Source organism: Paenibacillus montaniterrae (assembly GCF_018403185.1).
Lineage (GTDB): Bacteria > Bacillota > Bacilli > Paenibacillales > Paenibacillaceae > Pristimantibacillus > Pristimantibacillus montaniterrae.
The window spans coordinates 57,672-115,342 of sequence record NZ_BOSE01000014.1; the positions used below are offsets into that span (position 1 = coordinate 57,672).

The 57,671-nt window shown below is 47.8% G+C and carries 50 protein-coding genes, 13 tRNA genes, 1 pseudogene and 1 riboswitch (2 of these 65 cut by a window edge); of the genes and pseudogenes, 11 read left to right on the forward strand and 53 right to left on the reverse strand.

From position 1 onward, the window contains the following. Positions 1-827: the beginning of a helix-turn-helix transcriptional regulator gene (locus tag KJS52_RS24865; protein WP_213519995.1), read on the reverse strand. It extends 1,330 nt beyond the left edge of the window; the window shows 827 of its 2,157 coding nt (coding positions 1-827); the start codon lies at positions 825-827; the stop codon falls past the left edge of the window. Positions 828-941: 114 nt separating this feature from the next. On the opposite strand from KJS52_RS24865, the gene KJS52_RS24870 reads away from it, so the two are divergent. Beyond that, positions 942-1,772: a helix-turn-helix domain-containing protein gene (locus tag KJS52_RS24870; protein WP_213519997.1), complete on the forward strand. Its 831-nt coding sequence runs from the start codon at positions 942-944 to the stop codon at positions 1,770-1,772. Between the two features lie 894 nt (positions 1,773-2,666). On the opposite strand, the gene KJS52_RS24875 is transcribed toward KJS52_RS24870, so the two are convergent. Beyond that, entirely contained in the window at positions 2,667-3,725 is a 1,059-nt protein-coding gene (locus tag KJS52_RS24875) for a DUF6602 domain-containing protein (RefSeq protein ID WP_213519999.1), read from the reverse strand. Positions 3,726-4,399: 674 nt separating this feature from the next. Between KJS52_RS24875 and KJS52_RS24880 the strand changes: the two genes are divergently transcribed. Then, entirely contained in the window at positions 4,400-4,609 is a 210-nt protein-coding gene (locus tag KJS52_RS24880) for a hypothetical protein (RefSeq protein WP_213520001.1), read from the forward strand. Here the strand turns inward: KJS52_RS24880 and KJS52_RS24885 are convergent. From KJS52_RS24885 to KJS52_RS24980, 20 genes are all read right to left on the reverse strand, one after another. After that, positions 4,606-6,258, reverse strand: a complete 1,653-nt coding sequence (locus KJS52_RS24885; RefSeq protein WP_213520003.1) for a hypothetical protein — start codon at positions 6,256-6,258, stop codon at positions 4,606-4,608. The genes KJS52_RS24880 and KJS52_RS24885 overlap by 4 nt on opposite strands. A 5-nt stretch (positions 6,259-6,263) precedes the next feature. Next, a complete protein-coding gene (locus tag KJS52_RS24890) occupies positions 6,264-7,007 on the reverse strand; it encodes an ABC transporter ATP-binding protein (protein WP_213520119.1) in 744 nt (247 codons plus the stop codon). A 571-nt stretch (positions 7,008-7,578) separates the two neighbouring features. Further along, positions 7,579-7,664, reverse strand: a tRNA-Leu gene (locus KJS52_RS24895). Between the two features lie 54 nt (positions 7,665-7,718). Continuing rightward, positions 7,719-7,795 (reverse strand) — tRNA-Arg (locus KJS52_RS24900). Between the two features lie 36 nt (positions 7,796-7,831). Continuing rightward, positions 7,832-7,905, reverse strand: a tRNA-Cys gene (locus KJS52_RS24905). Positions 7,906-7,913: 8 nt separating this feature from the next. After that, positions 7,914-7,988, reverse strand: a tRNA-Gly gene (locus tag KJS52_RS24910). A 4-nt stretch (positions 7,989-7,992) separates the two neighbouring features. After that, positions 7,993-8,067 (reverse strand) — tRNA-Gln (locus KJS52_RS24915). A gap of 7 nt (positions 8,068-8,074) precedes the next feature. Then, a tRNA-His gene (locus KJS52_RS24920) sits at positions 8,075-8,150 on the reverse strand. Between the two features lie 20 nt (positions 8,151-8,170). Further along, positions 8,171-8,244 (reverse strand) — tRNA-Trp (locus KJS52_RS24925). 3 nt (positions 8,245-8,247) lie between these two features. Next, positions 8,248-8,332, reverse strand: a tRNA-Tyr gene (locus KJS52_RS24930). A 7-nt stretch (positions 8,333-8,339) separates the two neighbouring features. Continuing rightward, positions 8,340-8,415: transfer RNA gene (locus KJS52_RS24935), tRNA-Thr, on the reverse strand. A 16-nt stretch (positions 8,416-8,431) separates the two neighbouring features. Further along, positions 8,432-8,507 (reverse strand) — tRNA-Phe (locus KJS52_RS24940). Between the two features lie 15 nt (positions 8,508-8,522). Beyond that, positions 8,523-8,599 (reverse strand) — tRNA-Asp (locus KJS52_RS24945). A gap of 31 nt (positions 8,600-8,630) precedes the next feature. Next, positions 8,631-8,707, reverse strand: a tRNA-Met gene (locus tag KJS52_RS24950). A gap of 88 nt (positions 8,708-8,795) precedes the next feature. After that, a tRNA-Val gene (locus tag KJS52_RS24955) sits at positions 8,796-8,871 on the reverse strand. Between the two features lie 545 nt (positions 8,872-9,416). Then, positions 9,417-10,298: a carbohydrate ABC transporter permease gene (locus KJS52_RS24960; RefSeq protein WP_213520005.1), complete on the reverse strand. Its 882-nt coding sequence runs from the start codon at positions 10,296-10,298 to the stop codon at positions 9,417-9,419. Positions 10,299-10,313: 15 nt separating this feature from the next. Continuing rightward, positions 10,314-11,222 (reverse strand): ABC transporter permease, encoded by a 909-nt coding sequence (locus KJS52_RS24965; RefSeq protein WP_213520007.1) that lies wholly within the window; start codon positions 11,220-11,222, stop codon positions 10,314-10,316. A gap of 11 nt (positions 11,223-11,233) precedes the next feature. Then, a complete protein-coding gene (locus tag KJS52_RS24970; RefSeq protein ID WP_213520009.1) occupies positions 11,234-12,922 on the reverse strand; it encodes an extracellular solute-binding protein in 1,689 nt (562 codons plus the stop codon). Between the two features lie 129 nt (positions 12,923-13,051). Continuing rightward, a complete protein-coding gene (locus KJS52_RS24975; protein WP_213520011.1) occupies positions 13,052-14,713 on the reverse strand; it encodes a response regulator in 1,662 nt (553 codons plus the stop codon). Positions 14,714-14,715: 2 nt separating this feature from the next. Next, positions 14,716-16,443, reverse strand: coding sequence for a sensor histidine kinase (locus KJS52_RS24980; RefSeq protein WP_213520013.1), 1,728 nt, complete (start codon positions 16,441-16,443; stop codon positions 14,716-14,718). A gap of 295 nt (positions 16,444-16,738) precedes the next feature. Here KJS52_RS24980 and brnQ point away from each other — a divergent pair, with 295 nt between their 5' ends. Further along, entirely contained in the window at positions 16,739-18,064 is a 1,326-nt protein-coding gene (brnQ, locus tag KJS52_RS24985) for a branched-chain amino acid transport system II carrier protein (protein ID WP_213520015.1), read from the forward strand. Between the two features lie 34 nt (positions 18,065-18,098). On the opposite strand, the gene KJS52_RS24990 is transcribed toward brnQ, so the two are convergent. Then, a complete protein-coding gene (locus tag KJS52_RS24990) occupies positions 18,099-19,109 on the reverse strand; it encodes an acrylyl-CoA reductase family protein (protein ID WP_213520017.1) in 1,011 nt (336 codons plus the stop codon). Between the two features lie 210 nt (positions 19,110-19,319). Between KJS52_RS24990 and KJS52_RS24995 the strand changes: the two genes are divergently transcribed. Next, on the forward strand, positions 19,320-20,060 hold the full coding sequence (locus tag KJS52_RS24995; RefSeq protein ID WP_213520019.1) for an IclR family transcriptional regulator: 741 nt from the start codon (positions 19,320-19,322) through the stop codon (positions 20,058-20,060). Positions 20,061-20,093: 33 nt separating this feature from the next. Beyond that, the gene (locus tag KJS52_RS25000; protein ID WP_213520021.1) at positions 20,094-21,029 is read left to right on the forward strand and encodes an aldo/keto reductase; all 936 of its coding nucleotides are present in this window, start codon (positions 20,094-20,096) and stop codon (positions 21,027-21,029) included. Positions 21,030-21,118: 89 nt separating this feature from the next. Here the strand turns inward: KJS52_RS25000 and KJS52_RS25005 are convergent, their stop codons facing one another. The 3 genes from KJS52_RS25005 to comI (KJS52_RS27575) all read right to left on the reverse strand — a co-directional run bounded on the left by KJS52_RS25005 (position 21,119) and on the right by comI (KJS52_RS27575) (position 23,814). Further along, positions 21,119-22,696, reverse strand: a complete 1,578-nt coding sequence (locus tag KJS52_RS25005; RefSeq protein WP_213520023.1) for an MFS transporter — start codon at positions 22,694-22,696, stop codon at positions 21,119-21,121. Positions 22,697-22,945: 249 nt separating this feature from the next. Next, positions 22,946-23,560, reverse strand: a complete 615-nt coding sequence (locus KJS52_RS25010) for a TetR/AcrR family transcriptional regulator (protein ID WP_246563934.1) — start codon at positions 23,558-23,560, stop codon at positions 22,946-22,948. 158 nt (positions 23,561-23,718) lie between these two features. After that, positions 23,719-23,814, reverse strand: coding sequence for a competence inhibitor ComI (comI, locus tag KJS52_RS27575; protein WP_246563935.1), 96 nt, complete (start codon positions 23,812-23,814; stop codon positions 23,719-23,721). 193 nt (positions 23,815-24,007) lie between these two features. Between comI (KJS52_RS27575) and KJS52_RS25015 the strand changes: the two are divergent. Further along, positions 24,008-24,125: pseudogene (locus tag KJS52_RS25015) on the forward strand (IS1595 family transposase); the annotation flags it as partial. A gap of 174 nt (positions 24,126-24,299) precedes the next feature. After that, entirely contained in the window at positions 24,300-25,214 is a 915-nt protein-coding gene (locus KJS52_RS25020) for a phosphotransferase (RefSeq protein WP_213520025.1), read from the forward strand. 318 nt (positions 25,215-25,532) lie between these two features. Here the strand turns inward: KJS52_RS25020 and comI (KJS52_RS27580) are convergent, their stop codons facing one another. Both comI (KJS52_RS27580) and KJS52_RS25025 read right to left on the reverse strand, forming a co-directional pair. Next, positions 25,533-25,628, reverse strand: a complete 96-nt coding sequence (gene comI, locus KJS52_RS27580; protein ID WP_019639195.1) for a competence inhibitor ComI — start codon at positions 25,626-25,628, stop codon at positions 25,533-25,535. A gap of 46 nt (positions 25,629-25,674) precedes the next feature. Beyond that, a complete protein-coding gene (locus KJS52_RS25025) occupies positions 25,675-29,046 on the reverse strand; it encodes a HEAT repeat domain-containing protein (protein ID WP_213520027.1) in 3,372 nt (1,123 codons plus the stop codon). A 580-nt stretch (positions 29,047-29,626) separates the two neighbouring features. Here KJS52_RS25025 and KJS52_RS25030 point away from each other — a divergent pair. Next, positions 29,627-31,063 (forward strand): MFS transporter, encoded by a 1,437-nt coding sequence (locus tag KJS52_RS25030; protein ID WP_213520029.1) that lies wholly within the window; start codon positions 29,627-29,629, stop codon positions 31,061-31,063. An 85-nt stretch (positions 31,064-31,148) separates the two neighbouring features. Here KJS52_RS25030 and map (KJS52_RS25035) read toward each other — a convergent pair whose 3' ends face one another. Genes map (KJS52_RS25035) through KJS52_RS25050 form a run of 4 tightly spaced genes read right to left on the reverse strand, consistent with a single transcriptional unit; the run spans position 31,149 to position 33,739 of the window. Further along, positions 31,149-31,895 carry a type I methionyl aminopeptidase gene (map, locus tag KJS52_RS25035; protein WP_213520031.1) on the reverse strand — a complete coding sequence of 249 codons (747 nt, stop codon included), beginning with the start codon at positions 31,893-31,895 and terminating at the stop codon, positions 31,149-31,151. Between the two features lie 59 nt (positions 31,896-31,954). Then, complete coding sequence (locus KJS52_RS25040; RefSeq protein ID WP_213520033.1) at positions 31,955-32,395, reverse strand: DUF5946 family protein; 441 nt, start codon at positions 32,393-32,395, stop codon at positions 31,955-31,957. Positions 32,396-32,428: 33 nt separating this feature from the next. Further along, on the reverse strand, positions 32,429-33,175 hold the full coding sequence (gene map, locus KJS52_RS25045) for a type I methionyl aminopeptidase (RefSeq protein ID WP_213520035.1): 747 nt from the start codon (positions 33,173-33,175) through the stop codon (positions 32,429-32,431). A gap of 33 nt (positions 33,176-33,208) precedes the next feature. Further along, on the reverse strand, positions 33,209-33,739 hold the full coding sequence (locus tag KJS52_RS25050) for a hypothetical protein (RefSeq protein WP_213520037.1): 531 nt from the start codon (positions 33,737-33,739) through the stop codon (positions 33,209-33,211). A 152-nt stretch (positions 33,740-33,891) separates the two neighbouring features. On the opposite strand from KJS52_RS25050, the gene KJS52_RS25055 reads away from it, so the two are divergent. From KJS52_RS25055 to KJS52_RS25065, 3 genes are read left to right on the forward strand one after another with little or no spacing between them, the layout of a single operon-like run. Next, positions 33,892-34,632: a MerR family transcriptional regulator gene (locus tag KJS52_RS25055; protein WP_213520039.1), complete on the forward strand. Its 741-nt coding sequence runs from the start codon at positions 33,892-33,894 to the stop codon at positions 34,630-34,632. Further along, a complete protein-coding gene (locus KJS52_RS25060; RefSeq protein ID WP_213520041.1) occupies positions 34,629-35,567 on the forward strand; it encodes an ABC transporter ATP-binding protein in 939 nt (312 codons plus the stop codon). Before KJS52_RS25055 ends, KJS52_RS25060 begins: the two co-directional genes overlap by 4 nt. Further along, positions 35,564-36,337, forward strand: a complete 774-nt coding sequence (locus tag KJS52_RS25065) for an ABC transporter permease (protein WP_213520043.1) — start codon at positions 35,564-35,566, stop codon at positions 36,335-36,337. Before KJS52_RS25060 ends, KJS52_RS25065 begins: the two co-directional genes overlap by 4 nt. A gap of 821 nt (positions 36,338-37,158) precedes the next feature. Here the strand turns inward: KJS52_RS25065 and KJS52_RS25070 are convergent. The 21 genes from KJS52_RS25070 to KJS52_RS25170 form a co-directional block, all read right to left on the reverse strand. Further along, positions 37,159-38,094, reverse strand: coding sequence for an aminoglycoside phosphotransferase family protein (locus KJS52_RS25070; RefSeq protein ID WP_306433600.1), 936 nt, complete (start codon positions 38,092-38,094; stop codon positions 37,159-37,161). A gap of 25 nt (positions 38,095-38,119) precedes the next feature. After that, on the reverse strand, positions 38,120-38,818 hold the full coding sequence (locus KJS52_RS25075) for a uracil-DNA glycosylase family protein (RefSeq protein ID WP_213520045.1): 699 nt from the start codon (positions 38,816-38,818) through the stop codon (positions 38,120-38,122). 179 nt (positions 38,819-38,997) lie between these two features. Beyond that, positions 38,998-40,017 (reverse strand): MoeB/ThiF family adenylyltransferase, encoded by a 1,020-nt coding sequence (locus KJS52_RS25080; RefSeq protein WP_213520047.1) that lies wholly within the window; start codon positions 40,015-40,017, stop codon positions 38,998-39,000. After that, a complete protein-coding gene (locus KJS52_RS25085) occupies positions 40,014-40,778 on the reverse strand; it encodes a thiazole synthase (protein WP_213520049.1) in 765 nt (254 codons plus the stop codon). Before KJS52_RS25085 ends, KJS52_RS25080 begins: the two co-directional genes overlap by 4 nt. Positions 40,779-40,781: 3 nt before the next feature. After that, positions 40,782-40,988: a sulfur carrier protein ThiS gene (gene thiS, locus KJS52_RS25090; RefSeq protein WP_306433601.1), complete on the reverse strand. Its 207-nt coding sequence runs from the start codon at positions 40,986-40,988 to the stop codon at positions 40,782-40,784. A 6-nt stretch (positions 40,989-40,994) separates the two neighbouring features. Then, the gene (thiO, locus tag KJS52_RS25095; RefSeq protein ID WP_213520050.1) at positions 40,995-42,146 is read right to left on the reverse strand and encodes a glycine oxidase ThiO; all 1,152 of its coding nucleotides are present in this window, start codon (positions 42,144-42,146) and stop codon (positions 40,995-40,997) included. Positions 42,147-42,243: 97 nt separating this feature from the next. Further along, entirely contained in the window at positions 42,244-42,936 is a 693-nt protein-coding gene (locus KJS52_RS25100) for a thiamine phosphate synthase (protein WP_213520053.1), read from the reverse strand. Between the two features lie 112 nt (positions 42,937-43,048). Next, a riboswitch (TPP riboswitch) is annotated at positions 43,049-43,153 on the reverse strand. Between the two features lie 165 nt (positions 43,154-43,318). Continuing rightward, positions 43,319-45,451, reverse strand: coding sequence for a ligand-binding sensor domain-containing protein (locus tag KJS52_RS25105; RefSeq protein WP_213520055.1), 2,133 nt, complete (start codon positions 45,449-45,451; stop codon positions 43,319-43,321). Between the two features lie 250 nt (positions 45,452-45,701). Beyond that, on the reverse strand, positions 45,702-46,730 hold the full coding sequence (locus KJS52_RS25110) for a DUF418 domain-containing protein (protein WP_213520057.1): 1,029 nt from the start codon (positions 46,728-46,730) through the stop codon (positions 45,702-45,704). A 65-nt stretch (positions 46,731-46,795) separates the two neighbouring features. Continuing rightward, positions 46,796-48,709 (reverse strand): FtsX-like permease family protein, encoded by a 1,914-nt coding sequence (locus KJS52_RS25115; protein WP_213520059.1) that lies wholly within the window; start codon positions 48,707-48,709, stop codon positions 46,796-46,798. Beyond that, positions 48,684-49,454 carry an ABC transporter ATP-binding protein gene (locus KJS52_RS25120; protein WP_213520061.1) on the reverse strand — a complete coding sequence of 257 codons (771 nt, stop codon included), beginning with the start codon at positions 49,452-49,454 and terminating at the stop codon, positions 48,684-48,686. The genes KJS52_RS25115 and KJS52_RS25120 overlap by 26 nt, the downstream gene beginning before the upstream one ends. Before the next feature lie 218 nt (positions 49,455-49,672). Next, entirely contained in the window at positions 49,673-50,329 is a 657-nt protein-coding gene (locus KJS52_RS25125) for a hypothetical protein (RefSeq protein WP_213520063.1), read from the reverse strand. 2 nt (positions 50,330-50,331) lie between these two features. Continuing rightward, positions 50,332-50,808: an RNA polymerase sigma factor gene (locus KJS52_RS25130; protein ID WP_213520064.1), complete on the reverse strand. Its 477-nt coding sequence runs from the start codon at positions 50,806-50,808 to the stop codon at positions 50,332-50,334. A 96-nt stretch (positions 50,809-50,904) separates the two neighbouring features. Then, positions 50,905-51,918, reverse strand: a complete 1,014-nt coding sequence (locus KJS52_RS25135; RefSeq protein ID WP_213520066.1) for a sensor histidine kinase — start codon at positions 51,916-51,918, stop codon at positions 50,905-50,907. Then, entirely contained in the window at positions 51,915-52,622 is a 708-nt protein-coding gene (locus KJS52_RS25140) for a response regulator transcription factor (protein ID WP_213520068.1), read from the reverse strand. Before KJS52_RS25140 ends, KJS52_RS25135 begins: the two co-directional genes overlap by 4 nt. A gap of 79 nt (positions 52,623-52,701) precedes the next feature. Beyond that, positions 52,702-53,082, reverse strand: a complete 381-nt coding sequence (locus KJS52_RS25145) for a polysaccharide deacetylase family protein (protein ID WP_213520070.1) — start codon at positions 53,080-53,082, stop codon at positions 52,702-52,704. 143 nt (positions 53,083-53,225) lie between these two features. Next, positions 53,226-54,047 (reverse strand): HAD-IIA family hydrolase, encoded by an 822-nt coding sequence (locus KJS52_RS25150; protein WP_213520072.1) that lies wholly within the window; start codon positions 54,045-54,047, stop codon positions 53,226-53,228. A gap of 76 nt (positions 54,048-54,123) precedes the next feature. Further along, complete coding sequence (locus KJS52_RS25155; RefSeq protein ID WP_213520074.1) at positions 54,124-55,107, reverse strand: metallophosphoesterase family protein; 984 nt, start codon at positions 55,105-55,107, stop codon at positions 54,124-54,126. A 25-nt stretch (positions 55,108-55,132) separates the two neighbouring features. After that, positions 55,133-56,437 (reverse strand): ABC transporter substrate-binding protein, encoded by a 1,305-nt coding sequence (locus KJS52_RS25160; protein ID WP_213520076.1) that lies wholly within the window; start codon positions 56,435-56,437, stop codon positions 55,133-55,135. 48 nt (positions 56,438-56,485) lie between these two features. Beyond that, positions 56,486-57,313: a carbohydrate ABC transporter permease gene (locus KJS52_RS25165; protein WP_213520078.1), complete on the reverse strand. Its 828-nt coding sequence runs from the start codon at positions 57,311-57,313 to the stop codon at positions 56,486-56,488. A 27-nt stretch (positions 57,314-57,340) separates the two neighbouring features. Next, a protein-coding gene (locus KJS52_RS25170) for a carbohydrate ABC transporter permease (RefSeq protein WP_213520081.1) crosses the window boundary here: on the reverse strand, positions 57,341-57,671 show its end. It continues 560 nt past the right edge of the window; the window shows 331 of its 891 coding nt (coding positions 561-891); the start codon falls outside the window, past its right edge — the gene reads right to left on this strand; its stop codon occupies positions 57,341-57,343.

Below are 57,671 nucleotides of genomic sequence, written 5' to 3' on the forward strand. Positions count from 1 at the left end.
ACAGCAATGCCGTCCTGTGAATAGGTATACACAGGTCCGCTTGAGCTTATTGTGTCTTCTTGACCATCTAAAAACTCCTCATTAAATATTGCTTCTCTAATAGCATTATCGGATGAATAAATGGGTACGTCATTATATGTAATAAGACTGGAAATTCCATCTTTCCCTCCCCATATATTCGATAGCGATTTGTCTGATACGATAAACAATAAATAGGATGCGGGGGGAGCATCCGTTAATAGCTCTAAAGGTATCGCAAACAATACACCGTCCACACCATCAGCTTGACGAACGCGAATTGATCGTATGTGATTGCCTTTTTGCTGCAAGCTATGGAAGCCTGCCGCTTGTAATTCCAACGAGGAACGATGATATGGAAGTCTTGTTAAAGAAGGCTGGCTTATTTGTCCGAAAAACTCGGACACTGCTTTTACAGTAGTAGACGTATAAACCAATCCCGCTTCGCGATTGTAATAGCTAATATTGCTAAAAAAAGATGTCGATAGCATTGAATCTTTCAGTTCGTTAGTTATAGCAAAAAACGTTTCATGCTCATCGGCTTCTATCAGATTGCGAGTGGAGAATATATGGTTCAACCTTTGCTTATTAATTAACATGTGCATTGAAACCAATTGAGTTCGCATGAGCTCTAGCTTTTGCTCTGATTCAATCGTCAAATCGCTTTCTATCGTACTTATATTGCGCGTATATAGAATGCTAAAGTTGACGATAGAAACAATTAACACTGGTATTAACAATAAAACCGATAATATCATTACATTTTTACGCTGCAAGCTACCCCACTTTACTTTCATTTTATGTTGCACATTCATCCCTCCCTACTTTATGCAATAGTATAATGATCTTTTATTGAAATTTCCTTGCAGATGTAGCATAATTTATTGCGTAAAGCGACTATTTCATTAAGGGAGATAAAATAGATGATAGACTATCTTTATGATCCTGTTACAGAGGATGTACTCCTCTTGCATATGAGCAGTTGCAATTACAAAAGCGTGTTTCATCGCCATAATGGCTATGAAATTTATTTATTTTTACAAGGTAATGTCAATTTTTATGTTGAGCATTCCTGCTACAAGCTTACGAGAGGAAATATTCTTACTATACGTCCCGATGAATTTCATCGTGCCGATTGCCTTGACTCCTCATTATATGAAAGAATTGCAATTAACCTAAAGCTACCCTTTCTCGAACAACTCTCTACTCTGCAAACTGACTTGCATCGTTGTTTTAGTGGCAATCTAAAAGAACGAAATCATATTACAACTCTAAGTGATCCCGAAATAAACGAATTTCTTATGTTAACGCAAAAGCTTAAAGCGGTTATTCACTCTAATAAATACGGTGATGATATCTTAACTCGTTGCTATATATCTCAACTGTTACTTTTAGTTAATAAAGCGATGCAAAATGATAAAGTGGAACGATCACCTAACATTATGCCCAAGCTGCTTTCTGATATTTTTGAGCTAATTGAAACCAATATTACTGAACCCATTACACTAAAAATGCTTTCAGACAAATTATATTTAAATGGGACGTACATTAGCAGGAAATTCAAACAGATTACAGGACTAACTTTACAACAGTACATTATAGAAAAACGCATAGCCCTAGCTAAGCAATACTTACTTGAAGGTCAAAGCGTTACCGATACATGTTATTTATCCGGGTTTAAAAATTATTCAAATTTTATTCGTACCTTTACCAAGCAAACAGGCATCTCGCCTGGCAAATACAAAGCAACTTAGTGCTAGACAAAACGCAAAAAAAGCCCTCAAGATCGTGATCCTGAGAGCTTAGTGTATGTAGTTGGTGCTGGTGAAGGGACTTGAATGATTTTTTTAGTCTGTCTACTTGACAGGGAGCATTTCAGGACATACAAAGGAAAAGCTCTATGTGCCTAAATGTTGAAGTTTTATGGGAAGAAGCACTAGTCCATTCAGTGGCGTGATTTTACTTCCATGGACATTGAGAAAATGCAAATTTGGAAACGCCTTGACGATATGTAGATTTTTTAATAGAGAAGAATAACCGACGGTAAACGCATTGATGTGTTCGACACCTGCAAGCGCACAGAAATAATCGATTAGTGCTGCTGATCGACCTCTGTCCCTAAACTATTTAGAAATTCAATAGTATCGTACTCTGGTCAATTCGTTTCAAATCGTGATAGGCCGTTTCTTCTATTTCGAGATTATCGAAATTCAGTTCCAAATCCATGTGCCCGCCTTCTTTTTTCGAGTTATTCTTCAAGACGTGATGATGTCATGTCACCTATCATTTTACGTTAATGGAGAGTCTCGAACTTTTCCCACAAAACTGGATACTTTGCTTCCAGATGCTCCTCGTCCCAATCGAAATCAAGCGTCGAAAATCATACTCGTGTCCTCTTAGTACTACCGGACAAAAGGGTTATACGTCGAGCAGGTAGAGGCCTGGCGGGATGCTTGCATGCAGGCCGATGGTGGCGTTCCCGCCCAGGCAGACAAGCTGCAGAAAGAGCTTCGCACCAAAGAGCAAGAGAACAAAGCCTTAAGCTTTCAATAACTCCCCGACAATTCTGGAAGCGCTAATATTCTCCCTCATGCGGCTGGATGAAATAATATATTCCTGTATACCACTAACATCGTACATGGCCAGAATCATTGACCTTCCCCTTTCTTTGGCCTTTTGTTCAAATTTTTCCGGAACATGTTCACATATGCCTGATGCGGGAAGAAGATCGGATTATTAATCAGCATTAGCATTTGGTTCAACTGGAAGGTAAGAGATAACACGACGTTCTCCGTATCGGTAACGGTCTCAGGTTTTTCTTCGATTCTTAGCATCGATAGCGTGCCTTCTACCCTTTTTTGCACATCTGCTATTTTTTCATATTTATCGCTTTGTTCACCGTATCGGTCCCAATCATGATGGTTGAGCTTCCTGTACCATTCATGATAGGTGGCTTCCTCGTCAGGGATCGTTTTCGTGAGTATGCCTTCCTTATCTACATTCAGGACGATGTCGAAGAGACTATTTTTCTCCTTTAATGCTTCCGTGACACCGTCCTCGAGAAGTGCACACAGAATTAAAATAGGCCTTGTGGATGTTTGGGACTTTGCCTGCGAGAATCGGGCATTTTCTTGTTCGTTGCCTTTCTTTCCGGCGTGCTCGGTGACAAACTTTTGATAGGCGAAATCCAAACTGTTGTCCACTAAACCGTTGTGAATGCGGACAATGGAGCTTAACGATGTTTTTAATTTGACTATCGATTTTGCCCAATCTTTGGCTCCTTTTATCTTCGTACTCTTGCACTGTACGGCTACAGCAACGGCTTCGATTGGGATGAACTTTATTTTCCCATAATTAAAAATATAAGGTGTGTACATTTCGTCAAAAATGGCAATGTCGACTTCATTTGAGATTTGACCATCCGAATCGATGATGAACACACCTTGCTCCAGACAAAATTTTCGCGGCACAATTTGTGCAAATAACGACATCCATACTTCCTCACGATAGGTGCCGGTAGTCAAATCATGGTTCGGTGTACTGAGTTTAAGCTGCTTGGCAAGTGATTCTGCGATCCCTTGATAATTGTCGATAATTTTAGCGACAACTTCTTTCTCCTGCTTCTCTCTTTTTTCCGCCTGTTGTTCAATATTCGTTTTGGCGTTTGCGCCAACTTTTTTACTGCTCATCTTCAGCACCCCTCTCATTTCGATCTCCTCCTTGAAATGTTCATCACTCTAAACCTTTAGAACTATTTTCTAGGTTTATCGACTCATAATTACAAATTCTCTAACTTCCATCTTTATCCTTCTGATCCTATATCATTTTTCTAAAAATAACGTAGTCAATTTGTTCGTCAATGGTCATTGACTGATACTTCTTGTTCTAAAAATCCATGAAGCAGCGATTAACTTCTGGCCTTATAAACAAAAAAACCACAACCAATGTAGGTTTGTGGGCGCTGATATGACTTTATAAGATTTTTTTACTTACTCATCTTCTATATATTTTATGATTCAAATCAATAAACAAAATATAAAAGACATCTTTGATAACTGGACAGTGAAAAGTTCTCAATGAAAATGGTTGCATAAAAAAATAACCCAATCGAACGAGCCTGGCAGGAAGTCGTTACCGCTTCTGCGTGTGCACGGACGGATCGTATTCGTCGGCGAAGGCGTAAAGCAGGCCAAGGAAGGACCGCATATGCCGGGCGTGAAGAAGTTGCATCAGGAATCCGAAAATGTCTCCAAGGGGCGAATATATCTTTGGTCATCTGTTCGGTATCATCAGCATTCTGGGGACACTCCGCACACTTGGTTCTGCCTGCCCTTGTTCATCAACCTGCAGGACGGCATGAAAACCATCTTCCGCTGGACTAGTGACGCCGATCAGCGCCAGAGCTCTCATGATCGAGCAGGCCTTCGTCGCCGCTCGCACCTTCGTAGGAGCACTGCTCCTGCTGGACCGGTATTTCCTGTCCATCCCCACGCTGCAGCGGCTGGCCGAAGGCCATGAATCAATGCATATCGTCACGGATGAAGCCTCGAACAGCCTTACGGCTCTTCTGCTCTACACAGCCCTAACTTAACCACTTCCGCGCCGCCTGGCACCAAACCCGTTGCGCCACACCCACACATTCAAAGCCGCAAGCACAGCTCCATACAGCCATACGCCGAAGTCGAAAAACGTGCACAAGTAGTGCACACCGGCAAACGCGCCCAGCAGCAGCATAAGCGGCACGATCATCAGCGCATCGCTGCCTCGTCCAGTCTGAAACGGCTCGGAAAACGGCATAACTTCGCGTACCGGCAGCCAGCAGATGACGGTAAACAGCATCGAGGCAAGCAGCGCGACAGCCAGATCGGGAACGATGCGCAGCCCGAAGACGAGGATCATGAAGATGCCGACCACCAAGAAGCACGGCATGTACATCTTGACCAGAAAAGCTTTCAGCGTGCCCCGGTGAGCAAGACCGTAATCGCGTACTGGCGTAACCTGGTAAATCCACGCTCCTTTGTAGCCGCTAGCATAACGCAGGATCATGACGACCGAAGGAATCGCCAGCATCGCCAAATAAATAGCCAGGTAGCCCCGTCCCGTCGACAAGCTTTCCAAGGAAAAACCATCCGCTCCGATAAACAAATAAATGACCGGGAAGACGATACCGAGCGCAACCGACGGATACGACTTCAGCTTGAACTCGCGCTCTTTTCCCATCATCGCAGTGGCGAACTGAAAAAACGTCCGCTCTTCCCCGTGAGTCGTCAAGGCGCGTGCCAGCGCATCACCGAGCCTACGCTTCCCTTTCGTCCGCACCGCTCCAGCCTGCGACAGCTTTTGTAAACTGTTTTCGAATGTCGGCATCAGTTTGACGTACACGACGAGAGCCAGCACCGGCACCACAAACGCCATCGCCGACAGTGTTGCGACAAAGCCGCCGCCTCCCGCTTCGACTCCGCCTGACAGCCAGCCGAACGGAGCCCCGAACCAGACCGGAGGCACGAGCAGTTGCCACAGCTTCGGCTCGAATTCCGGCGCAAGGCTGGCGAACTCGAACGACCGGATTGCAAACTGATAGCCGACCATCATCACCACGGAAAAGCCGATTTGCGCATAGTTGATCATATCCTTCAGCTTCTCCCCGTCGAACAGCCGCAGCATCGTCAAATAAACAAGCGCGGTAAAGGTAAGCACGAGCACGACCGCGCCGAGCAGCTCGACGGCAAACAGCGCCATATGAAGCAGCCCGTGACGAATCGCGATGGCCACAAGCGGAGCGGCGGCAAAGGCGCCGGATAAGCCGAGCAAATAAAAGACAATGTGAACGAGCTTGGCCATCGCCACCGTTCGCGGCGCCACCGGCTTCGTCAGCAGCACCGTTTTGTCGCGCAAATCGAGCAGCACAGTGGAGAAATCGGAAATGAGCGCCATCATGATCATAAACATCAAAAGGGCAAACACGATCGTCATTTTAAAAAACGGGGGCAGTTCGAGCAGCAGCACCGGCATGATCAGCAAACCCATCACACCGTACAGCAGCATCGATTTGATAAAATGGTTCGTTTCCTTCTCAGCGTCCGCTCCACCGCTCGAAGCGTTGAACAACGTGGAAGCGCGGCGTCGATCCATCGTCAGCTTCATCCGCAATATAAGCCGCATCGCACCATAGTCAACACCAAGCTTCGCAAATAGCGGCTGAAACCGATCCAGCAGCTTTAGCATCACGAAATCGTTCATCCAGGCTACTCCTCCCGAACGATCGACACGAATTGCTCCGCGATCGCCTTAAATTCATGAAAGCCGGTCAGCCTATTGAAAATATCCTCCAGCGTCCCTTCCTCGGAGCGCTCCTTCAGCTCCTCGAACGTGCCGTCGGCGGCGATTTGTCCTTCCGCCAGCAGCACGATGCGGCTGCTTATTTTCTCCACGACCTCCATAATATGCGACGAGTAAAAAATCGTTTTGCCCTCAGCGGCCAACTGGGCCATCAGTTCCTTCACGATCAGAACGCTGTTCGCATCCAGACCGCTTAGCGGCTCGTCCAAAAACAGCAGGTCGGGATCGTGCAGCAAGCTGGACACGAGCATCGTTTTTTGCCGCATCCCTTTCGAAAACGAAGCGATGCGCGCCTCGTACACATCTTTCAATTGAAACAGCTCCATGAGCCGCCTTGCCTTCCGGTCACATCGTTCGTTATCCAGTCCGTACAGCTCGCCGACAAACGTCAAATATTCGCGGGCAGTTAAGCTGTCGTAAAGCTCGGCGACCTCGGGAACATAACCGATCCGGCGCTTGTAACCGACGTCGCCGTCGGCGATGTCCCGCCCGAAAAGCCTCACTTCGCCCGTATAACCTTGCACAAGGCCGAGCATAATTTTGACTGTCGTGCTTTTACCCGCTCCGTTCGCCCCGATATAGCCGATAATTTGGCCGGGGTATACGTCAAGATCGATTCCTTTCAGTACATAACGGTCGTCGTATTTCATTCGCAAGTCGCGAATGGACAATACCGGTTCAATTTCACTAGCGATAACGCTCACCTACTTATCGTAAAATGATACATACTTCTGGGCCGGGTTATTAAATCTGCTGCTTTCAGTATATCCGAATCGAGGTACTTCTGCATCCTTTTTCAATTATTTCAAATTTCTGTTTTCAGAAGGCATCCTTGATCGTAATCTGACCAAAAGTTTGAAGCCAATTACGCTGACAAAGCCTGCGCTTCCTACCTTTATTGAACAGCAGCTTCAGTCGATCCTGAATGAACCGGACCAATAATCATTCAACAGCCAACGCAATTATGCGATCATGCTTGTCTTTCTTGATACCGGTTTACGTGTCAATGAGTGTAAACGAGAATGTTATTGCCCGGCATACAAACTAGTCGCCCCTTCAAGAATCGTTGGTTCTTTGTTCCTTTCGTATGCTAGTATTAAAGTTTTTTCTTTCGACACCGTTCAACATTCCTTATTCTAATCCTTCATACTCCGAAGGAGGCCCTTGAAATACAAAAAAAGCCCTCAAGATGCATGATCCTGAGAGCTTAATATATGTAGTTGGTGCTGGTGAAGGGACTTGAACCCCCACTCCGTCGCCGGAAGCGGATTTTGAGTCCGCCGCGTCTGCCATTCCGCCACACCAGCATGTGTGTCTTGCTATTTGATTCTCTCCCTTTACCCGCCACATTCAAGGTAAGGTGGCGCGGCCTAAGAGATTCGAACTCCTGACCTTTTGATTCGTAGTCAAACGCTCTATCCAGCTGAGCTAAGGCCGCATGTCTTGCTTATTTCTCACTGCTTGGTCATAGTTGTGGAGGCGCCACCCAGACTCGAACTGGGGGTAAAGCTTTTGCAGAGCTCTGCCTTACCACTTGGCTATGGCGCCATAGACTATGGAGCGGAAGACGGGAATCGAACCCGCGACCCTCGCCTTGGCAAGGCGATGCTCTACCGCTGAGCCACTTCCGCAAAATGGCTGGGGATCAAGGATTCGAACCTTGGAATGACGGAGTCAAAGTCCGTTGCCTTACCGCTTGGCTAATCCCCAGTATGTATGGGGCGATCGATGGGACTTGAACCCACGAGTGCCGGAGCCACAATCCGGTGCGTTAACCCCTTCGCCACGACCGCCACAATAATATTCTCTTCTTTGGCAGGGGCAGCAGGAATCGAACCCACACCAAAGGTTTTGGAGACCTTTGTTCTACCTTTAAACTATGCCCCTAAATGGTGGGAGATGATGGATTCGAACCACCGAACTCGATGAGAACAGATTTACAGTCTGCTGCGTTTGGCCACTTCGCTAATCTCCCATGGCAATGGTGCCGCCTAGAGGACTTGAACCCCCAACCTACTGATTACAAGTCAGTTGCTCTACCAATTGAGCTAAAGCGGCATATTTAGTTTCAAAGTGGTGGCTCGGGACGGAATCGAACCGCCGACACGAGGATTTTCAGTCCTCTGCTCTACCGACTGAGCTACCGAGCCCGATTGTTGCTGTAATGGCGGAGCTGACGAGATTCGAACTCGCGGTCTCCTGCGTGACAGGCAGGCATGTTAGGCCTCTACACCACAGCTCCGTACAACAATTCGGTCTTGCTTGATTTTTTTTGGTTGCGGGGGCAGGATTTGAACCTGCGACCTTCGGGTTATGAGCCCGACGAGCTGCCGAACTGCTCCACCCCGCGTCATTTCACCCAAAAAAGTGAAGAGTATTCCAGGTCGCTTATCCGATTACTTTTTCGGGGACCCGGTAAATCTAACCTTTTGGAATTATGGTGGAGGATGACGGGATCGAACCGCCGACCCTCTGCTTGTAAGGCAGATGCTCTCCCAGCTGAGCTAATCCTCCATATAAGAAACATATTATGTGTTTATACTTGCTTATGTTCCAGTAAGTTCCGTTATGTATCCCACTCGTTTGGAGTGACTTAAATAATATATCATGATTATCTTTAAAGTGTCAAGGTTTGTTTTAATATTTTGTTGGGATGCAACGAAATTTGAGCAAAGCAGCAGACTGAAGGCAGTCCGAGAGTCTAAAAGTGCGATGGTGAAGATTTTAAAGAAACTGGATAACACTAATGGATTAGAATGTAGTCTTAGAAGCTTTTAGTGAAGATACATAACGTTAAGGGCGAAAACAAACTACAATTACTGTGAAAACCGCCTAATAAGACGCTATATATTCATTAGATCGGAGAAAGACCTCATTTGCCGCCAATAGCGTTACCCAGTTTCGCTAAACATCAGCTACCTGCCAGATGCCGGATGTCATAGCAAACAGCCACTTGCACCAGCTACCTGCCAGGTGCCACTAGCACTATCCCCCCGCCGTTCCCATAACTCCAGGACAGCAGCTTCACCTGCCTGCCTCCCTCACTCACAACAGCTGCATTACCCTTTTACGCTGCCCATGACAAGTCCCTTCATAAAATACTTTTGCAGGAACGGATAGATTGCCAATACGGGCAGCGCTGCTAAAAAGACTTGTGCCGCCTTAAACGTGCGGTCCGATACAAGCTGGGAATTGATCAGCTCTGTATTGGACACGAGAGACGGATCAACCTCAATAATGACGGTCTGCAGATAGCTCTGCAGCGGATAATTGGCAGGCGAATTCATATAAATGAGTCCGTCGAACCAGGCATTCCAATGCCCGACCAGCACAAACAGCGTAATTGTCGCAATAGCAGGCTTGGATAGTGGCAAATAGATGCTTAGCAGCACTCGCCAATGGCCTGCCCCGTCAATATGAGCCGCTTCTTCAATTTCTTTAGGCAAATTGCGAAAGAAATTCATCAGCAATATTACATTGAACACAGGAACCGCCCCTGGCAGCACCAGCGCCCACATCGTATCGAGAATGCCGACACTGCGTACCGTCATATAGGTCGGAATCAATCCGCCGCTGAACATCATCGTCACAATGAAAAACCAGGCGTAAACACTTCTGCTGCGCAAGGCTGATTTTTCCCTGGACAGCGGAAATGCGATCAGAATCGTCAGCAGCATATTAATGCTGTAGCCTAGCGCCACCCGCTGCAGCGACACAATAAATGCATCGATAAATTCCTTTTTGCCAAGCGCATGCTTATAGCTTGCAAGTGTAAATTCAATCGGCCACAGCTTGACGAGGCCCGCTGCCGCTGCGCTGCTGGAGCTGAACGATACTGCCAACACATTAATCAGAGGCAGCAAGCAGGCAATGGCCAGCAGCAATAGAAATAGATTGTTGCCGAGCAAAAACAGCCTTCTGCTCGTTAATCGCTTGGACATGCTGTTTTCCTCCCTCTAAAATATGCGATAGCCCGCATAGCGATTGGCCAAAAAGTTGGACAGTACAATTAAGCCGAAAGCAATCACTGATTTAAATAAGCCAACTGCGGTTGCTACCCCATATTGCGCCTGCAACAGACCTAAACGATAGACAAAGGTGTCGATAATATCGCCGGTGCTGTACACCATCGGACTATACAAATTAAAAACCTGATCAAAGCCGGCATTTAAAACACTGCCCAAGCTCAATACGGTCATCAGCATGACAATCGGCATCATCCCCGGCAATGTAACATGCCAGGTTTGCTTCCAGCGGTTCGCCCCATCCACGATGGCCGCCTCATACAAATGCTGGTCAATCGCCGTTAACGCCGCAAGATAGACAATCGTGCTGTATCCGAACTCCTTCCACGTATCGGAAATGACCAAGGTGAACGGAAACCATTTCTCATCGCCAAGAAAGAAAACCGGTTCAAAGCCGAGCCATTTTATAACATCATTGACGATCCCGCTGGACGGCGACAAAATATCGATCAATATTCCGCCCAGAATGACCCAGGACAGAAAATACGGAAAGTAAATGATCGTTTGAATCGTTCTCTTAAAATATTTGCCGACCACCTCATTAAGCAGAAGCGCGACGATAATCGGCACAATTAATCCCGCGATAATTTTCATAACCGAGATGAATACCGTATTCCACAGCACATTAGTAAAGCTGGGCAAATTAAATACGTAAGCGAAATTGTCCAGCCCGATCCATTTCGATTCAAAAATGCCTTTGGCCGGAACGAATTTTTGAAAGGCGATTACTACGCCTGCAATCGGAATATAGCTGAACACAATCGTAAGCAGCACGCCTGGCAGCAGCATAATATGAAGCGGAAGCTCTCTTAATCTTTTTGAACGACTAGTCGATGTCATACGCATCCCCTCTATTTAATAAGCTCATACCATTCATTTACCTCTTCCGTAATTTGCGTGCCGCCAAGCTTATTCCAATCCTCTACAAATTTATCGAACGCATCAAGCGACTCACCCATAATAATTTTCGTAAAGACTTCCTCCTCCATCGTCAGCAGCGTTGCGTTGCGCTCGACCATCGTTGGCGTCGCTGCACCGTAGAAGCCGTCCAATATATAGTTGTCCTTGTCTACATAAGCACCAATCACATCAAAGCTGCTCGGTGTGCCAAACACGCGCTCCGTTCCCCAGTTGCTAAGATCGCCTCCTCTAAACGCCAATGCACGCTCATAATAGCCCAGCTCCTCCGCATTCAACTCGGACGGGTCATTCTTATCCAGCGCTGCGGTAACCTTGTTATGCGCCGTTAAATTTTTCAGCGCCGGATCTGCCGCGATAAAGTTGTATAAAAATGTTGCAATGCCCGACTCGCTGTAGCCATAGCCTTCCTCTGGCTCCACATTCAGATCATAGCCCTGCATCGACATATTGAGCAGCTTGAAAATCGCTTCCGGATGCTTCGTTTTCTTATTCACGACGTAGTACTTCTGAATCGGCATTTTCGCAATCGGCGTTGCTCTTACCTCATCGACCGACACAAGCTCAAACGCCTTCCATTCCGCAGCTGGATCGTTGTCAATATTGTTCTGAATGATCGACAGCGGCGCCGACATCGAGCCATAGAACATTCCCACCTTGCCGCCTGCCACGCTTTCCGTTACTTTCGCGCGATCCTTAACGCCAAATTCGCGATCGATCATGCCATTGGCGTACAGCTTCTGCAAAGCCTCAAGCCCCTGCTTTACCTCCGGCTGAATACTGCCGTATACGAGCTGCCCGTCCTTTTCAATCCATTTGGTCGGGTAGGCATGGTAGCCAGACATAAAGCCGGTAGTGCCGAAATGCGTATCTGTTAAAAAGGTTTTCGTAAATGCGATGCCGAATGTATCCTCCTGATTGTTTTGATCAGGATCATTTTTCGTAAATGCTTCTGCAATCGCCAGCACATCCTGCATCGTTTGCGGCTCATTCATGCCCAGATTAGCCAGCCAATCTGTCCGCACATAAAGAATCGGCAAGCCGTCAACAGCGGAAGAGGTATGCGGAATCGCCATTAGCTTGCCGCCAATTTTCGCCGTATTAAACGCTTTCATATCCTGCTCTAAAATATCTTTCGCTACAGGTGACGCATATTGCTCATACAACTCCGTCAAGTCCAGGATCAAATCATTTTCCGTCAGCTCGGCCAGCTGCTGTGCTTCAACCCACATTATATCCGGCAAATCTCCCGCAGCAATCGAGACGTTAAGCTTCTGCTTAAATTGCTCAAGCGGCACGGTCCACGTATATTTCAGCTTAATGCCAAGATCCTCCTCATAGGTTCTTGTATAAATGTTGTCCTCAATCGTATCGCCGTTTTCATATTGATACGTCGACTCAGTATAGCGCCAGCCTGTAATTTCAATTGGCGGATCGTACTTGGCATTAATATCAATCGCGGCTTGCCCAGCATTGTTCGCTTCCTCTGCATTGCCGGTTTGCGGCGCTGCTGTACTGCTTTCATTATTGGTCGTTGAGTTGTTGGAGCTGCAGGCCGTAATCAGCATCGCCAATACTAAGGTCAGCAGCAAAATCCCCTTCGTCCTTCTATGCTTTTTCATTGAAACAACCTCCCATTTTGATTCGCCAGGATAACTGTAACCAGCTCTAACTATCCTCCGTATATCAATGGTAAAACGCTTACAAAACGTTCTCAATATTCTTCGATTTACATTCTGATCAGCTGTTGACTAGCTCAAAATCGTGATGCGGTAATCCTGAGGCGTCATGCCGGTAAGCCTTTTGAAAAATCTCGTAAAGTTGGTCGCGCTAGCATAACCAACACGTTCGCCGACTTCTTGGATTTTCATATCCGGCTTGGCAAGCAGCTGCTTGGCTCTTTCAATGCGCGCAGCGACGATGAAGTCAGACAGGTTAATGCTCGTCACTTGTTTAAATAGTCTCGATAAATAGGAGGCGTTGAAATAAAACGTCTCTGCCAAGTAAATCAGCGATAATTTGTCCGAATCATGCAAATGCTCAAAAACATATTGCTGCAGCTTGGCAATAACGAGCACCGCTCTTTCCTCCTCTGCTTGATGCTGCATCGCCAGTAAATGCTCGCCAAGCTCCTGCAAATAAGCAGCTGCTTCTGTCCGCGACTCATGCGCCTGGGCATTCAGCAAGCGTTGGAAGCGAACCTTCTCGGAAATTTGCTCTAGCAAATTCCAGCGATTGATATAGGAGAAGAAGATCAAGGCAACCGACAAATAAATTTCCTCAGCAATATGGTCTGCGCCGGCCTGTTCAAACTGCTCCATGATTTCACCCAACAGCTTAAAGAAAGCGTCAGCCTGCCCATTGTGCAGAGCGGCCTGCAGCTGCTCTAGCTTGAGCGCCTTCACCTGGTTTTTGTGCATCAGCTGCTGCTGCTCGGCATTTACCATATCCGTGCTCATAATGAGCTGCGTATCATGGGCGCCAATCCGATACTGAAACAGCAGACTAAGCTGCTCATACCGCTCTGCAAGCTGGCGCCACTCGATAAAGCTATGGTCAATAACGAAGGAAACATCGGCTTCGGCTTCCCGCTGAAACGTTTGCTGTAGCTGATCCAGATGCCCGTGCAGAAGCTCCTTCAGCTCGGTACAAAGCTGCTCCTGCTTGTTAGCTGTATCAAGCAAAGCAGCAGGCTGAGGCTGAATCAGCCAAATCAAGATCGGCTCGTTGATGACGAGCAGGCTGTTTATAGCAAACTCATCGAAATACGTGCCTGCAATCCATTCCAAGCGATGAAATTGCCGCGATCTTTCCGCATAGTTTAACGGCCGCGGCATTTGCTTCACCTTGCCGAGCAGCAGCAGGACGGGCTCGTTTGCCTGCAATGCGATATTCAGTTCAGCAAAAACGGCTGGCGTCAGCTCCTCGTGATGGATTCTCTCCTTGATCACATTGATTAGCAACTGCTGACGCAATGCATGCAGCCTTTTCGCCTGCTGCTCCTGCACATAATGCAGCATATCCTCAGAATGAAATTGCTGCTCCGTATCCTCAATTGCAAATTTTATCGTGTCAATCACTTTATCGTAGCCTTCCGTTTTTAGAATATAGCTGACGCGCTCATGCTGAATGGCGTCGTACACATAATCAAAATCATGATGACCGGTTAAAAACACAATTCGGCACTTCGGCCACTTCGCTCGCAAATACTGAGCCAGCTGCAGTCCGTTCATGCCCGGCATCTGAATGTCGGTCAGCAATATATCGAATCTTGTTCGATTAATCAGCTCCAGCGCCTCCTGGCTGGAATAGCATTTATAGATGTCGAGCTCGAACTGTTCAACTCTGGTTAATATTTCATACAAGCCATCTGTTATAATCGCTTCATCATCGACAATTAATAACCGATACATCGCTATTCCTCCCTATTTTGTATGGTGATGACTGCCTTCAGCCCATTCCATTCGTTACGTTCAAAATGAAGCCCGCTCGGCTCTCCAAACATTAGTCTGATCCTCTGATGAATATTGAGAATCCCCGTCGTTTCCAGCACATCGCTGCGAATCAGCATGCGATTCAGCGATTCAATTTTGCCGTCGTCAAGCTCATCGCCATTATCATCCACACTGACACGAACTCCGTTGACATACTTGGCGAATTTCACCCTTAACCTTCCTTGCGCTGTTTTCTTCTCAATCGCATGCTTGAATGCATTTTCAATTAACGGCTGCAAAATAAGCCGCGGCACCATCACTTCACCCGTATGCTCTGGCAGCTCGCCAAACTCGATTTGCACGCGATTGGCAAAACGCAGCCCTTGAATTTCCGCATAAATTTTTGCATGCTGCACCTCTTTCGCCAGCGTTACATTGTCGGCACTATTGCGCGTTATAAACTGAAAATACTCGCCAAGCTGCAGTGTAAAGCGCTCCAGCTGCTCATTATCCCCGAGCCGAGCCATCGTATTAAGAATAAAGAAGCTGTTGTACAAAAAATGAGGGTTGATTTGCGATTGCAAATGCTTCAGCTCCGCTTTCTGCATTAAAATTTGCTGCTTATATACTTCGTCTATGAGCGCTTGAAGATTTTCCAGCATATCATTGAAGCGATTGTAAATATAATGAAACTCGTCATGGCTGTCATGATGAACTCTTACCTTCATATCGCCCGTTTCCGCTTTGCGGAACGCCTTGACCAGCTTTTCAAGCGGCTTATGGATATATTGGAACAGAAAAAGAGCATAAATCATTAGAATGACCACCGACGTCAGCGCCAATATAACAAAATAGGCTTTAAATTTGGCTAGCGGTGAAAACACGGTCGATTCAGGAATATATTTGATCAGGCTGGCGTTGAAAAATGTAGAGCGCTGATACACCGTCAACAGCTTTTCACCGTTGTTAACGACAACGCTGCTGCCTGAGCTAGCTTCCAGCTTGGAAACAGCAGAAATGATCGACTCCACATCGACAGCATCTGGATTCGTATGCAGAGTGAGCGATTCACTATCGTAAATGACGCCTTCGCCAGCTGAGGCTTTCATCGCATCCAACGTTTTTTGCAGCTTGGATACAGAAAACTCCACGCATAAAAGCATCGTTAGATTTCTTTTGCTGTTTGGCGATAAAAAGGGGTAGCCTATGGCTAAATATTGACTATTCTCGTACAGAAATACAGGGGAATTGAGATCGTATTGCAAGCCTTTAATTGCATTAAACTGCTCCATATCCAGCTCGTTAATCGATAAAGCTGAAATGTTTTTTTCAATAGCAGGGATATAGGCGTAAACATCGTGAATGTAGCTGCTGCTATTGCGAATTGCGTTCAGGCGATGCTGCAAGCGCAAAGTGCGCTGCATTTTTTCAATTTCATTCATCGATTCTGAAATATTGGCTAACGCATTTAAATCACGATCTGTTAGCGCATCGTACAGCAAGCTTTGCACGCGTTGAAAATCTGTCTCCATATCGCTGATCGAGGTACTTACCTGATAAATCATTGAATCCGAAATTTCCTGGCTTAGCGTTTGCAGCCCCCATTGATAAATGACGATGCACAAGGAATAAATCGGGATCAAAATTGTCAATAGCGAAAGCACGACCTTCCGGTAAGCGGTTTGGCCCCAAATGCGCCTTATGATCATGCGTATCCTCCTCCTTACGTTTTTTTGAAAGCGATTTCATTTCACTGCAAGAAGCAGCGAAGCAACAGCAGCAGCCTCCTGAGGAAAAGCTGGCTGAACCATCGTGCAGCACTATCATATCAAAATTTGCTGTCATCTCTGTTTCAATATTTTTGTATCCTGCATATCATTTTTTCGGCTGTTTTGCTCACCCCATTTGCACGAGGGTAGAGCATCTTTTGCTTGTTTCTGTTATAATAGCTCTGTTTGCTCAATGTTTATCAGCCGAGAATTTACACATCAGGAGAAATGTACGATGAATAAAACTATATCGACGAAGGACACCGTCATTATCGGTCTTATGCTATTTGCTTTATTTTTTGGAGCTGGCAACCTGGTGTTTCCCGTCATGCTAGGACAATCCGCAGGGACAGAGGTTTGGCTCGCCAACCTTGGTTTTTTGCTTACAGGCGTAGGGCTGCCGCTGCTTGGCGTAATCGCCTTCAGCTTCTCAGGAAAGCCAGACCTGCTTTCCTTGACTCAGCGTGTGCATCCGCTGTTCGCGCTCGTATTTACTACCACACTTTATTTAACAATCGGCCCGCTATTTGCGATGCCTCGTACGGGCAGCGTGTCCTATGAGATCGGCATCAAGCCATATATTTCTGACCAGAGCAGCGCTGCTGCATTGCTTATCTTTACCGTATTATTTTTCGGGCTGACCTGCTTTCTTTCGCTCAACCCTTCTAAAATGATTGATATTGTCGGCAAGCTGCTTACACCGCTGCTTATTGCGTTTATTGCCATCTTATCGGCCGTCGCCTTGCTTTACCCGCTTGGCATGCCGCAAGCAGCGCAGGGGGAGTATGTAACTGACGCGCTGTTTATCGGGTTTCAGGAAGGTTATTTGACGATGGACGCGCTGGCGGCTTTCGTATTTGGCATCATTGTCATCAATGCGATTAAAGACAAGGGCGCTCATTCGAAAAAGCATTTGCTGCTAACGGGCGTGAAGTCCGCGCTACTCGCAGCAGCCGTGCTCGCTGTCATTTACAGTGCGCTTGCTTATATTGGAGCTGCCAGCGTAGAGCAATTTGGCTACTTGAGCAACGGCGGTGAGGCGCTGGCGTTAATTTCACAGCATTATTTCGGGGTATATGGCGGGGTATTTCTCGGAATCATTGTATTGCTGGCCTGCTTAACGACCAGCATCGGTTTAACAACCGCCTGCTCAAGCTATCTTCATAAGCTTATGCCTCGCGTATCGTATAAAAGCTATGCCGTGCTGCTTTCGATTGTGAGCGCACTGCTTGCCAATGTTGGCTTGAACGAGCTGATCCAAATTTCAGTTCCAGTGCTGACCACAATCTATCCGCTGGCGATCGTGCTTATGTTTTTGACGTTTGTGCATCCGCTATTTAAAGGAAAGAAGCAGGTCTATTGGTTCAGCCTTTCGCTTACCTTTCTTGTCAGTCTGATCGAGGGCTTGTCTGCTTCCAGGCTGAAAATAGCTTCTATTCATGAGCTGTACATCGACATTTTGCCGCTGTATGATGTTGGCCTGGGCTGGATCATTCCAGCAGCAATCGGTGCGATGCTCGGGCTGATCTGGCCCTCGACCAAACGGCCTACTCAAATATGACGGCCTACTCGAATATAATGAAATATCGTTCCAGCTACTCTGGACGAATCGCTACAAGAATTCTGCCTTGCGTGCGAGCTTGCAAAATATCGGCCAATGCCTCTGGCAGCTGCTGCAGTCCGATCTCACGATCTACAAGCAGCTCAAAGCTTGCTGGCCGCAAGTCACTGCCGATTCTTTCCCATAAATGCTGCCGTTTTTCTGCAGGATAAAGCACAGAGTCAATACCAAGCAAATTCACACCTCGCAATATAAACGGCATTACGCTTGCTGCAAACTGGCTGCCGCCAGTCAAGCCGCTTAGTGCCACACTGCCGCCATAGGCGATTTTACTCAAAATAATGCTTAATCCTGGGCCGCCAACCGAGTCAATCGCTCCCTGCCAGCTCGCGGACTGCAGCGGCTTACCCTGCTCGAAGGCGTCGCTAATGCGCGGGATAATTTGGCTGGCGCCTAGCTGCTTCAAGTAATCAGCAGCCACTTCATGGCGCCCGGTGCTGGCAACGACCGGATAGCCTTTAGCAGCAAGCATGGCAATCGCATGACCGCCTACTCCGCCCGTTGCCCCTGTAACGAGCACCTCGCCTTTTTCCGGCGCTGCCCCCTGACGCTCAAGCTGCTCAATCGAAATCGCAGCAGTCAGCCCAGCTGTGCCGACAATCATCGCTTCTCTTAACGACAAGCTGGCAGGCAGCGGTGTAAGCCAATCTGCCGGCATGCGGGCAATTTCGCTAAATCCGCCAAAATGTGTGACGCCTAAGCCAAAGCCTGTCGCCAGCACCTTTTGCCCTTCAGTAAACCGAGCATCGCTCGACTGCAGCACCGTTCCAGCCAAATCAATCCCCGGCACAAATGGGTACTGCTTGACGATTTTGCCGTCAGGCGCGCCAGCCAGCCCATCCTTGTAATTGACGCCCGAGTAAGCAACCTGAACGACAACCTCGCCTGGTGGCAGCTCCTCCAGACTTAACTGCTTTACCTCTGTTGTAAACTGCTCCGTCTGATTGACGACAAGCGCATTGAAGCTGCTATATTGCTTTCCCATGCTTTTCTCCTCCTCTATCGCTATTCCGATTACTGTTGAACTATGTCTCTCTTTATTATAGCCCATATCGCCAAGCCTGCAGCAAATGGGTGGATCACATGAGCATGCCTGAAGATCATGCAGAAAAATTTCATAATGCGAAACAAAATGAGCTTTCATTGATCATCAATACAAAATCTTTTAAACTTGTAGTGAACCGAGGTGATCTTCATGTCCGGATATGAGATTTCCAGTTTGAAAAAGGGGCTTGAGATCGTGGAGTTGCTGCGTGAAAAGCACCGTATGTCGTTAACTGCAATAGCAGCAGCATTAGAGATGAATAAAACAACGGCATTTCGCTTGCTGTATACATTAGAGGAAGCGAGTTACGTTGTGAAAATGGACAAGCTCTACGAGTTGCACCCGCGCCTCTCTCTGAATTCTACCTCTGAGAAGCGCTCTTCAGAATGGCATGTCTCACATATTTTGCACAAACTGGGAGCGAGTACAAGCAGAAATGTTTATGCGGGCATATTAAGCGAGAACAGTCTGCTTGTCCATCATGTTTATGTTGCGAATCAAAATGAAGCAGCATGCAGAATAAGCACACTAGCCCCTGCGCACCAAAGCGCTTTAGGAAAAGCGATTCTGGCCCACTTAAAACCGGCCGCACGGCTCAAGCTGCTGTCACAGCTTGCCTCGGATGCATCAGAAGCAATCGATTGGGACCTATACCTTCGTCATCTGGATGTCGTCAAACAGCAAAATTATGCAGTTGACTACGAGGATATTCGCGCTGGCCTACACTGTATAGCGGCGCCAGTGTTCAAAGCGGGCGAAGTGTGCGGAGCAATCTCGATTTCAGATTCTTCCGAAAATATGCCTAAAAGAATCATTAGAGGCTTAACTCGACAGTTGATCGAGGCAAGCCAAAAATTGTCAATAGAATTCAATCGCGGTGTAAACCAGTAGCTTTGCAAAACAAGAGAGAAAGAAGGTTGACTTATGTCCAATCAAATTAAACTTGGAAAATCTGATGTTTATGTTCATCCAATCGGGCTTGGCACTAACGCGGTAGGCGGCCACAATCTATATCCAAATACAGATGAAGCGGCAGGCAAAAAGCTCGTTCACACTGCTTTGGAAAATGGCATTACAATGCTTGATACGGCATTTATGTACGGGCTGGGGCGCTCAGAGGAATTGATTGGTGAGGTGATCAAGGAGCGAGGCAATCGCTCAGATGTGGTCATTGCCACAAAGGTCGCACATAAATTTGTCGATGATCAAATGGTGCTGGACAACTCGCCTGCTTTCCTGCGAGATGAAGTAGAGAAGAGCCTTCAACGCTTGCAAACCGACTATATCGATTTGCTTTACATTCATTACCCTGATCAGAATACCCCTAAAGCTGAAGCAGTAGGCGCACTAAAACGGCTGAAGGATGAGGGCAAAATTCGCGCTATCGGCTTGTCCAACTTTACTCCTGCACAATTGAAAGAAGCTAATCATGACGGATATGTGGACGTGTTTCAAGGCGAATACCATCTTCTCAATCGGCAAGCTGAAAAAACGTATTTCCCATATACCATTCAGCATCAAATCACCTATATACCGTATTTCCCTTTGGCATCTGGACTTCTCTCGGGCAAATATACTGCTGAATCGAGCTTCAACGATTTTCGTTCAAGCCTGCCTTACTTTCAAGCTGATGCCTTTATTAAAAATTTGGAAAAGGTCGAGCAGCTTCGCAAAATTGCTAGCGCGAAACAAGCGGAGATTGCGCATATCGTGCTCGCTTGGTACTTGACGCAAGAAGCGATTGACGTGCTGATTCCAGGCGCTAAAAATGCGGAGCAGGTGATTCATAATTTGAAGACTCTCGATATTCGCTTGACAACGGAGGAAGTAGCGGAAATTGATCTCATTTTCAAAGCATGATTGATCTAACATTGCACAGTTAACGAGAGCCCTGACGTCGCTACACGCCTTATGCGGCACTAGCGTCAGGGCTTCTCATTTTAAAGAATTCATTCTGTTCTGGCCGGTACACTGCGCAGCATTAAAACAGTTAGTCCAGCTACGACCAAGGCTAGCACAGCACTCGTAGTGGCAATTGCATTTAAGCCACTTGTAAATGCTTCGCGCGCCAATGCTACCGTCTCAGTAGCGAGCTCAGCAGGCAAATTGGCGCTCGCCTCCACAGCAGTTGGCAGCGATTCTTTTACAGCCTGAGCTGTTTCCGCCGGAAGCTCTTCTGAGAGTGAGCTGCTTATGTGACGATCATAAACAACTGTCGCAATGCTTCCCATGACTGCAATCCCCAGCGCTGCTCCCAGTTCAGCGCTCGTTTCCGAAATGGCCGAGGCCGATCCGGCACGTTCCGGCGGAGCCGCCCCAATTATAAGATCGGTCCCCAATACCGTTAATGGCGCTATGCCAAGCGAGAAGGCTGCGCTGCCGGCAAGCAGAAAAGACAACGGCGTTGCAGCGTCCACTTGGGCAATCATAATTAAGCCAGTGCTGGAAATCAGCAGACCTGCCGCGATGACAAATGCTGGCTGAAAGTAGTTTGCTAACCTTGGTGCTGCAACAGAGCCAACAATAATCCCTAACGCTATCGGGATCAGCAAAAGACCGACCATAAACGGAGACAACTGCTTAACGAGCTGCAAATATTGTGCGAGATATAGATTGAGGCCACTTATTGTAAGCAATCCCAGCAGCTGCATGGACAACGCTCCGCTAAACACCGGCATGCGAAACAGCCTCATATCCACGAGCGGATCACTTACACGGTTTTGACGAGAAACAAATGCCCAGCCAACAAGCAGTCCGGCAGCAATGCTCAAGCTTGGCAGCAGCTGCACGCCTTCCTTGGCAAAGCTTTTAATGCCATACACTATGAACAGAATGGCTGCGAGCGACATCAGCGCGCTAAACCAATCGAGTCTACCGGCATCCGGGTCCCGGTACTCAGGCAGCAGAAAAGGAGCAGTGACAAGCAGCAGCAGCATAATTGGCACACCTAATAGAAAGACTGAGCCCCACCAAAACCATTCCAGCATCAGCCCGCCGATCACCGGCCCCAGCACACTGCCCGCTACCAAACACATCATCCATACTCCAATCGCACTACTGCGCTGGCGCGGATCATGGAACATATTTCGCAGCAAAGACAGGGTAGATGGCATTAAGGTTGCACCGGCAATACCTAGCAGCGCACGGGTAGCAATAAGCATTTCAGCACTGCTGGAAAAGGCGACCAGAACGGATGACAGTCCAAAGACGGCGGCTCCAATCATAAGCAGCCTTCTGCGGCCAATCCGATCTGCCAGCTTCCCCATCATAATAAGAAAACCGGCAAGTGTGAACCCGTAAATGTCCACCATCCACAGCATTTGCGTGCTACTTGGCGCAAGCTCTGCAGCCAAATGCGGCAGAGCGAGATAAAGCACACTAATATCCATCGACATTAGCAAGGTTGGCAAAGCCAGTACAGCTAACCCGATCCATTCCCTGGTTCCGGCCTTAATTGGCACGTCCACAACCAATGCCTCCCCTTGAGTTGCAGGGTCGCTCCCTGCCCTTTGATCAATATGATCCATATCAATATCCCCTCCTACATTTCTCAGTCATAAGCACTCTCTAGCAACGGAATAAACAGCCCTGAAATGCTTTTACCATAAAAACTATTTAAGTTTTTATAGTTTTCAAACAACCAAACCAGCCTATTCCGTACAGTGAACGGCTTATACGCTAAATATAGCAAACGTATAGGGGATGCTCCCAGCGTCGTGCGATGGAATCGTTCTCGGTCGAGAGACCGAAAACTATTAACCTTACACCACCAGAAATTAGCGTTTCTTTGCAATTAGTCCGTACAGGATAATCTCAGCAATTTGCTCAACAGCCTCTGTCGTGGAAATATTGTTTTGCATATAGAATCGCTGATCATGCACTGATTGCACAGCTTCAGTAATCATTTTTACAATTAATGCAGAGTTTTTGTTTATTATGATCCCTTCACGTATGCCTTGCTCAACCAAGCCTTGCAGCTCGTCCCATTCTTGCGTAAAAATTTCAGAGATTTTGCTCCACTGCTCAGGATAAGCGAGCTTCATTTTCTCAAATAAGGCGCGATCATAAAGCTCCCGGTATGTCGGCATTGCCGTAATAACGCCTTTAATTTTCTCAGCAAGCGTCAAATCCGGGTTATTTAAAATTTGTTCCGTTTTATCGTCTACTTCTGCAAAGCTAGTTTCGATAAGCGCATCTAATATTTCAGCCTTGGATGAAAAATGCTCGTACAGCGTTCGCTTGCTAATCCCCAATCTACGTGCCAGATCGTCCATCGTGAACTTTATTCCGTTTTCCTTTAACTCTTCAGCAAATGCTTGAATAATGCGATGCTTGATCGGTAATCCCTCCCATAAAACCGAAAGTACTTCGTCTTGCAGTTCAATTTTCATTTAACGCTTTGATACATCTTTATACATATGTTATTATATATGTAATAAAGACCAAGTGCGGCTAACACTTGGTCAGTACAATTGGCTTGGATGGTTTATTCCCTTCTAAGTCGTAAGGGTACAAAACCCACCTTCGGCCTCAACCATTGGGTGGGTTTTTACTTTCTCTTGTTGTTAATATTAATGTATGTTAAAAGAGCAAGAATGAACGTTCCAAAGAGGAACATGATCGTTAATGCATCTTTCACTTCCATGGCTTCACCTCCTTTCGAAGGGAAACCACGCCCACCCAAGATTCAATTGTAGTTTTATTTTACCTTTATTTACATCTACGTACAAGTGTTCTTAATTTTTTCTTTGGTTTTGAAAGATACCATTTCACGTCCGAAGCTCATCTTCTTTTTCATAGGGCTATGTTAAACTTTGTTGTTGATATCCGATAATTTCGAACAAGAAGATGGACTTGTTTGCCCGAATTGCAAAAACCATTCTGTTGTTCGATTTGGAAAGTACACTGTAAGTACACACTGGAGAGGTTAAACGTCAACGTTACCGTTGTAATTCATAAAGCATCGAATAAGAAAAATATGTTGGTCAAATCGTGCCTGTTTACTGTGACCGACACGAACACCAAACTTTGGCTTTCTGCTTATTCTTGTTAAGCTAACGGGCAGTTATGCGTAACTTTCAGGGAATGTAAACATCTGAATAACGTAAGGAACGAGGAGGCAGACAATTCATGGGAGGAACGAATGTATGGGATGCGGAGTGGGAGGTTAACGAAGAGCAAGCGCGGACGCTGATCGGCAGACAATTCCCTCAGCTGTCATCGAAGCAAGTGAAGCGATTGGACTGGGGCTGGGACAATACGGTTTTTCTCATCGGTGACGAGTACGTGTTCCGTTTTCCAAGAAGAACGATTGCAGTTGGCTCGATTCGTATAGAAGGGAACCTGCTGCCGAAGCTGGAGGCATATATGACCATCCCCTATCCGAAACCGTTGTTTTATGGCGAAGCAAGTGACGAATACCCGGCACCATTTCTTGGCTATGCCTACGTGCCAGGAGATTTCCCAATCGGTTTGACGGAAGAACGCCGGGCTTTATCGGCAGAGACGCTGGCGAAATTTTTGCGGAGATTGCATGAGTTTCCGGTGCAGGCGGCACTGAAGTGCGGAGTTCAGCAAGATCATCGAAACTTGACGGACATAGCATCGCGTAAAGTGAAATTGGAGGGCTTTCTATCGAAGTTGGTTGAACACTTGTCGCCGGAGGAGTCCAGTGTGATCGAAGCGTATATTAGCAGGCTGCAAAAGGACCGTGTCGAGGCGGTGAATGCACTACTACATGGCGATCTTCATTTCAAAAATATGCTTGTGAATGAGAACGGGATCGTTTCCGCCATCATTGATTGGGGCGATCTGAGCGTAGGTCATCCGGCTTGCGATTTGAGCGTTGCTTATAGCTTTTTACCACCTTACGCTCGCGGCGTGTTTTTCGAAACGTACGGAGGAGCGGACGAGGAAACGAAGCTGCTGGCGCGGCTGATCGCGGTATACATCCCCATACTGATCTTAATGCAAGCGGTCGATGACGGAAATGAAGCGATTGCGGCAGAGGCGAAATCCAACATCATGCGGGCACTGTCGGATTAGGCTCATTATTTCGTTGCGCTAACGCGACACGATAGCAATAAACCGCCTTTTCAACGAAGGCGGTTTTCTTATGGTCAAATATCAACATTAGAATTTAACATAGCCTTTCATAGAAGGCTAGAATTGCTTTCCAAATGGCGCGAAATGACCAACAATTTTCATTTAACGCTTTGATACATCTTTACACATATGTTATTATATATGTAATAAAGACCAAGTGCAGCGAACACTTGGTCAGTACAATTGGCTTGGATGGTATGTTCCCTTCTAAGTCTTTGGAACAAAACCCACCTTCGGCGGTCAACCTTTGGGTGGGTTTTACTTTCTCTTGTTGTTATTATTAATGTATGTTAAAAGAGCAAGAATGAACGTTCCAAAAAGGAACATGATCGTTAATGCGTCTTTCACTTCCATGGCCTCACCTCCTTTCGAAGGGAAACCACGCCCACCTAACAGCCTTCTATTCAAGCACGGTCCAAATGTCCAGTGCCGCCAGACGAATTGCCTCTAACTTATCATTTCGGTACGCTCTTAAACGGTCGGTGCAATCCTGGTTCCACAATAACGATGTCCCAGTAACCTTCAGCAAAGAAAGACCGATATATCGGGCCGCAAACGACTTTCGATTTCTTAAATTGTCCACCAAATCAAGTATCGCCTCCGGGCTCCAATACGCCTGACTAGCATTTGCTGCTCGATCGATCTGCCTGTAGGCATAGTCTAGCAGGTACGGATGTGTGTCCACCATTTGAATTACAGGCTCCAAATACAGAGCTGCTTGATCCGCCTGATTCCATTCAACCATCGCCAAATATAGCTTGATCACGGCTCGTTTCAAGGTTTCTTTAGATTTAAGTGCATCGATCATACCCGTATATAAAGGAATGAGTACACGCCTTGCATTGGGCGGCAATGAGATCAGCTTGTCAATCAATGCCGCTAGCCGCTGCCGCTCAGGAAGGTCTCTCTCAGGGGCAGCATTCCACTCGGCCTTTGTCTCCATGTCGGCTAACATGGTGCAAACGCTGATGACCCGATCATTCACCTTTCCGTCAGAACAGGCTACAATAAGTGCATCCATCGCCGCCTTCCATCTCATGTTGTCCTCCATATCTAGAATCGCTTTGCTGGCTGACGCTGCCACCTTCTCCTCGCTTCCATTCACCCATAGATTCATCGCTTGGAAAGCCTCTCTTGCTACAACTGCATCGGCATGTTCTGCAATCTCGATAATCAATTGCAAATACCTTGGTCTAGCCTCTAAAGCGATTCCGCCAGCATACTGATTTAGCAGGCTTCTTGCGATATCACGCTGCGGAGAAGCAGCTATGGCATGCAATATGGTCCAGCTGCGTTCATCATCGAGCCATTGTCTGACAGCATGACCTATGGCGATTATTACATCTTTGTGTACATTAGGCTTCTCATATTCACGAATGAGCAGCGCCATGCTCTCACTGCTTTTGTAAGCTCCAAGCAGGCGGATCGCTTCTTTTCTAACGGTGATTTTCAATTTGTCCCGATTCAGCAGGTCCGACAGCATGGATGCCAGCATCTCCGGGCTCACCCTGCGCATGCATCCGGGGATCGCGTACATGGCAACCCGAGCACGGTCTCCATCCAGATTGTCGAGCAATACAGGAAGTGCCTGCTCCGGCTCTTCCCATAACGAATAGGCGTAAAGAGCCGCCTCAACGACATGCACTTCTTGATCTTGTAGTAGAACCTCCAGTTGATCGGAGCGATAATCCGGCAAGACAGCCAAGCTCCGCATCGCCGCAGCACGCTCATGGAAACTCCGCTTGTCATCTAATGCCACCCGTTCCAAGAGAGAAGCAAACGCTCTTTGCTGACGGGGCAACCACCGGTGAAACCCATTATGGGCGGGTACAACATAAATCGTTTTTCCCGATAAATGCTTGCCTTTGATGATCTTCCCTGAAATGAATGGGTCCAGCCACTCCTGACGCTTCACGTGCAAATGCATAAAAACGTCGTGGAATGAGATGAAGGACGGATCTCTGTTCAGTAGTTCTCTAACCCTCTTATCCCGGGTTCTATACGGTGCCAGCCAATAATGGACCGCTTGCGGCGATACCGATTTAGCCTTCAGCAGGTCCTCAAGCAGAAGCTGCAGCTTCGGCAATCGCTCCACTGCTTTACCGAACAAATTAGCCATACGCAGGATCACGCTTACGTTTTCACGCTTGTTTGCCTCTACCCCAAAGGCATAAATCTCGTCGAACAACGCTTCCAGTGCAGAAGTTGGTATGCTGTCCCAATCCATCGAAAACAACGCAAACTGACCGTCTCGCTTTGTCATTCTGCCAAACGTCCTCAAAGCGAATTTGAACAGTCCTCCATCCGGTTCCAATGCATGTTCACGCAGTAAAGCAAAAGCCAGCTTCTCCGTCGCCGATCTTGTCCCGTGCGAAGTGTCCCTGGCTTCCACCACGCTATCGACCAGCACAGTCAGATCGTTCACATGCTCTTCCTTAAACATAGGGGCCGGACAATTTGAGAGCTCGACCATCACTTGCCAGCGTACTGGATCCTGGTCGTTTTTGATTCGGGTCAGGAAGCGCAGCGTCTCATCCATCCCGCTTCGCGATAGCGCCGTACACCGAATGAGATAGGCATAGGCCGCAGCGCGCTCATCGCTATTAGACACCTGGACGGCTTGCTCCAGCTTCTCTCGGGCACGGACGATCAGAAGACGTGCCGTCGTTTCGAGCATGTTCTCACGGTGATCGCGAATGTCGCGAAGCTCCAGCATGCGTGAAGCTTCCTTATTGCGCAGTAGGTGTGGCAGTACATCCAGCAACGGCATAGGGAAAATGCGCGTCTTCCGTTCATCCTCCTTATAGACGTCATTAAATATCGCCTCGCGACAGGATGGCGCAAGGGTACCTAGCATCTTGGCTAGATGGACTGGCTGATCTGCGAGTAGTTTCGCCAGCGTAGTCCACTGCGCTATGGCGAACAATTTTCGTTTTTTCAAAACGCCTGCCGGAACGCCATGATGAAGAAGATATTCTCGTACCTCCTCGCGTGTCAGCAGCTCAAATACACCCTCCGGCATAGCCTGAATCAGAACGCCCAATTGCCGCTTAAGTACAGGATGAATCATATCTGTTGGCCCGAGCCTCAAAGCACACTCCAATACGATTGCTGGTCTAGAAACGCTCAGCACTTCAATCGCGGAAGAGAGTGTCCACCATACACTTGCCTTTTCCCGATGCGTTGCGTTCTGTAAAGCATGCTTGAAATATGCTGCAACCAGATCGGGGTATCTCTTCGCGATGAGCCGCCAGTTCTGCAAGGCATACCCTAGCTCGGAAAGCCTGCTTTGAACCGTCTTTTTGCTGCACACGGCCAATAATAAGGACGCTTCTTGTGCGCCCCAGCGGTCGAGCACGAGCTGCAGCAGCCGTTCTGCCCAATCCTGACGATCTGTGTTCACGATGCTCCGCAGCAATTGGCGACGGCAATGATACGACATCGTGGCAATTTCAGATTCGATAGAAAAGCTCGAATTTGTTACCACTTCTGGCAGTAATCCCGCCGCCCTGCCTCTAACCCCTGCCTTAGGATGCTTCAGCGCCAACATAACCGCACGAGCATCTTTCACTACAGCTGCTCCAGTCAAGGCCAAATGGGCCTCATAGGCAGTGCCGCTTTCGAGCAAGGACACGAGCAGTGCGGAATAATCCGATTCTCCTCTATATTGGCGCCCCAATAGCGCTATCTGCTTCATTCTGTCTGAATAACCCAGCGAGTCCAGCTTCGCAAGCAATCGCTCTTTGTTCATCAAACCATCGTTATATGTCATTATTTCCTCTCCCCTCATGCACTAAAAACCGATCAGCATTTCCAAGCAACCGATTAGTACAAGCTCTCCTTGAACATATAACTTCTTCATAAGCGAAGGCTTCTCCTGTTCGAAGGCCTTTCACTTGCCAACCGCATAAGAAAATGTATAGTACGCTATATTTTAACATAACCTCTTCAATGGCTTGCAAAATACCAAGTAGCAAGATAATATAAAAAAATAGCTTAAACGGAAAGGAGGCAAACGGCTACTATGTTTCTAAATGGTATATTAGCAAAAAAAGTAAAGATTTCAGGCGATTTTTCGGTTTACGGGATACGTCTGTCCTTTTTCAGCATCCATTATTTAGATAACACAACCGGAGTCGTTTGCCTTTCTACAACCTAGCAACTTCAAGCTGCTTCAAGCTTGCTGTTTTCAAAAGGTTTGTTTCAGACGCTGGTTGCATACGGCGTCTTTTTTGTGCTTTCTATTGCATACGCAACTCAACATTACCTTATGGAAAGGGTGACTGCATTAATGAAGAAAGCAGTGGATCAAGCCTCCTAAAATAAATGATTTATTCTAGGAGGCTAACGAAATGAATACGAACAAAAATACCGCTCAACCAATCCAAGGAGCAGCCAAGCGATTCATGCTCCTGCTAGTGCTGTCGTTATCATCCCTATTGGCGGCGATTACCGTCGATATGGTTAATCCTGTTCTCGGCTTAATCGGCGAAAGCTTATCTGCCACAAAGGCGCAAGTAAGCTGGGTTGTGAGTGGAGTTGCGCTGGTCCTCGCTATTGGCGTTCCGCTTTATGGACGCATGTCAGATTTCTTCGAGCTGCGCAAACTGTTTATGCTGGCAGCTTCCATCTTAACACTAGGCAGTTTAATTTGTGCGTTGTCTGCCAGTTTGCCGCTACTAGTTTTAGGACGAATGATTCAAGGAGCTGGGATGGCCGCAATTCCCGTCCTGTCTGTCGTCGCGATCTCCAAGCTGTTTTCCGAAGGCAACAGAGGCTCTGTATTAGGTATTGTTGCAGGCTGCATTGGGATCGGTACCGCCTTTGGCCCGATATTTGGAGGCATAGTTGGGCAAATTTGGGGATGGCCGGCTCTTTTCTGGATCACCTTTGTTTTGTCGCTGCTTATTGTGGCTGGTGCTGCTTTTGCCTTGCCGGCAATTGAACCGACAATGGAAGCTGGCGAAACCCGGCAATTTGACTTGGCGGGCGGAGGATTGCTTGGCCTTGCAGTTGGACTTCTGCTGTTTGGCGTTACGCAAGGAGAGGTGAGCGGCTTCCACTCGCTATCTGCTGCAGCAAGTCTGCTCGCAGCTGGACTGGCGCTGGTCGGCTTGATTTGGCGCTTACGCACAGCAAGCATGCCATTCATACCGCCGTCCCTGTTCAAAAACGGCAGCTATATCAGTTCCATTACAATCGCCTTCTTCTCAATGTTTGCCTATTTTGCAGTGCTGGTCTTTGTACCGATGCTTATGGTAGAGGTGAATGGACTTTCTCCAGCTCAAGCGGGGCTAACTTTGCTGCCGGGTGGTGCAGCCGTTGCGCTGCTTTCTCCATGGGTCGGTCGTTTGTCTGATCAAATTGGCAATAAGCCGCTAATCGTTGCAGGGCTGGTAGTAATGGCTTTGTCGACCTTGTACCTGTCGACTTTTGCAGCAGGTGCTGCTCCAATCTTAGTGTCAATTGGCGTTTTAGGAGCAGGAATCGCCTTTGCGCTCATTCATTCACCAGCCAACAATGCGGCAGTTGGATCGCTTCAACAGGAGCAGCTTGGAGCTGGAATGGGGCTATTTCAGGGGACACTATATCTCGGTGCGGGAACAGGCGCTGGCCTCATTGGAGCATTGCTGCACGCACGCAAGGATGCGGATGCAGCTTTCAATCCGCTTTACCAATTGCTTGCAGTCGGCTATTCTGATGCGCTTCTCGCAGCCAGCTTGGCTACGCTGATCGCCCTTATTGCTTCATTCGGACTGCGCAGCGGCTCCCTCCGTATAAAGCGATAGCTGCCTATAAATAAAGGTTGTTCAGAAAGTCTGGCATCGCGCTCGACTTTCTGAACAACCTCACTTTGCCGATTTGCACCCATTTCTACTGGGCTGTTAAAATGAGCGGACCATCCGCCGTAATCGCAATCGTATGCTCAAATTGCGCCGACAGCTTGCCGTCAGCCGTTCTCGCGGTCCACTCATCATCATCGATCGTAATACGGAACGTACCCTCGTTAATCATCGGCTCTATTGTAAAGACCATGCCTTCCTTCAAGCGAATGCCTTTGCCCGCTACGCCAACATGCTCATAGCTCGGCTCCTCGTGCAAGCTCCGTCCAATCCCGTGCGCCAGCAAATCGCGTACAACCGAAAATCCGTTTGCCTCCGCATGCTGTTGAATCGCCGACGTGATGTCGCCGAGCCGCCCTCCGGGAAGTGCCTTAGCGATCCCCAAATCGAGGCATTCCTTTGCCACTCTCATTAGTTTTTGCGCTTCCGGCGTAATATTGCCTACTGCATAGCACCAGCACGAATCACCGAACCATCCGCCATATTCCACAACAATGTCGAGCTTCAGCAGATCGCCGTCTTTAAGCTTCAGGTTAGAAGGAATACCATGGGCCACCACGTCGTTGACCGAAGTGCAAGTTTCAGCAGGAAATCCGTTATACCCTTTCGTAAACTGCTTGCCGCCCAGCTTGGTAATATGTTTGGCAACAAAATCATTAATTTCTCGGGTGGTGATACCGGGCTCAATCAGTTTGGATACCGCGCGGTAGCAGTCCGCTACGATTTGGCCAGCTGTCTTCATCTCTTCGATTTCCCTTGGTGATTTTAAAGTGATCATCCTTGTTTATTCGCTCCTTATCGTTCTATATATCTGCTGTCCTTGCTCGCTTGCAGAAACTATTGCTTATTCAGCAGCAGCGGCCCCATTTCGCTCAACGTCTTTTGCCCCCACTGCTCGATAAGCTGGCAGTAGCTTTCCGCATCATGCATGTGAGCTGCCACATCAGCGATCGTCATCGACCAGGCTACTTTAGGAAGCGGGCGCGCATCTGCTGGCCTGCGCACGCCTTTGCTTCGTCCAGGACCTCGAGCCGCATCCGCGAGAATCATTTGCACTGTATAGCCTCGCTCGACATAATTGCGCAGCGCAGATTCAATCCATAAATACATCTCATCGCTATAGCCTTCATGCTGAATCATATAGCAGGCTACCGTTACAAAATGAACGCGTCCATAGCCAGGATCAACAAATTCCAACGCTAAAAACTGATGATAAATCTCTTCGCAGCTTCTCCCCTCTAAAGGTACGGCGCCGCATAACCGGCAAGCTTCCGACATCTGTATCCTCTCCTGTCTACTAGGATCTTACAATTATTGCTGGGTCAAAATAAGCGGTCCATTCTTCGTTATTGCGATCGTATGCTCATACTGGGCTGAATTTTTGCCGTCGATCGTTCTTGCGGTCCAGCCATTGGCATCCATTTTGCTCTGCCATGCCCCCTCGTTAAGCATCGGCTCAATCGTAATCACCATTCCTTCTTTAAGCCGTAATCCTTTTCCGGGCACACCAAAGTGCGGGATATTCGGCTCTTCATGAATTTTAGGCCCGATGCCATGGCCGGTGAACTCTCTTACTACGGAGAAGCCTTGCGCTTCCGCATAGGATTGAATCGCATGTCCAATGTCTCCGATTCGATTGCCAATGCACGCTTGCTCAATCCCTATGTAGAGGCTGCTATGCGTCACCTCCAGCAATTTCTGCGTCCTGTCTGCAATGCTCCCTACTGCATAGGACCAGGCCGAATCCGCCAGATAGCCATTTAAATTAACTACGAAATCTATCGTCACAATATCCCCATTGCGTAGCGGCTCCTTGCGAGGATAGCCATGGCAAATTTCATCATTAACAGAAGCGCAGGTTGCAAATTGATAGCCCTTGTAGCCTTTCTGCTCAGGATATGCTCCATGCTTAAGCAAATACGCTTCTACAAAGCGATCGATTTCCAATGTTGTTGTGCCAGGCCGAATGAGGTTGGCAATTTCCTTATGGCAAGCGGCCAACAGCTTTCCCGCTTCATGCATTTGCTGGATTTCTCTCGATGATTTCAATGTGATCAACGTTATCACTCCATTCTTAACGTCTTGCGCGGTTTACAAATAAGCTTGCTGCTTCTGCTTATCCTTCTTCCTTTGCGCATAGTGATAGCGATTGCGGCAATTAGAGCTGCAAAACCGCGCTACTTTGGCTCGCTGATACGGGATAAACCAATGTCCGCAATGGATGCATGTCTGCAAATCAAGCTGCGCATTTCTCTCCAATGCCTCAAGCAGGCTAATGATTGCCTCCATATATTTGCGCTTCAGCAAGTCTGGACTGTCCACAAACTCTGTATGCAGCAAAATTTGCTCACTAGAGCTCCCTTGGCTGTCATCGCTGCCGAATAAATTTGCCAGCTTTGGTACAATGCTTACTTTTAAGCGCACCGCTTGATACTGCTCGAACAGCTCGTTGATTTTTGCGATCGTCGCCTCATTGAGTCCCTTCTTGTCTCGCACCGATTCAGCGACAAGCAGCAGCAAAGCTTGCAGTTCATACTCTATGCTTCCTTTTTGCACGTGATGCTGACTTATTTCATTGATAACAGTCAAAAAGTAATTTTCCCGCGATAAGGTCGGACACATATCAGACACTCCTTGCTCAAATTTAAACGGATTAACATATTCAATACGTTTATACCATTAATTCCATAAAAGATCAACAAAAAAAGGGGTTGAACGGCACGTTACGTGCTGTTTTATAATGAACTCAAGCATGAAGTTGAAGGAGGCCAGAGATGTATACAATTGGTCAGCTTTCCAAGAAAACAGGCGTTACGGTAAGAACACTCGACTACTATGATGAGATTGGCCTATTAAAGCCAGCAGCCGCTACAGAAGGTGGCCACCGTTTGTATGGAGACCAAGAGGTGATGCGTTTAGAGCAAATTTTGGCGTTAAAGTATTTAGGTTTTTCCTTGGAAAAAATTCAGCTAATTTTGCGCGAGTCTCCTCCTTCCTGGGAGGCGGCGCTCACAGAGCAGTTGTTAATGGTCGAGGAAGAGAAGAAACGGCTCGATGATTTGCATCGCTCACTACAAGGAATTCTGTACTCCATTCAGATTGAGAAGCAGGTCAATTGGCCGCTTATTTTCGGTGTCATGCATATGTTTCAGCAGGGTGAACGCGAAGCAATTAAAGTGCTGGATCGCTATATGAGTCGGGAGCAGCAGGATAAAATGCTGTCCGTTAATATGGATCAGCACAAAATGGACCAATGGGTCGCACTCATTTATGAAATCCGGGAAAACCTCCACGAATCGCCTGACTCTCCTATCGCCCAACAGCTTGCTGCACGCTGGATGGAAGGTGTATATGAAATGTTTGGTCAAGATGATGAGTTTTTAAGCAGCGCCTGGAACGCGATTACGGAGGAAAGTGACGGAGTTATGTTTTACCCGATGACCAGGGACGTCGTTGATTTTATTACAGAAGCGATCAAGGTGAAGGAAAAGAAAGCAGGTGAAGCCAACGCATGAGTATCGCGATTCAATTGAACAATGTTAGAAAAACGTATGGTAAAAAGGTCACAGCGATTCAAGACTTGTCGCTAACGATTGAAGAAGGAAGCATTTACGCCCTGCTGGGGCCTAACGGCTCCGGTAAATCAACAACATTTCGCATTCTGACCACCTTGGCAGCAGCCGATCAAGGAGAAATCTACTATTTTGGTTCTCGCAAAATCAACAAGATAACAATTGGTTGTGTTGCTCAAAACTCCGGTGTCGATCCAACGGCAACAGGAAGGGAAAATTTGATGCTTCAGGGCAGAATTTATGGCTTGCGCGGAAAGGAGCTCCAGGAGCGGGTAAACGAGCTGCTTGCACACTTCCATTTGCAGGAGGCTGCTGATCGATTGAGCAGACATTACTCTGGTGGAATGAGAAGAAAGCTCGACCTTGCGATGGGAATTATTCATCGCCCAAGGCTGCTTTTTCTCGATGAACCGACCACTGGCCTGGACCCCGAATCTCGTGCCGAGCTGTGGCAAATGATTAAGCAGCTGCAAAGCGATGCTGGCATGACCGTTCTACTAACCACTCATTATATGGAAGAAGCTGACGAACTGGCTAACCAGATCGCATTTATGAATGAAGGCAAAATCGTTGCTGTTGGAACACCCGATGAGATGAAAAACAAGGTTGGCGGCGACACGATTACGATCCAGTGCCGACATTCCCAAGCAGCCGCACAAGTGCTTGCTGCAGCTTATGACGTTCAACAGCACGAGCAACAGAATGACAATATGCTGCATGTTGTAACAGAGCATGGAGCCGAGAAGCTGCCAGACATTATGAGACGATTGGACGAACAAAGCATTACGGTAGATTCAATTACAGTAGCAAGGCCAGATCTTGGCGATGCGTACCTGCTATATACAGGAAAAACATTGAGGAAGGAAGGGAATTCATGAAGCTGCTTACGGATACGGGATGGGTGTTCATGCGTTATTTGAGAGGCTTGCTCCGCTCTCCTTTTATATTGGTAATGACGGTCGTGCAGCCAATTTTTTGGATGATTTTATTCGGTCATGTGTTTTCCAGCATAGGCAGCATTCCTGGGTTTGCAGCCAGCTCCTACATCGATTATCTCGGGCCAGGAATTGTCATGATGAGCACGATGATGTCTGGCGCATACAGCGGCATGGGCGTGCTGAGCGACTATAAGGATGGCGTGCTCGACCGCATGTTGATTTCGCCGATCAATCGTCTCGCTATGCTGCTCGGCTCCTTGCTGCAGGATGCGCTAACCTTGATCATTCAGGCCGCGCTTATGGTTGGAGTCGCTTCTTTGCTGGGCGCCAGCTTTAGCGGAGGACTGCTAAGCATTGTTCAGTTGATTCTGATTGCCGTGCTGCTAGGGCTGGCGATGGGAGCCTTGTCCATCTCGCTGGGACTGATCGTCCGCAAGGAATCCAGCCTGACTGCTGCCGTCAGCTTTGCAACAATGCCGTTATTATTTTTGTCAGGCTTGTTTATGCCATTACAATTAGTACCGCGCTGGGTGGAGCTGATCGCCCGCTTCAACCCGCTGAATTGGGCGGTAGAAGCAGGCCGGGAGGTGCTTGGCGCGCAGCCGGATTGGAGCCTCGTATTGCAGCACGGCAGCTACCTGCTCATACTATTTGCTGCAGCATGCCTGCTCGTTTTTGCAGCCTTTCGCCAATATCAACGATCGCTGTAAAACGATTCGTAGGGGGAGCAAGTTAGCGGCTAACTGCTAGCCGCTAACTGCGGGAGCTGCTGGCAGCTAACTACTGAGCCACTAGAGCCGCTAATGCTGGCAGCTAATTACTGAGCTGAGCTGCTAGCCGCTAACGCTGGCAGCTAACTACTGAGCTGCTAGCCGCTAACGAAACTAGGTAACGCTATTCGTGACAAACGAAGTCCTGCAAAAATCTAACGAAGCTACAGCAGCTTATTAGGCGTTTTCCACTGTAAATGCGCTACTTTTCCGCCAATAACGTTGCTGATATTCGTTAGATTTGTACAATCTCCAATTCGATCAATTAGCGTTATCCAGCTTCATTAAAACGCCCCCACTACTGAAAACCATCACGAGTCTCCCATATTCGACGCCGAATCCACTCCGAAGCGTAACATCGTCATCAATGTCCTATTTTTAAACCTCATCTCTTCCAATGGAAGTTTAAAAATAGGGCTTTCAGGACCAAGAAGCTTGGACGCTAGTAGAAAATGAGGAGCGCAGCGTAGGCAAAAGCTACGTGAGCACCGGAATTTTCGCTAACGTTCAAGATTCGACGCCGAATCCGCTCCGAAGCGTAACATCGTCATCAAAGTCCTATTTTTAAACCTCATCTCTTCCAATGGAAGTTTAAAAATAGAGCTTTCAGGACCAAGAAGCTTGGACGCTAGTAGAAAATGAGGAGCGCAGCGTAGGCAAAAGCTACGTGAGCACCGGAATTTTCGCTAGCGTTCAAGATTCGCCGCCGAATCCACTTCGAAGCGTAACATCGTCATCAAAGCCCTATTTTTAAACCTCATCTACAAAGCTTTTAGCTCTTTTGTTAAATAATTGAAAGTATGCTCACCCTGTTCCTCATACAGAAGCTGCTCAAGAAACTCCCAAATATCCTCAAGCAATCTTCTTTTCTGGTAAAACAATAACGCCTCTGAATGAATCTCATAATCTGCATGGGTGTGCCGGTACACATTTAAAAATTCGTTAAAGTAAGGCTTGTCTACGAGAAACATCATATCCGCTTCTACCGGAGCGAGCTTCAACCCTTCCCAATCGATCAAGATTAGCTGCTCGGACTTTACCTGCTGCATCACATTCCAATAGTGCAAATCGGTATGGCATAACGCCATTTTTAGCTCGCCTGCTTGCAATCGTTGCGACAGCTCTTTAACCTTGTTTATTGTTCGGCTTAACGGCAACTCATAAGCTGCAAGCAGCCTCCGCACCTCGTCCGGCATATAGCCAATATCGCCACTCAATGCTTTTTGCAGCAAGTCCGTATACGGCACGTCAAACTGCTCCTTCATCCAGCCGCTTGCAAACGGAATCTCTGCTCCAAATCGATGCAGCTCCGTAATGATCGCGATAAACTGACGGACTTGCTTACCGTTCAATTCTCGATCACCAATCGTTTCACCTTCGATATAATCGTACAGCATATAAATGCCATGCTCGTCCTCGTATTTATAGCAGCCATCGTTCGTCAACAGCGGCACTGAAATCTTGCCTTCTAGCTGGCTGTTTTGCACCAGCCACCTAATAATCGGCACATAACGATCAATATGTGCGGTCAGCTTGGCTGTGGAAGCTCTGCTCTTTTCATAAACTTTTACAAAGTAATGCTTTGACTCGCTTGTTGCCTTATAGGCAAGCGCAGCCCATCCACCCTGCTGAGGCGCAATAGCACTAATGTTTATTGAATATTGCTCCTTCAACAACGTTTTCATAGAATCCAGCATTGGACGTCTCCTGCCTTTAATAATTTCATATAGTTCGTTCAATATATGTCTTGATTCGCAACCAGTCGGACTTTTGCTGCTCAAAAGGTCTGTTTCTTCGTCCTAAACTACCGCAATGGAACACCGGAAATACTGCTGTATTTTTACCGACGATGATCGGTGACTTACTTTCAACCAATTCTCTAAAATTAACAACTTTATAACCATACTCGCGTAATAATGACTTAGTAGCCTTTTCCCCTAGTGTAACAACCACTTTGGGCTGAATAATCTCTTCAATCAGAGGCTTAAGAAATGAGGATACGCAATTTCGGAACCACGATCCCTTCACTTTACCAGCTAGTCCGCCTTTTGTTTTCATACACAAGATAGCATTTGTAAAAAATAGATCGGCGTTTTTGTTTTTAGCAGTACTTTCGTTAATATTCACACCTGCAATATTTAACAATTGAATCAATGCGCGATTGGTCGAGCTATTGTCTATATTACATACCCCTTTTTGTTCAACCAGCGTATTGAAATCTCCCCAATCCTGGCCGACAACCATCATTTTTGCATCCAGACTGCCTTGCCAATTTGTCCAGTGCCCGATCTCATCCGTATCGAATCCGTTCTGAGCTTGGCCCGGATTTATAAGTTCACACTGTGCAGGATCACATATTGTGCAATTTTTCCGCTGGTTAACTAATGCATCATAAGCCACTTGTTTATTCATGCTACTCATTTGATCGCTCCTCACCTTTGATATAGCTTTTCTCAAATGTGTTATACCCCTCTACCTAATCATACCATTTTACGTGGGATAATACGTCCAAGATATAACCCCTCTCACCAAGGGGCTGAGAGGGGTCACTAGGTTACAGATACACCAAAAAGCAGCTTTAGATCAAGGCTATTCAAACCCTACCCCATATAGCGATGGTACAAGCTTCGCGCTTCTGTGGTGTCTTTCGTTCCATGCACCAGCACGCGTCCATCCTGAAAAATGGCCAGACGATGCTTGCCAATCGTAAATGAGACCAGATAAGGATTGCGCTCTACTTTGCCTCCCAGCCCTGCAAGCCTGCCAGCCAGCATTGCCAAATCAAGCTGCACTGCTACGGGCGGCCGGATTTGCACCGTATCTCGTCCGCACAATACAGCGGTAAGCGTATTATTTTGCCGCTGCAAATACGGATACGTCCGCTTCTCGCCGCATGAAGGACAGTTCGCACGCTTTAAAGATTGCAGCGGAATCTCGGAATATTCGTTGCTCCATAAATTAAAGGCGAGCAGCTTGCCGCGCACCGCTTGCCAGTCCTCAACACATATTTTTAACGCTTCAGCCGTTTGATACGCGGTAACCATTTGTGCAGCCGGCGCGATAATGCCTGCTGTATCGCAAGTTTCGCCGCCAATCGGCACGCGCTCCAGCATGCAGTTCAAGCATGGTGTTTTGCCAGGTACAATGACCGCAACGATCCCATAGCTGCCTACCGCCGAGCCGTATATCCACGGAATGCCCAGCTTCTGCGAGATATCGTTGATTATCATGCGAATTTCAAAATTATCGCTCGCATCAAGGATCAGATCGACGCCAGCTGCAAGCTCGGCTATTTCCCGAGCGCCAACATCCATCACTTGAGCGCAAACTTCTACTTCAGAATTGATGCTGCGTAATCTGTTTTGCGCCGCAATCGCTTTGGGCAAACGCTGCTTGGCATCCTCCTCCGTATAAAGCTGCTGGCGCTGCAAATTGCTCCATTCGACATAATCGCGGTCAACAATGGTCAGCTTGCCGATTCCAGCTCGCACAAGCGTCTCTGCGCTGCTGGCGCCCAGCGCTCCAGCCCCAACAATGAGTACATGCTTTTGCGCTAGTATATTTTGTCCTGCTTGTCCAATTGGCGTAAATAACCACTGTCTGGAATAGCGCTCGCTCATTTGCTCAACCCTTCCAGCGGGCTGCTGGCTGATGCATAGCGTTTTTTCGGAATTCGACCAGCCTCGCGGCCCAATCTTCCAGCTTCAATTGCCAGCTTCATCGCCAGCGCCATTTTCACCGGATCATTTGCCCCGGAAACAGCTGTATTCAGCAGCACAGCATCAGCTCCCATTTCCATCGCAATTGCCGCATCAGACGGTGTGCCAATCCCGGCATCAACAATAACGGGCACCTCGGCCATTTCAATAATAAAGCTCAAATTGAGCGGATTAATAATCCCTTGCCCCGAGCCAATTGGCGACGCGCCTGGCATAATCGCGTGCACGCCTAATTGCTGCAAACGCTTGGCAAGCAGCACATCATCCGACGTATAAGGCAGCACGATAAAGCCTTCCTCCAGCAGCATTTCCGACGCTTTCAGCGTTTCCACCGGATCAGGCAGCAGCGTTTTCATATCGCCGATTACTTCCACCTTGATCATATCGCACAGACCTGAAGCTTTAGCCAAGCGCGCGATGCGGACGGCTTCCTCTGCTGTCGCAGCTCCAGCTGTATTGGGCAGCAGCGTATACTTAGACACATCCAGCATCTCCAAAAAATTAGGCTGATTCGGCTCATAAATGTTCATTCTGCGAACTGCAAACGTTAAAATTTCAGCCTCCGATACCTCTACAGCCTGCTTTTGCAGCGCAAAATCTGAAAACTTCCCTGTTCCAAGCAGCAATCTCGATTTAAATGCATACGGTCCAATTTTCAACATCCATTATCCTCCCCCTACAAAATGTACAATTTCAATGCGATCTCCGTCGGTTAATGCCGCTTCTGCATGTGCTGCCTTGTCCAAAATGCGCTCATTATGCTCCACAACCAATACCTTGTCGTGCAGCTGCAAATGTTGCAGCAAATCAGCAATCGTCGCCACATCCGCTGGCACGGCAACGCGGTCACCATTAATTTGCAAGCTCAGCATATCGCTTCACCTCACTTCTAATTGGAATCGTTCTAGCGTAAATGGCTGCAAGTCGACACCGGATGGCGCTAGCCTGCTCGTAGAACCAGCGTTCTCCTTATCCAGCAGCTCCGCCATCGCTTCGCCCGTTATTGGACTTAGCAAAATCCCATTGCGATAATGTCCCGCTGCAACATATAAGCCGGCATAGCCTGGCACCGCTCCCATAACAGGCAGCCCATCCGGCGTTTGCGGACGCAAGCCTGCCCACACCTTTTCAAAGCGCATGTGAGCGAGTGAAGGAACAAGCTGCAGCGCTTTACCCAGCAGTTCATGCACGCCTGCAGCGGTAACAGCCTGATCATATTCGCGCTCGCGCATTGTCGCGCCTACAACGATTCTTCCGCCTGATTTCGGCACCAGGTAGCAGCCTTCGGAAAAAATCGTTATGCCAAGCTTTACAGCATCGCTTGCTACGGAAAAGCACTCGCCCTTGACCGGATGCAAATCAAGCCTTACTCCCGCCTTCTCAAGCAGTACTTTGCTCCAGACACCAGCCGCAAGCACAACCTGATCCGCATAAACCGCTCCATTTGCCGTAGCTGCGCCAATAGCACGCCCTTGCTGAAAAAGCAGTGAATGAACTGCCGCATATTCGCTTATCTCTGCTCCAAGCTTAATGGCGGCTTGGATAAAGGCTTGGTTCAAGCCAGGCGCTTGCACTTGTCCCTCGCCAGGCAAATGCATCGCTCCATATATCCGCTCTCCAAGCAGCGGCTCAATATAGCGAGCTTCTGCCGTCGTCAGCCATTCCGCTGCCTCTCCAGCCTGCCGTTGCTGGTCAACTGTCGCCAAATACTGCTGCGCTTGCTCGGCAGAAACAGCCACCTTCAGCTTGCCTTGCATCATGAGCTCAATATCGATTCCGCTAAGCTGCTTTAACTCCTCAGCCAAATGTGGAAACATCGCTCTGCTTTGTAGCGCCAGCTTGAACAGCGGCCCGATATCGTTCATTTCCGATTGAGCGCCGAGCATGCCTGCCGCAGCTTGCGATGAGCCAGAGCCACATCGCCCTTGTTCCAGCAGCAGCACCCGCTTTTGCCTGCGCGTTAAATAGTAGGCAATCGCTGCCCCTATTACACCGCCTCCAACTACAATGACATCGTACTGCTTCCTCATCAATAACATCGCTCCCCGTTACACTTGCTTTCGATTACAGCCCACATCCAGCCGCTTATGCAACTGCCCCTAACTAACTGCTCCTGCACGCCTCGTTCTAAAAAACTGTATCTTGCTCATTCGCGTCGCACTCTGCAGCTTGCTCATTCGGATCACGCTCTGCAGCTTGCTCGCTCGCACTTTGCATTGCTGCAGCATATGCTTTAACTGCTGCTAAACTATCGCCCGCTTCCAATATTCCGCTCATTACGGCGATGCCTGCTGCCCCTGCATGCGCGATTGCCGAAACATGCTTCGGTAAAATGCCCCCGATTGCGATGACCGGAATTTGTACACTGGAAGCTGTCTGCCGCAGCGCCTCAATGCCGCGTGGCGGGGCGGTCGCCTTGGAAGCAGTAGCGAAAACATGGCCAAATATAACGTAGTCGCTGCCTGCTTGCTCCGCTTGCCTCGCTTCCTCGCATGAATGAACAGATTTTCCAATCATCAGCCGAGGAAAGCTGCGCTTCACTGCATCGACAGGCATGCTGTGCCAGGCGAGCTGCACGCCTTTAACTCCTGCAGCGACTGCCACATCAGCGCGATCATTAATAATAATGCTGCGCGGCGAAACGCCTTCGCTCACGAGCTGCTCGCAAGCACGCAGCAGCTCCAAAGCAGTAACTGAACGTTCCCGCAAATGAAAAGCAGTCACATAAGGAGCAATCTGCCCAGCTATTTTGCAAAAGCTATGCAACGGCTGCCTTCCCGTTGAAATGACATGCAGCTGCTGCAATTGATGTTGCTTCATCCGCTCGCCCCTTCCTCTTTCACATTTCAAAAAAAAACAAAAAGCCACTTTTCCGAAGAAAAGTGGCTGCAAGACAAGTACGCCGTTAAACATAGGCACACACGATCATCCTATAAAAGCTCTACCACTTCCCTTCGCTGGCATTATCCAGAGCAGGTTCAATGGGTCCGAATTCATTCATTCGTCTCAGCCTTTCGCGGCTCCCCAAGTGTTAATTCGCACTATTCAATTATCGCCTAAAATATATCATAACGTACTCGGAAAGTAAATTAGTTTTGCACAATGAAGCTCGACATCTTAAAAGTAGGTTATTATATTGCTGTCTACTTGACGGTAAGAAGTTCATCCGAGTGAACAGTCTCGCTGTTTACCTTCCACTAGTTCAGCCGGTAAAATCGAGCGGATAGGAGACGTTGGATACCGCCACGCCGCGTCCGTTGGTTCCGGCGTAAATCTGTCCGTCCCGGTCAATGAAGAGTGCGCCTGAGTTGTTGCCGAGTAATCCATCTTCCCATGAGGTTGAGTACACATAATTATCATCCCATAGAAACCACTGAATCTCATCTCCAAGTGCTAAATAAAGGGTACCGTCCCGTGTCATGGACATCTTGGGTATATAGTTAATCGGCCAGTTTATCGGCAGTTCAATTACTGGAATCGGGCTTAGCTCCCATGTTTTCCCCATATCTCCTGACCTCATAACATATATTCTCTGGTAACCCTCCCCTCCGTACCCACAAACATAAATATATTGTTTGCCAGCGTTCCACCTCGTGTCTTCGAGCACATCGTAAATTTCAGTATACGGATACTCCGAACTATCCGCCGACATAAATTTGTTTATTGCCGTCCAAGTTTTACCGGAATCGGTCGATATCGACAATGCACCCTTTTGGACAACCCCCTTATCATAACCAGCGGCGTAGACTCGCTGCCCTCCGTTGCGACTCGCTTTAACAGAATAGAAATAATTGCCGGCCAATCCGTCATTCTTGGTCACCACCCGCCAGGTTGGTGCGGTCAGTTTAGGCTGAATCGACAGCCCTTGTCCCAAATGCCCGGCGATGATTGTACCATCGCTTTGTAAACAGACACATTGGACGTCGTTGCTAGCCAGGCCATCGCTGGTCGTATAGTGAATGGCGGCAACCGTCGGACTCGAACCGTAATAATCCGTGATGCGAAACACCCCATGGCGGGACGTCCCCGCCGCCACTGTGGGATATCCTGCAACATTCATATATTCAAGTCCATTGAATACTTTGTCGTACAAGGTCAGCCCGGCTGTCGTCTGCATAATCCGGCTCCAGGAGCTGCCTCCGTTAGTTGTAACGGCAAGTCCTTGATTACCGCCAGCATAGACGGCCGTTTTTGAGCCGGTACTGCTGGCATCGACACCAGCCAGACTGGTAATTGTATCCGTGCTCAAGCCTGCTGCAGTGCCGACATATGTCCAAACCGCAGGAGATGCAGCAACATCAGCCAGGCTGGCATACGCCACGCCGGAGAGTTCCGTCGGCACATACCAGTTTCCGTTAGGATTCGGATCGACAAACATTTTGTTGCAAAGGATATTTTGGAAGTTCGACTCATTAAAAACCTTCACTGAGCCTGTCTTTTTGTTCCACACGCGAACTGCAAGGTTGCTCAGCAGATATAGATTGTCGCCGTTTCCAGTGATGGAATGATAGGGTGAATTTACATTCATCAGCAACAAATCCCACGTTTTCAACTGGTCGGTCGATCGCATCAGATATGAATAGCTCGTGCCTCTTCCTCCGCCCACGCTCCCGGCCACCATATAGATATGGTCCAATTCATCGACGTATATATCCTCCACACTTAGAGGTTGATCAAGTTCCGGAATGTCCCCCTCATGGGTTGGATTGATCTTGAAGGATGTCATGTTCGTCCAGTGATCGCCGTCATCCTTTGAGTAAGACAACATGTTATTAAAGCAAGCATAGATGACGTTGTTAAAAATCTTCATATTCCAAACAACATTGATCCCTTTGCCCACCCATTCAGCCGGGAGTCGGTAGGTCCATTTCCCTTGCAATGACCCTGGTTCCGTATGATATTTGGAAAAAGCAAGGTATTCGATGTGAAGCAGGCGTACAGCGCCGATCGGGTCTTGTGTCGAGTAGCTGTAGTTGACCGCTATGGCGTTAACGTGATTGCTGGCGATTCCGTCCTTCTCCGACGTGATCATAACCGTTTTCGGATTGTCGCGGAAACGGATATACAGTCCGCCATTCGCCCGGTTTATAGTATTGCAAGAAGCATATAGAGTGCCGTTTTGCTCGTTCACGTAAATATCGCTGTTTTGACTTGTACCCGATAATTCATCATTATAAGAAAAGATCGTGCTCCACTTGCCCGTTCCCCTGTCACGCATCGACACAGCACCATCAAATGACGCGTATACCGTTCCATCATGATAGCCAACGACACTGGTCGTATCATTGCTATACAACCCGTCTGCAGTTGTACTGTATTTCCAAATACTGCTCATGCTTCCATACCTCCTGAAATAAATAAGATGATAGAGACTAGTGCATGCGAGCCAATCTCTACATCATCTTATGCGGATGAACAAGCAGTGTTCGGGTTCTGTTAGAAAATGGGAAAATGCGTACGCTGTTAGCGCTCGTAAGAACTGAGCCAATTGGCTGAAGCGTAGATAGACCTGTGTGAGCACCGCAGTTTTCGCTAGCGTTTAAGATTCGCCGTCTCGATTACGCTACAAAGAAGCTGCATCGTCATCAAAGCCGAACCCTCCAATAAGTGCCGCATCTCCAAAGCCATTCAAACGGCCCATACCGAAAGCGTTTCATCCATAAATTGCTGAAAATGATCTGCACGAGCACGATAGCGAGACTTACTAACGTCGATACTAAGTAAGTAGATGCAGTATTCTTTAAGAAAAGGTATTGCACACCAACAAGCAGTACCGTCTGCCCGATATAATTAGTAAGCGCCATTCGGCCATAAGCTTGAAGCGGCTGAAGGATCCGCGCTCCCAGTCTGGAACGCTGCAGCATCAGCAGCGAAAGCAAATAAAAGGCGGATACAATCGGGCCAGTCACAATCCCGATATGCACTACATTTAACGCGGCCTGTACATCAGGCGGAGTATCGCCCCCTACAGTCTCATAAAGAAATGCAGGCATAGGCTCTGATGGAGCAGCCCACCACATAGCTCCAATTCCTATCACTGTTCCGATTAAAGTCAACAGCCATATTGTGCGTAAGGAACGAAGCCCTTTGTGAACCGCATCAATAAGCCCGTACTGGCCAGCTGCAAGACCAAGCACAATTAGAAATGGAACAGTCAAAAGCTTTGCTCCAATAACTACAGCGAAAATCAGCCCGAGCACGCCGATGCCAAGGTTAATGATGCGAGGCGCCCAATATAGCGGAAGCGCAAGCAAGCCAATGATGGCATAGTAGAACAACGCCTCCCCTGGATTAAAAAACTGATGGATAAAGCCTATCACGAGAAGAATTGCCAATCTGCGAATGTACAGCCATACCCGCGGCTTTCCATGCTTCTCGGCGGATCGGGATAAAAACATATAAAAGCCAAGACCGAATAGAAATGTAAATATCGTATAAAATCTGGCCTCTACGAAAAAGTAAAGGCCGCGCTGAATCCAATACTCGGTACCGTTTTCCGGTGTGCGAATCAACCACAGTGACAGCACATTGACAAATGGCAAACCAAGCAGGGCGAATCCTCTGAACAGATCGAGAAATGGTATTCGTTCCTTGTTTGTAGTTGTCTGTTTCATATCGTTATACCTCTTCCCAAGAAAATAGCTGCTTATTACGATTATTAATAACCCGCTCAGCTTGGTTATACCATCGTTTGATTGACCTTCTTAATATAACGAGCCCGTACAATTAGAAAATAGACCGTCTGTACAGCCAAATAAATCGCAGAGGCGGCTAGCACAGGGCGATAAACCGCTTCAGTTGAGTTCATGACCTCCATAACTGGACCAAGCACAACGAGAGATTGAAGGGATGCCACCAGAATCGGAATATAGAAAAGCATTGCAATTTGAATCGTCGCAGATATGTTCATCTCGCGACTGCCAAGTCCAATTTTGGAGAGAGAACGATACATTGTCGCATCCGCCGCTAACTCGGTATGCAGCTTGAAATAAAGGAAGCTGGCAGAAGAAACCGAGAATATCATCGCAATAAACACTCCAATAAAGCTGAAAAGAGAGAAGCTTTGCTTGTTGGTATAATAATTTTCAGCTCTGGCTTGCAAATAACCTTCATGCTGCCCGTCCCTGATCCAGTTCGTGAGCTCGATAGCCAGCCTTGTCTCAGGATCATCCTTGGTTGGGAGCTTGCCAGTTTCAGGAATAACAAATACATTGTTGTACTCAATATGACCGTCATAATCTTCCGCATATTGCGCAAATAAGCTATCCGGAATGACTAGCAAAGGCCCGGAATAAGTCAGCGTAGCAATATCGTTTTCACGGTAAGTATACGATAGCTGCCGGACCGATTCTTCAACCTGCAGCTCCATTGTATCTGCAGCAGGATACTTCTGCACAGCCGTATCCGTTTGCACGAGCACAGCTTCTGAAGGAGCAAGCGAATCTATCAGCTCAATATGTAGCGCTGAAGCTACATGATTGTAATCTGTTTGCGAAATTAGCATGATCGTATTGGAATAGCCGCTAGTTGACATCATTTTCAAGTCTATAAAGCTGTACGCCAAGCCTGCTTGCTCAAAACGCTCCTTAATGTAGTTGATCTCCTTCTGCACCAATTGTGGATCGCTGTCTCTATAGGACGAATATTTAACTGCAAAAGGATCGTCTCGATATACGTCCCTGATCTGCTTCTCGTAAGCAAGCACAAATCCCGTGCTCATACAAGCCAAGGCGACAACGACCGTTACTAAAAAGAGCATGCGCGCATTATCCTTTAGCTTGTAGCTCATTTCGGATGTCCATAGCAAATTCGCACCTTTCCAGGCTATATGACGACTGCGCTGCAATCTTCTAGTCAACCAAACAGACAACTGAGAATAGAAAAAATAGGTCCCCGCTATTCCGCTTACCGCTGCAATCAATAGACCGATTTCATCAAGTTTTTTGGCATGAAGAGCCAAGTACCCGATAGTCAGCAACAGAATGCCAAGCATCGCAGTAAATACGTTGGCGCGCGGTTCTTTTTTCGGCTTGCTGCTCCCCTTCAAAAGCTCTAGCACCTGGCTTTTGCGTATAAACAGTAGCGTAAAAATAGAAATGAAGAGAAATAGCAACACAAATGCGCCCGTTGTCAGCAGTATCGCTTTTACCGGCCAATAAAAGGGCAGTTCTTCCATATCGATAACCTTGGTGCTAATTAGCAGAAACAACTTGGACAGGAGCAAGCCTCCGGCAATACCAGTTACAATCGCCACAGTACCGATCAGCATATTTTCCAGAAGGATTAACAAATTAATTTGTCTCGACTCCGCACCAAGAATCGTTAAAATCCCGAATTCACGATTCCGCGATTTAAGAAAAACACTGATCGAATAAAGCACAAAAAAGAAAGCAAACACGTAAACAATAACAGTGGCAATGCTCATGCCTGTCCGCGTCATATTGCCCATTTCAGATTCCGCGATTCGCGGGTGATAAATAAATACCGCATACGTGAAAAAAATCATAACCATAAATGCGCTGCTCAGCAAATAAGCAATATAAGCACGTGCATTGCGGCGAACGTTGTTAAACGCGAATTGAGGAAAGCTCACTCGTATTCCCTCCCCAAAACGACAGAGTATCGATTATTTTTTGAAAAAAAGCTTGACGGTTGTCACCACGATGAATTTCCGCCGCCAGCTTTCCGTCTTTAATAAACACGATACGGTTGCAGTAGCTTGCAGCCATCGGGTCATGCGTGACCAGCATAAGCGTAGTCCCATCCTTCTCGTTAATATCGACAAGCGACTCCATAACTGCACGAGAGGAGTTGGAATCCAATGCGCCCGTCGGCTCATCGGCAAGCAGCAGCACAGGAGACCCGATAATTGCACGCGCGATCGCAGTCCGCTGCCGCTGGCCCCCTGAAATTTCGTAAACACGTTTATTTAAAATGCCGGTAATATTCAGCTTTGATGCGGTTTGCTCCAGCAGGCTGTCGATTTGCTTTAATGGTCGTCTGTCAAGTGTGAGCGGCAGAACGATATTTTCAGCGACAGTTAGCGTATCGAGCAAATTAAAATCCTGAAAGACAAAGCCGAGCTGTCTGCGCCTGAAGTGCGCAAGCTCTCTTTTTTTCATGCTGTATGGGTTGGCTCCCCCTATTTTAACCTCGCCTGAGCTTGGACGATCGATAGTGGACACCATATTAAGCAGCGTTGTTTTGCCGCTTCCTGACGGCCCCATAATGCCGACAAACTCCCCTTTGCGAATCGTTAAATGAATATCAGTCAGCGCTTGTGTTGCCACTTTCCCCGCATAGACCTTGTTTAATGCTTTTACCTCTAAAATATCCAAGATGCAGTCGCTCCCTTCATGACCATCAATCAGTATACCCTAACTTTACGTCAGATCCGCTGCAACTGCCATCGGTTTAGATGAATCAAAGCTTACATTTGCCATAAGGTTATGTTCGCCAGTTTGTTCGCCTCCTCTCCTCAAATGAACCGGCACGTAAAAAGCCCGCTGTTGCCAGCGGGCTGCTCTGCTTACCTTCTTCATTATTGTTGTTGTCGTTAAAAGTTGTTGTAAATTCGCTCAGCTGTAACCTTGCCGCTTGTTACATCCTCCGAGGTAAAGCCTGATACAGCGTTGCCTACTTTAAACTCCTTGCTCACCAGCTGCTCTGACGGGTCTGGCGCAGTTGGGCCTGTAATGCCATACTCCGTAGCGTCTGTTACCGTTACCCAAAGCTCACCGATGCGGAAGCTTTTTCCATCTTCACTGACTTCCTCAATGATGCCATCAATGTTAACCATATGCTTGGCGGTTGTTGGCGGCGCAGGCTTATTCCCGACAACACCATTGCTTGTGCCTGAATTGCTATCGACAACACCGTTATTCGTTCCCGAATTGTGGTCAACATTGTTTGCTCCATTATCAGCTACAATATTGCCCGCACCCAATCCAGGATCGGTGCCGCTATTATTCTGATTAAGTGCAAGGACGCCTACTGCCAGTACGGCACAAGCCGCGATGCCTACCGTCCAAACCTTCAATTTACTATTCTTATTGTTGCTTGCTGGATTGGATTGTTTCATGTCCATCTCTCCTTTTTGTGCATGTGCTTGGTAGGTGTCGCCCTCAAGCCCTAGCCGCTTTAGTGTTTGCTCTTGAAAATCTTCGCTTGTCTTTAATTTGGAAAGAGCGTCCTTGTAGCTTTGCTTCTTCATGCTCATAAACCTCCTATCACTCCTTTTAGCTGCTTACGTCCGCGCGCAAGCCATGTCCCTACAGTAGCGGGTTTGGCATGAAGAATTTCCGCGATTTCCTCCAGGGAATAGCCTTCATAATAATGCAAGTGAATCGGAATCCGATATTTAGGCTCCAGGGACAATACCGCCTGCAGGATCGTATATTCTTCCTGGGGCAAATAAGTCAGGTTGTCTGGAAGGGGGGTTCTGCTGCGGAACCAGCCCGTTTTCAGCATATTTTTACTTTTATTGATCGCCGTACGGATCAGCCATGCCTTCTCATGCTCGCTGCTCTTGAAGTCTGGAGCTGTTTGAAGATAAGCGAGGAATACATCCTGCGCGACTTCTTCCGCATCGGCAACATTTTTGAGATAGGCGAAGGCAATTTTGATCAGGCTGTCCGAATAGTTGATGACCGCTTGGCGAACGGATTCATTGAGCTCAGATGAATCGTGCACTTCATGTCCCCCTTTCACTATGAATACAACTGAGCTGCCTGTTTTTTTTCACGCTCTGAAAAAAAAATTTCAGCGCTCCGCAAAAAGGCACACCCATCAGGATGTGCCTTCGTTATGAAGCAGCTTTGCCTTGCGCAGCGTCAAGCTAATTGTAGTGCCTTGACCAAGTATGGATTCCAGCTCTACCTCATGTCCAAGCTTGCCTGCAATTTCCTGGACGAGGTATAGCCCCATGCCTGTCGATTCGTGATACTGTCTGCCGCGCTCTCCTGTAAAATACGGATGAAAGACCCGATTGATATCCTCTGGAGCAATGCCAATCCCTTGATCACGAATGTGAAGCTTGATATGCTCCCCCATATCCTCTGCAGCGAGATGAACCTCTTTGCCTGGCCCGCCCGAATAATTTACAGCATTGATTAAAATCTGCCCCAGCATAAAACGGAACCATTTGGCATCTGTATATACCTGGATCTCGTTATCAATCGCAAATTTCGGGGTAATTCCTTTACGTATGAACAGCTTGCGGTTCTCCACAACTGCCTCGCTTGCAAGCTTGCGCAGTCCAATGGACTCGACGGCAAAATCATGCTCAAAATGCTCCAATCGTGCGGTATACAGCACCATATCAAGTCCTTTACGGATACGCTCCAGCTCTTCGCGGATACTTTCTGAGGTCCGGTCATCCTCCAATTCAGAAATCGACAGCTGGATGACGGAGATCGGTGTTTTCATCTGATGAACCCAGCGATTCATAAAGGTCAAATGCTGTTCAGTCCGGCTTTGATGGCGATGCAGCTGCTCGCGATATAAGCGTTCGTAGTGGGTAATTCGCTCATGAACCGCTTCTGGCAATGGCGCATCTCCTGGCGCTGGATTGAAAAACTCCTCGCCAAGCTCCTCTGAGGATAGCTCCTTGTACATCGTCCGATGTGTAAAATAGCGAAATCCGAGATAAACGAGCAGCACCGCGCCGCTCAGTAAAACGCCATACAGCATAATCCACATCGGACGTCCTTCGCCAGTCAGCCAATACAACAGTGGAACCAGAAGCATTTGCACAATAAAAAACAGAACGAGCGGCAGCTGATCCTTCCAAAACAGCTTCATGCCAATAGCTCCTTGCCTGATGCAATGCGATAGCCTGCTCCCCGTACAGTTTCGATGCAATCGCCTGCTCCCAGTTCCCTAAGCTTGCGGCGCACCCTTGTGATGTATACATTGAGCGTATTGTCATCAATAAAATGCTGATCCTCCCACATCATATCCAGCAGCCGCTCCCGGCTTACAACGCGACCGCCTCTCTCCATTAGCATCGCAAGCAGCTCAGCTTCCTTCTGCGTAAAATCAATCGTATGCCCGTCATAGGCAGCAATATAGCGCTCTCGATATAATATAATTCCTGCATATTCAATAGTCTGCTCCTGCTGCTCCTGGACAGACGAATATGCCCCTACTGCGCGACGCAGCTGGCTGCGCACTTTGGCCATCACAATTTCCATATCAAAGGGCTTCGTAATGTAATCGTCGGCTCCATTTTCCAGAGCCATAATTTGATCCATTTGCCCATCGCGTGCGGAGATGAATATGATCGGGCAAAGTGACTGTGTCCGGATTTGTCTGCACCAATAAAAGCCGTCGAATTTCGGCAAATTGACATCCAGCAGCACCAGGTCCGGCTTCGTTTCCATGAAGGCTTGGAGCACTTGACTGAAATCCTCTACAACTTTGGCAGTATAATCATATTTGGCAAGCGATGAGCGCAGCTTGTCGGCTATTTTCAAATCATCTTCCACGATGAGAATTGTATACACTTGAGCCTGACTCCCTTCAGTCGGTATCTTGTACTTACCACTATACCGAAAAGGGCAGCTTTACTCCAGCGGATAAGCGTCAAGCTTGACGAATCGAAAGCCTCTTTTTTTCAATTCCGGAATCGCCGCGATTACCCTTATTGGCATCAATCCATCGGGTGTTAATAAATAATGTGGCAGGGACGTTTTCCTTAATCAAATAATCGATCAATTTGCGGTCATATCCGCTCCCTCCCTTACCGCCACAAGCATCAAAGGTAAGGGCAATGACCTTATCCTTTGTCGCCATTCGGGTTAGTACACCTGTAACCCTTGAGCCCCATTGCGTAGGCGCTTGCCCTTCATATCGGCGAATCAATTGCTCCTTAACCTCCTGCTCCTTGGCGCTCAAGGAATCCTCATTGATAAAGAGCATAAACGACAGACCGACCAAGGACAGGCAGAACAAGATGGTTTTCATCGGTTGCCCCTCCTTAATTAAGTTAAGAATAGCCTTTCCCTATAAATTGCATTCTATGTTTCTTCTTGTCTAACGACGGCACAAAGAGCCTGCCCAGGTCATTAGGACCAAGACAGGCTCTGTTGAAAGCTTGAGACAAAAATTTACACCTTTCCGTTTTCCTGCAAGAGCATTTCATACAACTCAGACAGTGCATTTACGATCACCGTCGGCACCATTGCAAAGTTATCGAATTCTCCCTGCTGCGAATGAAGGTCGTTTTGAATCCATACCGTTTTCATCCCGATCTGCTCCGCGCCAGCAATATCGGTCGTTAAATTATCTCCGATCATTACACATTCGGCAGGTTTGACATCATAGCTGCGCATTGCCAGTTCATACAACCAGGCATGCGGCTTGCCAATGCTGAGTGCAGAGCTGCCGAGGATCGACTCAACAGCGGCGAGCAGAGCACCAGTCTCGGGAACAAGACGTCCGCCCTCACCCGGATGCGAATAGTCTGGATTAGTGCTGATGATACGCGCTCCTCTTGCTGCTTCATTGACGATTTGCTCTAGCCTGAAGTAATTAAACTCCGTATCTCTGCCTATGACGACGGCATCGGCTTGAGCTGAACAAGTCCAGCCCAGCACGTTATGGCCGGCATTAGCGAGCGCATCGTTCAAACTTTCGCTTCCCGCTGTCTTTACGGCCATTGGACCAAACGCATCCTTCAAAAAGACAGCTACCGCTTCTGTAGCGCTGAAGATCATTTCAGCTTCTAGTCGAAGCCCCATCTTCGACAGCTTGTCGCGAATTTCAACGGCGTTCTCCCGCGAGTTGTTCGTGATAAAGCCGATCCGATAACCTTGCTCTCGGAGCAGACCAAGCAAATCATTCGCCCGTTCAGCCAGCTTGCCGCCGAAATAGATGCACCCATCAAGGTCAAAAAACAAAGCTCGAATCCCATCCATCCATCGTTCCATTCCCAAGCTCCGATCTAATCTGTGTGAATATGTCATAGCTTTATCCATCGAACATGGCTTTGCCAATCCAGTCGGCTTAGCCTTTCGCAGCCGCCTGTTTTACATAAGCGTCCAGCGTGTCCGTGCCGCCCTCGCCTTCCAGCAGGATGACCTCGAATTGTGGAACGCCGCCACGTACTTTGACGGACAGGATGTGATGGATGTCGCCATTGCCCTCGAAACAGTGCAGTCCGCCCGTTTTGCCCATTTGAATATATTGACGCCCATGCTTCTCGGTCACTTCCAGATAGTGCACGTGGCCAGATACGACCGTATATGGACGATTAGCAAGTAACTGTTCAAGTCGTTCAAAGATCGGATCTGGCTTCTTCCAGGCCGGCTGATGCAGGCAGACAAACGTCCAGTCAACATCGGTATTTTCTGCTAACACCCGCTCAAAGAAGTCGATTTGCTCGCTGCTCAGATGCGGATCAATAAGCGTATCCTCATTCATCTTAAACGCCTCTGCTGGTAAACCTTCACCTGCCAACTCCCGCATCAGGTCCATAAATAGCGACTCGGGCTTGCGAATCAGCTCTCGGTTCACCTGCTGCATAATTTGCAGCATCGACTCTGGCAGCGTTAGCGGCTCCGTCTCCGTATTGGCGACAAGGAACAAGGTACGATCATAACGGAATGCATAGTAGTCGACTCCTTTGCGTTCACGCCATACATTGATCATCGCTTCGGTACCATAATCGTGGTTGCCAACTGTTTGGAACAGTGGAATGCCAAGTTCTGCTAGCATAGGGTCGATCCGATCCCACTCACCATGCGCCTCCGCCTCATCCGTCCAGTAGCCCTCTACCAGATCGCCAATTGAAATAATAAAGTCTGGATTCAATTGCTTCGCAGCCTCCAGCCCTTTCTCGAACATCCCGTGCACTGCCCCTCCTGTGCGATCGCTAATGAAAGCAAAATCATAATCGCCGCCTGACGGCACTGGCAGTTCTCCAAACCAAGGACCTTTATTTGTAGTGAACTTTGCATTGTCGACCATCACTTCACGTTTTCTCGTCATTTCGATACGCCTCCCAATATCATCATTAAGATTTAATAAGTGCATTCGCTTGTTTGGCTGCTTCCTTCATCGCTTCCTCAGGCGTCTTCTGTCCCTGCAATGCTGCCTGAACCTGGTCTGTTATAATCTTCTGTATGCGTGTACCACCGCTGCCAGGGAAGTTGAACCAAGGCACCATTTCGTCAATTTGCTCATACGTAGCTTTGTAAACCGGATTTTCCTCTAAAAACTTCTGCATTTCTGGATCATCCAATGCGGATTGTCTCGACACCATGTAACCAGTCGATTTGGAAATTTGAACAGTGCGTTGAGGATCGATCATAAATTTCATAAAGTCCCATGCCGCCTCTTGCTTGGCAGGGTCTTGCGTGAAAATCATCAGATTCGCTCCACCAGCTGGAACGACGCGTTTGCCCTCGAAGGTCGGGAACGGAGCTGTCCGCAAGTCAAATTGTGCCGTTGGCAAGATTTGCCCTAGTCCAGCAGTTGTGTTGGCAAGCATCGAAACATCGCCTTTAGCCATCGCTTCAAATGTTTGCTGCAGCTGCAGGAGCGGCATCGACTTGTCCTTGATGACAAGGTCAGTCACAGCTTGAACTGCTTTTACGCTCGCTTCGGAATCAAGTCCAACTGTCTTCCCGTCCTCAGACATCATGCTTCCTCCGTACGTCTCCATCAGCGCCTGATAAAGCCAGCCAAAGTCGATCGGCACGCTAGCGCCATAATGACCGTCACTCGTCAATTGCTTGGCGACAGACGCAAATTCCTCCCATGTTTGCGGCGGATTTTCAGGATCTAGCCCTGCCGCTTTGAAATGATCGACATTATAATATAAAATTGGTGTGCTGATGCCATATGGCAGACCGATCAGCTGTCCCTGATCATTTTTTCCTAGCTCCAGCATAGTAGGAAAAAAGTCGGACATGTCGTAGCCATCCTGCTCGATAAACGGCTCAAGCGGTACGGCCTTCATTACGTCATTGGCAAAGCTCGTATAAAGCAGTCCATTCGATACGATGTCTGGCAGCTTTTTAGCCGCTGCTTGTACCTGCAGCTTCTCAACAATGCCCTCATAGCTGTTTTGTACATACACTGCTTTGACCTTCACCTTGTCCTGTGAGCTGTTGTATTCGTTCACCAGGGAGTCGATCAACTCACCGCCCCAAATGTTCCAAAATTCGATTTCCACCGGCTCAGAGCTTTGCGCCGAGCTCGTGTTATCGGAAGCGGTAGGCGAAGCCGTTGGCGCAGCATTGTTCGAGCCGGAGCCGCAAGCAGCCAGCGAAATAGCTAGTAAACCTAAAAACAATCCCATCCATGTTTTTTTCACGTCAATTCTCTCCTTTTTATTTTTGTATATAAACCAGAGCGAGGATCATTAACCCTTTAAACCGCTCTGGGCGAAGCCATCAACAATGTAACGCTGGGCAACCAAATATAAAATCAGCACCGGAACCATGGACAACGTCGCAATCGCCATCGTTGCTCCCCAATCCATCTGCGTCTCTGTGCGGAAATATTGGAACGCAAGCGGCAGCGGCATTAGCTCCGGATCAGTCAGCACGAGCAGTGGCCAGTTGAACTCGTTAAAATTGGATAAAAAGGCGATAACGCCGAGCGTCCACAGTATCGTGCCGGACATGCGGATGTACACGGTCCAAAGCAGTCGGAATGCTCCGGCTCCGTCAATCGCAGCCGCTTCCGCCAATTCTCTCGGAATGGAAATAAACGACTGCCGCAGCAGAAAAATCGCAAAGCCGCTAGCTAAATGCGGGACAATAACGCCGGTTAGCGTATTTAGCGCGTCCAGCTGATTCACAATCAGATAGGTTGGCACAAGCGTCACCTGCATCGGAATCATCATCGTCATCAGTACGAACAAAAACAGGATGTCGCGGCCCGGAAATCGATAATAAGCAAAGGCGAATGCTGCGCAGACACCGATAAACACTTGTCCCAGCGTTTGAATGACTCCGATGCGCAAGCTGTTGCCCAACCAGCGGAAAAATGGCACCTCGGTTAATGCTTTAACATAATTTTCCCAATGCAGCGGTCCCGTCCAGACAAGATGACCGGAAAATACGTATTGCTCCGACCGCAGTGAAATAGAGATCATCCAAATAATCGGAATCATCGTTAACAGCCCTAGTCCGATCAGCAGCACATGCTTGCCTGTCTCCTCCGTCAGCTTCCATAAGCGCTCCATTGCAGCCACCTCCTTTCGATGTATGGTTTAATAGTGAACCGTGCTCCGGGAAAGACGGAGTTGAACGGTTGTGATCAACAGAATAATGGCAAACAGGATGACCGAAATTGCTGCAGCCTTGCCGATGCTGAAAAACTGAAAAGCCTCCTGGTATAGCTGGTACACCAGCACGTTTGACGAATTGTTCGGACCGCCGCCCGTCATAATTTTAATGAGTGCAAAGTTTTGGAATGAAGAGATGATGCCCATTATGACGATAAACAGCGTAATTGGCGAGAGCAGCGGCAGTATAATATGAACCAGCCTGCGCCAGCGGCCTGCGCCATCAATCGAAGCAGCTTCGTACAATCCTTTATCG

What these genes read in the sequence shown, in the direction of transcription:
- KJS52_RS24870 (WP_213519997.1), top strand. Translation starts at nt 942, where the DNA reads ATGATAGACTATCTTTATGATCCTGTTACAGAGGATGTACTCCTCTTG.
- KJS52_RS24875 (WP_213519999.1), bottom strand. Translation starts at nt 3,725, where the DNA reads ATGAGAGGGGTGCTGAAGATGAGCAGTAAAAAAGTTGGCGCAAACGCC.
- KJS52_RS24885 (WP_213520003.1), bottom strand. Translation starts at nt 6,258, where the DNA reads ATGAACGATTTCGTGATGCTAAAGCTGCTGGATCGGTTTCAGCCGCTA.
- KJS52_RS24890 (WP_213520119.1), bottom strand. Translation starts at nt 7,007, where the DNA reads ATGAAATACGACGACCGTTATGTACTGAAAGGAATCGATCTTGACGTA.
- KJS52_RS24960 (WP_213520005.1), bottom strand. Translation starts at nt 10,298, where the DNA reads ATGTCCAAGCGATTAACGAGCAGAAGGCTGTTTTTGCTCGGCAACAAT.
- KJS52_RS24965 (WP_213520007.1), bottom strand. Translation starts at nt 11,222, where the DNA reads ATGACATCGACTAGTCGTTCAAAAAGATTAAGAGAGCTTCCGCTTCAT.
- KJS52_RS24970 (WP_213520009.1), bottom strand. Translation starts at nt 12,922, where the DNA reads ATGAAAAAGCATAGAAGGACGAAGGGGATTTTGCTGCTGACCTTAGTA.
- KJS52_RS24975 (WP_213520011.1), bottom strand. Translation starts at nt 14,713, where the DNA reads ATGTATCGGTTATTAATTGTCGATGATGAAGCGATTATAACAGATGGC.
- KJS52_RS24980 (WP_213520013.1), bottom strand. Translation starts at nt 16,443, where the DNA reads ATGATCATAAGGCGCATTTGGGGCCAAACCGCTTACCGGAAGGTCGTG.
- brnQ (WP_213520015.1), top strand. Translation starts at nt 16,739, where the DNA reads ATGAATAAAACTATATCGACGAAGGACACCGTCATTATCGGTCTTATG.
- KJS52_RS24990 (WP_213520017.1), bottom strand. Translation starts at nt 19,109, where the DNA reads ATGGGAAAGCAATATAGCAGCTTCAATGCGCTTGTCGTCAATCAGACG.
- KJS52_RS24995 (WP_213520019.1), top strand. Translation starts at nt 19,320, where the DNA reads ATGTCCGGATATGAGATTTCCAGTTTGAAAAAGGGGCTTGAGATCGTG.
- KJS52_RS25000 (WP_213520021.1), top strand. Translation starts at nt 20,094, where the DNA reads ATGTCCAATCAAATTAAACTTGGAAAATCTGATGTTTATGTTCATCCA.
- KJS52_RS25005 (WP_213520023.1), bottom strand. Translation starts at nt 22,696, where the DNA reads ATGGATCATATTGATCAAAGGGCAGGGAGCGACCCTGCAACTCAAGGG.
- KJS52_RS25010 (WP_246563934.1), bottom strand. Translation starts at nt 23,560, where the DNA reads ATGAAAATTGAACTGCAAGACGAAGTACTTTCGGTTTTATGGGAGGGA.
- comI (WP_246563935.1), bottom strand. Translation starts at nt 23,814, where the DNA reads ATGGAAGTGAAAGATGCATTAACGATCATGTTCCTCTTTGGAACGTTC.
- KJS52_RS25020 (WP_213520025.1), top strand. Translation starts at nt 24,300, where the DNA reads ATGGGAGGAACGAATGTATGGGATGCGGAGTGGGAGGTTAACGAAGAG.
- comI (WP_019639195.1), bottom strand. Translation starts at nt 25,628, where the DNA reads ATGGAAGTGAAAGACGCATTAACGATCATGTTCCTTTTTGGAACGTTC.
- KJS52_RS25025 (WP_213520027.1), bottom strand. Translation starts at nt 29,046, where the DNA reads ATGACATATAACGATGGTTTGATGAACAAAGAGCGATTGCTTGCGAAG.
- KJS52_RS25030 (WP_213520029.1), top strand. Translation starts at nt 29,627, where the DNA reads ATGAATACGAACAAAAATACCGCTCAACCAATCCAAGGAGCAGCCAAG.
- map (WP_213520031.1), bottom strand. Translation starts at nt 31,895, where the DNA reads ATGATCACTTTAAAATCACCAAGGGAAATCGAAGAGATGAAGACAGCT.
- KJS52_RS25040 (WP_213520033.1), bottom strand. Translation starts at nt 32,395, where the DNA reads ATGTCGGAAGCTTGCCGGTTATGCGGCGCCGTACCTTTAGAGGGGAGA.
- KJS52_RS25050 (WP_213520037.1), bottom strand. Translation starts at nt 33,739, where the DNA reads ATGTGTCCGACCTTATCGCGGGAAAATTACTTTTTGACTGTTATCAAT.
- KJS52_RS25055 (WP_213520039.1), top strand. Translation starts at nt 33,892, where the DNA reads ATGTATACAATTGGTCAGCTTTCCAAGAAAACAGGCGTTACGGTAAGA.
- KJS52_RS25060 (WP_213520041.1), top strand. Translation starts at nt 34,629, where the DNA reads ATGAGTATCGCGATTCAATTGAACAATGTTAGAAAAACGTATGGTAAA.
- KJS52_RS25065 (WP_213520043.1), top strand. Translation starts at nt 35,564, where the DNA reads ATGAAGCTGCTTACGGATACGGGATGGGTGTTCATGCGTTATTTGAGA.
- KJS52_RS25070 (WP_306433600.1), bottom strand. Translation starts at nt 38,094, where the DNA reads ATGCTGGATTCTATGAAAACGTTGTTGAAGGAGCAATATTCAATAAAC.
- KJS52_RS25075 (WP_213520045.1), bottom strand. Translation starts at nt 38,818, where the DNA reads ATGAGTAGCATGAATAAACAAGTGGCTTATGATGCATTAGTTAACCAG.
- KJS52_RS25080 (WP_213520047.1), bottom strand. Translation starts at nt 40,017, where the DNA reads ATGAGCGAGCGCTATTCCAGACAGTGGTTATTTACGCCAATTGGACAA.
- KJS52_RS25085 (WP_213520049.1), bottom strand. Translation starts at nt 40,778, where the DNA reads ATGTTGAAAATTGGACCGTATGCATTTAAATCGAGATTGCTGCTTGGA.
- thiS (WP_306433601.1), bottom strand. Translation starts at nt 40,988, where the DNA reads ATGCTGAGCTTGCAAATTAATGGTGACCGCGTTGCCGTGCCAGCGGAT.
- thiO (WP_213520050.1), bottom strand. Translation starts at nt 42,146, where the DNA reads ATGAGGAAGCAGTACGATGTCATTGTAGTTGGAGGCGGTGTAATAGGG.
- KJS52_RS25100 (WP_213520053.1), bottom strand. Translation starts at nt 42,936, where the DNA reads ATGAAGCAACATCAATTGCAGCAGCTGCATGTCATTTCAACGGGAAGG.
- KJS52_RS25105 (WP_213520055.1), bottom strand. Translation starts at nt 45,451, where the DNA reads ATGAGCAGTATTTGGAAATACAGTACAACTGCAGACGGGTTGTATAGC.
- KJS52_RS25110 (WP_213520057.1), bottom strand. Translation starts at nt 46,730, where the DNA reads ATGAAACAGACAACTACAAACAAGGAACGAATACCATTTCTCGATCTG.
- KJS52_RS25125 (WP_213520063.1), bottom strand. Translation starts at nt 50,329, where the DNA reads ATGAAGAAGCAAAGCTACAAGGACGCTCTTTCCAAATTAAAGACAAGC.
- KJS52_RS25135 (WP_213520066.1), bottom strand. Translation starts at nt 51,918, where the DNA reads ATGAAGCTGTTTTGGAAGGATCAGCTGCCGCTCGTTCTGTTTTTTATT.
- KJS52_RS25145 (WP_213520070.1), bottom strand. Translation starts at nt 53,082, where the DNA reads ATGAAAACCATCTTGTTCTGCCTGTCCTTGGTCGGTCTGTCGTTTATG.
- KJS52_RS25150 (WP_213520072.1), bottom strand. Translation starts at nt 54,047, where the DNA reads ATGGAACGATGGATGGATGGGATTCGAGCTTTGTTTTTTGACCTTGAT.
- KJS52_RS25155 (WP_213520074.1), bottom strand. Translation starts at nt 55,107, where the DNA reads ATGACGAGAAAACGTGAAGTGATGGTCGACAATGCAAAGTTCACTACA.
- KJS52_RS25165 (WP_213520078.1), bottom strand. Translation starts at nt 57,313, where the DNA reads ATGGAGCGCTTATGGAAGCTGACGGAGGAGACAGGCAAGCATGTGCTG.